Source organism: Aeromicrobium sp. S22 (assembly GCF_009661045.1).
GTDB classification, from domain to species: Bacteria; Actinomycetota; Actinomycetes; order Propionibacteriales; family Nocardioidaceae; genus Aeromicrobium; species Aeromicrobium yanjiei.
The window spans coordinates 395,751-452,148 of the sequence record NZ_WJWV01000002.1 but is presented as its reverse complement, the minus strand read 5'-3'; the positions used below and the strand labels follow the sequence as shown (position 1 = coordinate 452,148).

Genomic DNA, 56,398 nt, shown 5'->3' with positions numbered 1-56,398 from the left:
GCGGGGTGGCGGCGTGACCAGCCTGCTGGCGTTCACGGTCCTTGTCGTCCTCGTCGCGCTCGAGCGCGTCGCGGAGATGATCGTCTCGAGACGCAACGCCGAGTGGAGCTTCGAGCGCGGCGGGGTCGAGAGCGGCCAGCGGCACTTCCCGGTCATGGTCGCACTCCACACGCTCTTCCTGGTCGGCATGCTCGTCGAGGCGTGGTGGCGACGGCCCGACGTCCCCGGTGTCCTGGCCTGGTCGATGCTGGCCGTCGTCATCCTCTGCCAGGCGGGCCGGTGGTGGTGCATCGCGGCGCTCGGCCGGCACTGGAACACGCGGGTGATCATCGTCCCGGGCACGCCGCCCGTGCGGCGAGGCCCCTACCGGGTCCTGACGCATCCCAACTACGTCGTCGTCGTGGTCGAGGGGGTGGCGCTGCCCATGGTCCACGACGCGTGGATCACCGCCGTCGTCTTCACGGTGCTGAACGCCGCTCTCCTGACGGTACGTCTGCGCGTGGAGTCGGCCGCCCTCCGCACGCTGCCGGCCGCGCAGCCCGCCGGCTGATGCGTGACCTCGTCGTGGCGGGGGGAGGGCCGGTCGGACTCGTCACGGCACTCTTCGCCGCGCGCGCGGGCCTGGACGTCGTCGTGCGCGAGCCGCGCCGAGGTCCGGTCGACAAGGCGTGCGGGGAGGGGCTCATGCCGGGCGCTGTCACTGGCCTGCAGGATCTCGGTGTCGAGCTGCAGGGGCGTCCCCTCGTCGGCATCCGCTACATGGACGCGACGCGTTCGGTCGAGGCGCCCTTCCGCGGCGGCACGGGCAGGGGGGTGAGGCGGACGACGCTGCACCGTGCGCTGGCCGAGGCGGTCGCGGCCGCCGGCGTCGAGGTGGAGGAGGCAGCCGTCAAGGACGTCCGGGACCGTGGCGACCACGTGCTCGCGGACGGCACACCCGCCAGGTTCCTGGTGGCCGCGGACGGTCTGCACTCGCCGACCCGTCGCGCGGTGGGACTGAACGGCGTCAGCCGCATGCCTCGGCGGTACGCGCAACGCGCCCATGCGGCGATCGCCCCGTGGACGGACTTCGTCGAGGTGCACTGGGCGCCGTCGTCGGAGGCCTACGTGACACCGACCGCCGACGGCCAGGTCGGCGTGGCGATCCTGACACGTCAACGGGGGAGGGCGTTCCACGACCTGCTCGCCGACCATCCTCGGCTGCTCGAACGCCTCGACGGGGCGGAGACCGGGCACGTCCGAGGGGCCGGCCCGTTGCGGCAGACGTCGACCCGTCGGGTGCGGGGCCACGTGCTGCTGGTCGGTGACGCCGCCGGCTACGTCGATGCGCTCACCGGCGAGGGGATCGCCCTGGGGCTCGCGCAGGCCCGGGCCGCGATCGCTGCGGTCGTCGACGGCAGGCCCCAGCAGTACGAGCGCGACTGGCGGCGGCTCACGCGGCGCCACGACCTGATGACCACGGGACTGGTCACTGCCACCCGCGCGTCCCTCGTCCGTACCTCCATCGTCCCTGCCGCCGAACGGCTGCCGGCCGTGTTCGGCTGGGCCGTCAACCAGCTCGCCCGACCGGCCTGACTGCTCAGGCGCTGCTCTCGGTCAGCGTCGCGGGCGGCAGCCAGTCGGCGCCCAGGAGCTGGGCGACGTCGGCGAGGCCCGAGGTGTCGCCACCCACGGTGTCGGAGGCGGCGGCGATCCGCTCCACCATCACCTGGCTGACCTGCTCCTCGACCGTCCCCTCGGCGTACGCGATGTGCCACGGCGAGACCTGGTGGTCGCGGTGGGTGCGACCGGTCACCTGTCGTGCGGCGATGCCCGAGAACCGGGCCTGGTGGAAGATGCCCACCCGGGGCTCGGTGCTGGCCCGGTCGCCGCCGGCCAGGGTCTCGCCGGCGTGCAGGCTGATCGAGGCGACGGTCGTGAAGACGCAGACCTTGGCCTGTCCGGTCTGGAACCGGACCCGCTCGGCCTCGGCGTCGAACCGGTCGCGGCCGTAGATCGTGGCGACCTGGAGACCGGAGTCACGCAGCCGGTCGGCGATGGGATCGGCAGCGGTCGTGACGAACTCGACCGAGCACGCGACCTGGCGCTCGGCCTCGACCTGCTGGGCGATCCAGGCGACGGTCGAGTCGACGCGGATCAGCCCGGCCTTCTGCCGGAAGCGCAGCAGCGCGGCCCGGCCCTTCGCGACGCTGCGGCCGCGACGCGCGATGTCCATCTCGCGGCAGAACTCGCCCCACTCGGCCTCGTACGCGGTCCGCTCCGCCGGGGTGAGCGCCACCGGCATTCCGGAGATCGGCACCGCCCCCCACGCCGCCGCCCGGTGCAGCATCGCGGGCGGGCGCTCGTCGGCGAGCCAGCCGCGTACGAGCTTGAGGTCTGCCGCGCGCCGCGCCGCGTCGGTGGTCCACGTCGCGCCGTAGCGTCCTCGCTCCACCCCAACGCCGTGGCGCTCGAGCGCGGTGGAGAACGCGGCGGCGGGCTGGGTCGCCGATGTCCACTCCTTCATCGGCTCGCCGAGCGCCTGCGCGTAGGCCGGAGCGAGGTACGGCAGCTCGAGCGGCGTGTGTCCGGGCGTCGCGGTCGTCGCGATGACGAACGGCGCCTTGTCGTGCGGGCGTCCGTGGCCCGAGATCCGGGCCCAGAGCTTCCACCGCTTCGTCGTCGTCCGTCGCAGCGCGTGGGCCTCGTCCGCGATGATGACGTCCCACGCGTGGTCCTTGACCTTGTCCAGCCGGTCCCACGTGGTGACGACCCACTCCAGGCCGCCGTCGCCCAGCGCGGTGATCGTCCGGCACCAGTGGCCGATCGTGATGGCGGCTGGCCGGTCGGCGATGACGAGCACTCGCGCCGCACCGCGAAGATCGCCCACCGCGGTCGCGCCGAGGACCGCGGAGATCGTCTTGCCGACGCCGGGCTCGTCGGCCAGGAGGAACAGTCGCCCGCCCGCTGCGGCGCGCTCGGCGATCGCATCGGCGGCCTCGAACTGGATCCGGCGCGGCTCGAGATCACCGGTCGCCTCGGGGCTCGGTGTCGGATCGTCGGGGTTCAGCGAGTTCTCGATGAACCGACCGAGTGTGTACGGACCCGGCGCGTACGGTGCGAGGTGCTCGGGGAGGTCACGTCCGACGAACAGATGGGCCTTGACCGATGGGTGCCAGCCAGCGCCGTCGACCTGTGTCCCGTACGGGACGTCGAGCACCCACACCCGCTCGCCCGGCCCGGCGACCGGCAACGGCGGCTGTGGTCGTCGCGTCCCGCCACGTCGCCGGCTGCTGGATCGACGAGTGCTGGCCACCCCCAGACGGTATCGGGTTCCCCGCCGCGTCCCCGCGCCTCGCCGGCGTGCTCCCCGCGCGTCTTTCTCACTTCCCCCTTGCTGAGACCCGCGGGGAGTGACGGTTTCCCACGGGACCGTGGGAAACCGACGACGGGTCGAGTCGCCGGCGGAATCACTCGTCCGGGGCGAAGGAAGCTGTGGAGCGGACGCGAGGATTTGAACCTCGACTCATTCCCTGGAAGGGAAGCGTGCTGCAACTACACCACGTCCGCGAAGCCAGCCTCTGTCGAGCCTGACCAGTTCGTCAGTATGGACCACCGTCCGGTGTCGCCGAGCGACGGGGCCCCGCCGAAGGTGCACAATCACGAGATGGACCTGTCTCCGCTCGGCGTACGTGCCGCGGCCGGCAGCCTTCGCCCGTCAGACGGGGTCGTGCTTCACCACTCCTGGACCGACGAAGGCGTCGTCATCGCCCCGGCGGCCAACGGTGCCCACTTGCTGCACCTCTCGGTGGCGCTCTGCGTCCTGAACGACACGTACCGAGAGGCGAGACGTCTCGACGTCGCGGTGGACGGCGTCGCCGTCGAGGTCGACGGGGGCTTCGACGACGAGTGGCGATCCACCGGCATCCAGTACGCGGTCACCGTCGACTCGCCGTCGTCCACCGAGGACGTGGCGCGCCTGAACGAGGTGGTCGACGAGATCGCCGAGATCCCTCGCGCGATCCGAGCCGGAGCGCGGGTCGAGCGTCGTCCCTGAGCGGGCCTCGTCAGCCCACGTTCCGATACTTGCGATGGATCGTCTGTCGCGTCACGCCGAGGAGGGTTCCGATCTCGGCCCAGCTGAGACCCAGGTTCCGCGCCTTGCGAACGGCGACCTCTTCGCGCCTGCTCAGTACGCTCTTGGCCTCGGCGACGGCGGCCAGCTCGCCCACCACGCCGCCATCGTCGGCCCCCGTTGACGTCTTCACATCTGTCAGCATGTGCTGACGTAGGAGATCTTGTCAAGTGGAGACTGGTTCGCGATCACTGCGTGGTGGCGGGCGCGATCCAACGAGCCATTTTTCCCCACGGACATAGAATCCGTTCATGGATCTGCTCGTGCTGGTGCTGGTGATCGCGGCGCTGGGAGCTGTCGCGCTCGTGGCGGGTCGCCGCAGGAAGGAACGCGAGCTGACCCGACGCGAGGACGAGCTCGCGCCGGTGAGGAAGCTGGCCTTCGAGGACATCACGGCGTTCGGCGAGGACCTGCAACAGCTCGACCTGGACATGACCAGTCATGAGCTCGACGCGGGCGCGAACGCTGACTACCTGCGAGCACTCGACGCCTACGAATCGGCGAAGATCGCCGGCGACTCCATCACCGAGCCCGACGACATCCGACACGTGACCGAGATCGTGGAGGACGGTCGATACGCCATCGCGTGCGTACGCGCCCGAGTGGTCGGCGAGTCGCTGCCGACCAGGCGGCCACCGTGCTTCTTCGACCCGCGTCACGGGCTCTCGGTGGCCGACGTCCCCTACGTGCCGCCGGACGGAGTCGAGCGGGAGGTGCCTGCCTGCGCACTCGATGCCGAGCGGGTCCGCGCCGGTGCAGATCCTGATGTCCGCAAGGTCATGGTCGGGGCGCAGCGGGTGCCCTACTGGCAGGGCGGACGCGCGTACGAGCCCTATGCCGCGGGCTATTTCGGCGCCTTCGGCCCGATGACGTGGATGTTCATGGGCGGCATGATGTTCGGGGGCTTCGGCGACGGCTTCGGCGGCGGCGACGGTGATGGCGGCGGTGGCGATGACGGCGGTGGCGGTGGCGATGACGGCGGTGGCGGTGGCGACGGCGGGGGCGACTTCTTCGGCGGCGGTGGCGACGGCGGCGGCTTCGACATGGGCTTTTGAATCAGGCCCGCCCACGGCCTCAGAGAGACAGCGGGCGGGCGCTCGGATGGATGACACGGTCACGCGGCGCGGCGCTTGAAGGCGACGGCGGCCCCGAGGAGGGGGACGACGATCCAGGCTGCGAAGACGGCCGCGCCGACGGCGGGGCTGAGGATGGACGACTCCGGTGCCACCGAGGTGAATGAGCTGCCGGCGATGGACGGCAGATACTGCAGGACCTGATCCCGCGAGCCGGCAGGCAGCATGATCGTGCCCAGCGCCGGCAGCAGGAAGATGACCCCGAACAGGACCGAGATCGCCCCTGCCGTGCTGCGCAGCAGCGTGCCGATCGCGAGGCCCATCAGGGCGGTGCCGGTCAGGAAGGCGCCGGCACCGACGACGGCCCGAAGGACGCCGGGATCACCCAACGACACGGTGTCGATGCCGCCGCTGTCGATCAGGGCCTGTCCCGCGAAGAACGCGATGAAGGCGCTCGCACCGAGCGCGACCATCGTGGTGACGGCCAGGACCGCGACCTTGGCCCCGAACACGGGCAACCGGGACGGCACCGACGTCAGCGTGGTCCGGATCAGCCCGGTGCTGTACTCGCTGGTGATGACGAGGACGCCGAGCACGCCGATGATCAGCTGGGCGATCTGGACCCCGGCCAGGGCTGCGCCGGCGGTGTCGCCCTCGACGTCCGTCTGGGTGCTGCCCACCACCCCGCCGACCATCGCGGAGAAGATCAGGCCGATGAACAGCAGCGCCGCTGCTGCCGCGGCCAGTGTGACCATGTTGCTGCGCACTGAACGGATCTTGGTCCATTCCGAGCGCATCACTCCGCGCATCGTGATGTGGCGGGGATCGGTGGAGATGCTCATGAGAAGGCCTTCTTGTCGGTGGAGGGGACGGTGGTGGTCTCGCCGCTGTACTCGACGGAGTCTCGGGTGAGCTCCATGAACGCCTCTTCGAGCGAGGCCTGGTTGCTGCTCAGCTCGTGCACGGGGATTGACGCCTCGCTGGCCCGGGCGCCGATCTGCTCGGGGGTGAGGCCGATGACGTCGAGCGTTCCGTCCGCCTCGGTCGTCACGGTGACGCCGTCGCCGGTGAGCAGCGGCTGCAGCAGTGCCGCCTGAGGGCTGCGGACCCGGACGCTGCGGACGGACCTGCTCATGAGCTCGGCCACCGGCAGGTCCGCGATCAGCTTGCCGCGGCCGATGATCACGAGGTGCTCGGCCGTCATGGCCATCTCGGTCATCAGGTGGGACGAGACGAACACCGTGCGGCCCTCCGCGGCGAGCTCGCGCAGCAGCTCGCGGATCCAGCGGATGCCCTCGGGGTCGAGTCCGTTGACCGGTTCGTCCAGCATCACCGTCTGCGGGTCCCCGAGGAGGGCGCCGGCGATCCCGAGGCGTTGTCCCATGCCGAGGGAGAACCCGCCCACCCGCTTCTTGGCGACCTCGGCGAGCCCGACCAGCTCGAGCATCTCGTCGACCCGGCGGGCCGGCAGTCCGTGCGTCTGGGCCTGGGCCAGGAGGTGGTCGCGGGCCGAACGTCCAGGATGGGTGGCGCCGGCGTCCAGCAGGACGCCGAGCTCACCGAGCGGCATGGAGTGCTCGCGGTACGGGCGGCCGTTCACGGTGGCGGTCCCACTCGTCGGCTCCTCCAGCCCGACCAGCATCCTCATGGTGGTCGACTTGCCTGCCCCGTTGGGGCCGAGGAAGCCGGTGACCACCCCGGGTTTCACGGTGATGGTCAGGTCGTCCACCACCGTCTTGGAGCCGTACTGCTTGGTCAGGTGCTGAAGCTCGATCATGATGTTCCCCTCTCGTCGCCGGTGTTTCCGGCGTCGAGAAAGAGCCTCGTCGCTCGAGGTCGCCCGGTCGTCGTGCTGGCGCAGACACCTACGCCTGCCGCAGACGCAGCAGGTCAGGGCGCGCAGACGGGTCAGGTACTGCGATCGCAGTACGCCGCACGTACTGCAGCAATCCGACGCCACGGGCCGCCGCGCTTCGTAGGCTGTGCGCATGCCCAGCCTCAGCGACGTGCGCGTGCTCCATCAGGCGCACCCTGTGGCGTTCGATGTACTGCTGGCGGTGGCGCTCATGCCGATCGTGGTCCTCGTGCCCGACTCGGGACGCGCGGACGCCTCTCCGCTGTCCGGTGCTGCCGCCGTCGTCGCCGTCCTGACCTGTGCCGGGCTGGCCTTCCGCCGGCGTCACCCGGCCGCCGTGCTGGTCGGCACCGTGGTGGGCGCCGCGGTGGTCATCCTCCTGGACGGGGGGCCGTCGACGATCTCCTTCGTGCCGTTCGTCGCGTTGTACTCGTTCGCCGCCGCGAGCGGCTGGATCGCCACGGTGCTGGGCTTCGCGGGCTCGGCGCTGGGCGTGGGAACGGCCGTCGCGCTGGCGACCACCCCGTGGCCGCCGGACCCGCAGGCGTTCCAGCACGTCTCCTCGTTCGCGGTCGCGGCCGCGGTGGGCATGACGGTGCGCGCGCGTCGTGCCTACGTCGAGGCGGTCGAGGAACGCGCCGAGCGAGCCGAGCGCACCCGTGAGCAGGAGGCGGCCCGGCGGGTCGCCGAGGAGCGGCTCCGCATCGCCCGCGAGCTGCACGACGTCATCGCCCACCGGGTCGCGATCGTGAACGTGCAGGCGTCGGTGGCACGTCATCTCGTGCTGGCCGACCCGCCGGCAGCGCTGACGGCGATCGAGCACGTGCGAGACGCGGGGAGGGCGATCCTCGACGAGCTGGGCGACGTCCTGAACGTCCTGCGTCAACAGGACGAGGAGGTGGACCCGCACTCGCCCGCGCCTGGTCTCGCCCAGGTCCAGCACCTGATCGCGTCCTTCCGGGCCGCGGGCATGAGCATCCGGCAGTCGGTGTCCGGCAGCCCCCGTGCGATCGCCGGGGGAGCCGATCTCGTGGCCTATCGGGTGCTCCAGGAAGCGCTCACCAACGCCCACAAGCACGGGACGGGACCGGCCACCATGAGTATTTGCTACGAGTCGACCGGCGTCGAGCTCGAGGTGACCAACCCCGTCGGCGACCGCGAGGCCGACGATCACTCCGGAGGCGCCGGCTTCGGCCTCATCGGGATGCGCGAGCGCGTCGCTGCGGTCGGTGGTCAGATGATGGCTGGGCACGGTCCCGGTGGACGGTTCGAGGTGTCGGTCCGGCTGCCTGACCGAGAGGGAGTGCACACGTGAGCATCCGTGTGGTCATCGCGGACGACCAGGGGCTGATCCGGGCGGGCTTCCGATCGCTGATCGATGCCGCTTCCGACCTGTGTGTCGTGGGGGAGGCCGTCAACGGGCGGGAGGCGGTGGACCTGGTCCGCGAGACCCGGGCGGACGTGGTCGTCATGGACATCCGCATGCCCGAGCTGGACGGTCTCGGGGCGACGCGTCTCATCTGCGCCGACGAGGACCTGGCCGGGGTCCGCGTCCTCATCCTGACCACCTTCGAGCTCGACGAGTACGTTCTCGAGGCGGTCGAGGCCGGAGCCAGCGGGTTCCTGGGCAAGAGCGTCGACCCGGAAGACCTGGTGCAGGCGATCCGGACCCTCGCTGCCGGCGACGCCCTGCTCTCGCCCAAGGCGACCCGGGCCCTGATCAGCCGCTACGCCAGGCCGGAGGTCACGGGCGCGGCGGCGGGGCTGGACTCGACGCTCCTGCCGGCGCTGACCGACCGGGAGCGCGAGGTGGTCGCCCTGGTCGCCCACGGCCTCACCAACGACGACATCGCCGAGCGTCTGTTCGTCTCACCGTTCACGGCCAAGACCCATGTGAACCGGGCCATGATGAAGGTGGGCGCACGGGATCGGGCTCAGCTGGTGGTCGCCGCGTACCAGAGCGGGCTCATCCGCCCCGGGACGGCACCTGCCTGACAGTGCCGAAGGCCCCTGTCGCTGATCCGATGACCTCTCCTAGCGTCGGCACCAGCCCGTGCCGGACACAACAGTGGAGGTCGCCCCGTGTGCACTGCAACGAACTATGTCGCCAAGGATCACTACTTCGGGCGCAACCTGGACCTGGAGTTCTCCTATCACGAGTCGGTCACCATCACCCCGCGCAACTTCCCGCTCCCGTTCCGCACCGTGGACGACGTGACGACTCACCACGCGCTGATCGGCATGACGACGGTGGCCGACGGCTACCCGCTCTACTACGACGCGACCAACGAGAAGGGCCTGAGCATGGCGGGGCTCAACTTCCCCGGCAACGCCGACTACAAGCCCGAGACGCCGGGCAGGAACAACATCACGCCGTTCGAGTTCATCCCTTGGATCCTCGGCCAGCTCGAGACCGTCTCCCAGGCGCGCGAGGCCTTGCAGGAGATGGTGCTGGTCGACATCCCGTTCAGCGCTGAGTTCCCCCTGTCACCGCTGCACTGGATCATCTCCGACCGCGAGGAGTCGATCACGGTGGAGTCGGTCAAGGACGGGCTGCGGGTCTACGACAACCCGGTGGGCCTGCTGACCAACAACCCGACGTTCGACATCCAGCTGTTCAATCTCAACAACTACGCGAGCATGTCGACCGCGCAGCCGGAGAACCACTTCTCCAAGACGCTGCAGCTCGACACCTACAGCAGGGGACTGGGTGCCGTCGGTCTGCCCGGCGACCTCTCCTCGATGTCCCGGTTCGTCAAGGCGGCGTTCACCGCGGTGAACTCGGTCTCTGGTGAGTCCGAGTCCGAGGCCATCAGTCAGTTCTTCCACATCCTTGGCTCCGTCGCGCAGCAGCGGGGCTGCGTGGAGGTCGGGGACAAGTACGAGATCACGATCTACTCGTCGTGTTGCAACACCGACAAGGGCATCTACTACTACACGACCTACGAGAACAGCCAGATCACATCAGTCGACATGCATCACGTCGACCTCGACGGCACCGACCTCTCCACCTACCCGCTGGTCACCGGGCAGCAGATCCTGGCGCAGAACTAGGCGCGGTTCCACCCGCTCGGCGGCGGCATGCGTCAGGCGGCGACGTACTCGATCGCGATGGGGGGAGCGGGTGGGTAGAGCTCTATCACGATCGGTTCGGACGGCGGTCTCGGCGGGCTGGTCGACCAGTGCAGGAGTCCGTGTCCCTTGAGATTGTGGTGTCTTCGACAGAGCGGCCCCATGTTGTCGCCCGTTGTCGGACCGGCGGGGTGGGGTATTCGGTGGTCGAGATCGCACCGCTCCGACGGCACCCTGCACCCGGGTGCTTGGCAGACGCCGTGGAGGAACTGCAGCGCTAGAGCGAGGGTGTCCGGGGCGAACCGGCCCACGTACTCGTGCGCAAGGACGTCGTCGGTGACCGGGTCGACGACGATGCGGTGCCAAAACGTGCTGCCGGTCGCGATCACGTCCTCAAGCCACGGGGCGGGGACGGCCCATGTCCCGTCGGTGGATTCGGCAAGCCCGGGAGCCGCACCGGCGAGGACATCTGCCGCGACGGTGACCGCGATGTTCGCGTCCACGGCTGAGGTGACGGCCTCGGAGCTGGTGCACCAGGCGACCAGCAGGTCGGCCTCACGCTGGGCCACGGTGCGGTCATCGTCCGGGGCAGCCGGCTTGCGCGCGTCTTTGCGCAGGCGCGCTTCGATGGCCGCTGCCTGATGGGACGGCAGGTAGGCGTTGAGCCAGGACATCGAGTCGTCCCCATGGGTGACAGTCACGCGCCGCTGGGTTCGTTCGGTGTCGGCGCGTTCGGTAGCCAGATCAGCCTCGACCCGTTGCACGAAGCGCCGCAACCATTGCCGCAGCTCGGTGCCGGTGTGGCTGGTCGCGTAGCCGATGACCCGACTCTCGAGGCGGGCGATCGACTCGGGACGGTGCAGCTTCTCGATGGTCGCGCTGATGTCGCGGACCCGGGAGAAGTCGATCAGCCCGTCGACGAATGCCTCCCACACGAGGGGTGTCTTCTCGCGCACGCGGTCAGCGATCGACAGCCGCAGGTGGATCTGTGCCTCGGACATGCCGGTGGCCTCACCGATGGTCAGCGCGATCGCGGACCGCTCGATCTTGCGCCGCAGCGACGACTCGATCTGCGCAGTGCGTGCCATCTCGGCGTCCCGGTAGTCCAGCATGGTCTGGATGGTGTGCGCCTCGGCCAGGGCCTGGCGCCGGACAGCGTCCGACAGCGCCTGCGTCGTCGGAGCTGTCGTCGTGGCCATACCTCAAACCTAGACGTCGCCACTGACACTCCCTTCGGCCGCGACCGCAGACCGTTTTGACGTTGTGGACATCAGTGTTCTGGACGTGGCCGGAGCTGATGCGCAAGGATCGTCGTGTGGCAGCAAGGATCGTCGAGAACCACGTCGAGGTCTCGGCGACTACAGCGGTCGTCTGGGACCGGGTGGTCCATCCAGATGGCATCAACCACGAGATGCGGCCCTGGATGACGATGAGTCTTCCGCGTCGAGCGGCCGGGTTGACGGTGGAGACCATTCCGCTCGGTCGGCCCGTCGGCCGCGCTTGGTTGCGGCTGTTCGGCCTCATCCCATTCGACTTCGATCACCTGACCGTGGTTGAGCTCGAGACCGGGGTCCGGTTCCTGGAGCGATCGACCATGATGAGCATGCGCCGGTGGGAGCACGAGCGGACCTTGACTCCCGTTGCCGGTGGCACGCGCGTGCATGATCGGGTGACTCTTCAGCCGAGGCTGCCCATCCCGGGGCTGGACGCTCTTCTCGCCCGGGTGGTCGACGAATTCTTCAAGCACCGGCAGCGACGACTGCAGACGTACTTCGCGACGCGGTGAGATCTCCGGGGCTCGCGTCAGTCCGCGCTTCGCGTGGGTCGGTAGCGCACGGCGATGGCCCCCGACTTCAGTTCTTCGCGGTCCACGAGCTCAAGCTGGATGCGCTCATGCAGGCCCGCGAGCAACGTCGGTCCGTGCCCGGCGAGCACCGGCTGCACGAGGAACTCGTACTCGTCGATCAGTCCCAGGTCTGCCAACGCCAAGGGGAGCGTCACGCCACCCACCCACAGGCCGTTGCCCGACTCGTGCTTGAGCCGCTGGACCGCCCGTCCCAGGTCGCCTCGTATCAGCTCGGCATTCCAGTCGGCCACGCTCAGCGTGCTCGACACGACGTACTTCTTCGCCCGGTCGAGGGTCTCGGCGAACGGGCGCTGCCAGTCCTCCACCCAGTCAGGCCACACGCCCGAGGCCGGCTTCCGCCACGCCGACTCCATCATCTCGTAGGTCACCCGGCCGAACAGGAGAGCGTCGGCGCGCTCGATCTCGGCGGTCCAGTAGCCCATCGACTCCTCACCAGGTGGCAGGCCTGCCTCGTGATGGCAGCAGCCGTCGATCGTGACGTTGATCGAGTATCGAAGTGGTCTCATCCGGACGCTCCCGTCGTTCGCACTATTCCTAATAGGAATATCCCGGGACGTTACCACTCAGCGCCGTCGAGATGGAAGGGCCTGGGACCGGGTCGTCAACAGAGATCCGCTGTCAACGATGGTCGGTGAGCCAGGCGGCGACGTCCTCTGCGCGCAGAGGACGGGAGTAGAGGTAGCCCTGAGCGATGTCGCAGCCGAGCTCGGTGAGACGCGAGAGCTGGGCCGGCGTCTCCACGCCCTCCGCGACGACGGCGACCGAGAGGGCGTGGGCGAGCTCGATGCAGCTCACCACGATCGCGGTGGACTCCGGCGAGGTGTCGAGGCCGTCGACGTATGACTTGTCGATCTTGATCTCGTCGATGGGGAACTCGTTGAGATAGGCAAAGCTGGCGTGGCCGGTGCCGAAGTCATCGATCGACAGCTGCACGCCGTGCTCGTGGAGCTCCCGGACGTTCTCGCCGACCTGAGGGGCGTCGGTGATCAGGCCGGTCTCGGTCAGCTCCAGCGTCAGCAAGCCGGGGTCCAGGCGCTCCGCGCGCAGCAGCGACAGGACGGTGTCGGCGAACCGTGCCTCCCCGAGCTGGCGCGCCGAGATGTTGACCGACATCTGCACCGGGCCGGCAGAACTGGTGAGCTCGACGGCCTGCGCGATGGCCGTGGCGCACGCCCAGGTGCCGATCTGGCTGATCAACCCGCTCTTCTCCGCCACCTGGATGAATCCTGATGGCGCGATGGGGCCGCGATCCGGGTGGTCCCACCGGACGAGCGCTTCGAACCCGTGGACCCCGCCGGTGCGGAGGTCCAGCTGAGGTTGGTACTCGAGGCGGAGCTGACCTTCTGCGATAGCCGTACGGATCTCGCCGAGAAGTCGGATCTCGTCGAGTCCGGAGTCATCATCGACGACCGCCGAACGTTTCCACCTGTTTCGACCAGCTGCCTTGGCGGCGTGCATGCCGGTGCCTGCGTGCTGCAAGAGGGCTTCGGCGGCAGCGGCCGCGCCTGCGCGACCAGGAGAGACTCGGCTCCCGGTGGCCAGTCCGATGCTGGCGGACACGACGATCTCGAGGTCGTCGGCCCTCATGGGCTCGGCCACGAGGGCAAGGATGCTGTCCGCGTGGGCCTCGAGCGACCCCTCGCGCAGGGCGACGACGAACTCGTCGCCGCCCACCCGGCCGACGAGCGCGCCCTCCCCGAACCGGTCGCCGAGCCGTCGGGCGATCGTGTTGAGCACGTCGTCACCCGCTGCACGCCCGAGGCTCTCGACGATGACGCGGAAGTGATCGAGCCCGATCCAGCACGCCCCGATCTCCTGCCCGGGCTGGAGGGAGGTGAAACGATCTGCAATCGCGGCGACCACCCCGGTCCGGTTCAAGAGGCCGGTCAGGGTGTCGTGGCGTGCGACGCGCGCGAGGTGCTCCTCAGCTCTCCTGCGACGGGCGTCGGCGTCCTCGGCCCGGTGCACGGCCGAGATCAGCTGCGTCTCCTCGAACGATCGCTCGCGCCTCGGCACGACGACATACAGCGTCACGTCCGGCTCCGTCATCACCCGCGAGGCGCCCAGCGTGGCGGGGAGCCGAACGCGATCGGCGCCGAGGACGGTGACGGCGATCTCGGGGACCCGGCCCGCGAGGTCGAGCAGGGGAGCGGTGCGGGTGGAGAACACGATCCGGTCGCCGACCGGCAGCAGTCGCAGGAACGAGGTGCCGAGCAGCTCGGCGCGACCCAGGCCCGTCCACGTCGAGAACCAGTCGTTGGCCTCCACGATCGTGCCATCGGCAGCCGTGAGGACGAAGCCGGTGGACGCCGCCCGAAAGACGGCCTCGAAGTCCGTCGAGGTCATGTGGCGGCGTAGGAGAGCAGGACTCGCGCCGTCTCGGCCGGGGCGCTGACCTGGGGCACGTGGCCGGTGGCGTCGAGCACCACCAGCTCGCTCCCTGGCAGCTGTGCGTGCAGATACTCTCCGACCGACAACGGAGCCAGGGCATCACTCGAGCACTGCACGATCAAGCTCGGGACGGTCACGGCAGGCAGCAGATCACGAACATCGGACAGGAAGGTGACCCGGGCGAACGTCCGCATCACGCGCGGATCGACCCGGCAGAAGCTGTCCTCCAGCTCGCCGGCGAGCTCGGGCGACTCAGCGTTGCCCATCACGACCGGAGCCATCGCCGAGGCCCACGCCATGTGGTTGTCGTCCAGCGAGTCGAGCAGGTCCTCCACGTCGGGGTGCGACATGCCGCCGACATAGCCCGCGGCATCGTCGTCGAGATAGGACGGCGACGGAGCCAGCAACACCATTCGCGCCAGGAGGTCCGGGCGCTGCACCGCCGCGGTGATCGCCATCATCGCGCCGATGCTGTGGGCCACCACGGTGACGTCCTTGAGGTCGAGCGCCTCACAGATCTCGAGCAGATCGTCGACGTATCGGTCCAGCGTGCCGTACGCCACCGGGTCATAGGAACCGAGATCCGAGCCGCCCGCCCCCACGTGGTCGAACATGACGATCCGGAACATGTCGCCCTCGCGCAGGAAGGGCAGGAGTCGTCCGTACATGCTCTGGTCGCAGCCGAAACCGTGCACCAGCAGCAGGACGGGAGCATCCTGCGGCCCCAGTACCTTCACGTTGTTGCGGACCAGCACGTCGTCCAGGTCAGGGGCGCGCTCGGGGGAAGTTGGCACGGCACAGCCTCTCACGTATGCACGCCGCCCGAGGTGCAAATGATGTGGGGGCATGACCAACGTCGCGCTGACGACCGCTGCCTCAGATCAGAGCGAGACGGCGCCCGTGAACACGTCCGCGAGCGCATCCTCCGCCGCACCCAGGGCGGCGGCGTGGATGCCGAGCGTGCTGAGACGGATCTCGGGGAGGTGGATGTCGGCCGAGGGGATGCGCTCGGCCAGGACGGCGCTGGCGGCCGGTACGACGTACTCGCCCAGCGGGACGAAGTAGCCGCCGAGGACGATGACGGCGGGGTCGAGGACCGCGGCGAGGGTGGCGAGGCCGCGGCCGAGATGATGGCCGAGATCCTCGAGGGCCGCGCGGACGGCCTCGTCGGTGGCGGCCCGGTCGGCGACGGCGGTGGCGGTCTGCAGGGGAGTGGCGTGCTCGTCCATGCCGACCGCGGCGAGCATGGCTCGCAAACCGACCGAGGCCTCCCAGCAGCCGAGGCGGCCGCAGCCGCAGACGGCTTCGGGGTCGCCGATCGGCATGTGGCCGACCTCGCCGGCGAAGCCGGAGCCGCCGCGCAACAGCTGGCCGCGCTGCACGATGCCGGCGCCGATGCCGATCGTGCCGGTCAGGTAGAGCGAGTTCTGCACGTCCCTCGCGACGCCGTGCGAGGCCTCCGCGAGGGCCGCGCAGTTCGCATCGTTGTCGATCGTGGTGGGGCAGGCGTGGCCGAACGCGCCCTCCAGCTCAGCAGCGAGCTCGCGCCCGCCCCACCCGAGGTTCGGCGCCCACGACACCGTCCGGTTGTCGTGGGCGACGAGCCCCGGCACCGCGACGGTCGCGCGGACGACGGTGTGGCCGCTGTCCATCAGGGACGTACGAACGTCGGTCGCGAGCTCCACGAGCTCGGTCGTGCTGGGCGGCTGTCCCGCGGTCGCGACGGGCCGGGTCTCGACGACCTTGACGCGCCCCGCGAGATCGATGGCCACCGCTGCGACGTAGTCGACGTTGACCTCGAGCCCGAGCCCCAGGATCGACTCGCCGGTCAGGGTCACGGGCTTGCCGGGGCGACCGCGCCCGGACGCCGTGGGGGCCGTGACGTCCTCCGTCACGGCGCCCACGGCCGCCAGCTCACCGACGATCGTGCCGACGGTGGCCTTGGCGAGTCCGGTGCGCCGAGCCAGCTCCGTGCGCGTGGCAGGCCCCTCGGCCCGCAACGAGCGCAGGACGAGGCCCGTGTTCTGCCTGCGCACCTGCTCGGTGCCGGCCGGCGCACCGGTCGGACTCACGCGCCGCGCACTCCGTACAGGTGCTCCAGCGCGAGCTGGTCGAGGTGCTCGAACGCCGCACCGCGCGCAGCCAGCTGCTCGGGATCGGCCATCTCGGCCCGCTCCAGGTCGGCCCAGCTCTCGCCCACGGACAGGGTGGGCACCGACAGCTCGGCCACCTTGGCGGCCTCGAGTGCGGCCTGCACCTCGGGATCGGCGCGGAACGCCTGCACCTTGTCGCGCAGGATCAGGTAGTTCGTCATGCAGCCGGCCGCCGCCGCCCAGACGCCGTTGTCGTCCTCGGTGCGGGGCGTCTTGAAGTCGAAGTGCACGGGTCCGTCGTAGCCACCGGCCAGGATCGTGTCGACGACCCAGAACGCGCCACGGACGTTGCCGGCGCCGAAGCGGAAGTCCTGGTCGTAGCGCGGGCCGGTCTGGCCGTTGAGGTCGATGTGGAAGAGCTTGCCCTGCCACAGGGCCTGCGCGTAGCCGTGCGCCGCGTTGAGGCCGGCCATCTCCTCGTGCCCGATCTCGGGGTTGACGCCCACGTTCTCGGGGCGGTCGAGGGTGTTGATGAACGCGAGCGCGTGCCCGATAGTCGGCAGCAAGATGTCGCCGCGGGGCTCGTTGGGCTTGGGCTCGATCGCGAACTTCATGTCGTAGCCCTTGTCGTGCACGAACTCGCCGAGGACGTTGAACGCCTCGCGGTAGCGGTCCAGCGCGGCAGCGACGTCCTTCGCGGCGCCGGACTCGGCACCCTCACGGCCGCCCCAGGCGACGTACACCTTGGCGCCGAGCTCGGCGGCCAGGTCGATGTTGCGCATGACCTTGCGGATCGCGAACCGGCGGACGTCGCGGTCGTTGGAGGTGAACCCGCCGTCCTTGAAGACCGGGTGCGTGAACAGGTTGGTCGTCGCCGTCGTGACGACCAGGCCGGTGTCGTCCAGGCCCTTCTTCCAGCGCTTGATGATGGCCTCGCGGCCGGCGTCGTCGGTGCCGAACGGGATCAGGTCGTCGTCGTGGAAGTTGACGCCGTACGCGCCGATGCGCGCGAGGTTCTCCAGCGCGTAGACGGGGTCCATCTCGGCGCGGGTCGGCTCGCCGAACGGATCGCGTCCGCCGTAGGCGACGGTCCAGAGACCGAAGGAGAACTTGTCCTGGGGGGTGGGGGTGGGGATCGTCATGACATACCTGTCTTCAGTAGGGGGCGGTCAGGCCCAGTCGGCGGTGCGGTCGCGCAGCCGTGCGTAGGCCTCACGCACGAGAGGGGTCGGTTCAGCGGTGTGGGTCTCGGCGATCGCCGCGGCCCAGGTCGGGGGTTCGGCGGATCCGCTCAGCGCCCACGCCGCCTGCCGCGCGGCGCCCAGCGCGACGTACTCACCGGGGGCGGGCACGGTGACGGGGGCGCCGAGGAGCGCGGGGGCGAGCGCGTGGACGGCGGGATTGCCGGCCGCGCCGCCGACGAGCAGGATGCGCTGGGCCGGGACGCCGGTCATGCCGGTCAGCAGCTCGACACCGTCGGCGAGCGAGCACAGCAGGGCCTCGAACGCCGCCCGCGCGATGTCCTCGCGGGTCGTGGAGGACGTCAGGCCCGACCAGGTGCCGGTGGCGTCCGGACGGTTGGGGGTGCGCTCGCCGTCGTAGTAGGGAAGGAGCGTCACGCCGTTCGCGCCGGACGGTGCCATCAGCGCGAGGAGGCCGAGCTCGTCGTGGTCGACGCCGAGCAGGCGGCACTGCAGGTCGAGGATGCGCGCGGCGTTCATCGTGGTCGCCATCGGCAGGAAGCGGCCGGTCGCGTCGGCGAAGCCGGTCACCGATCCGCTGCCGTCGGCGATGCGGGTGTCGCTGATGGACGAGGCGACGCCCGACGTGCCGATCGACACGACGACGTCGCCCGGCTGCACGTCGAGCGCGAGTGCCGCGGCCATGTTGTCGCCCGTGCCGGCCGCGACGACGAGCCCGGACGACGTGCGGTCCGCGACCTCCGCCGGCGCGACGATGCGCGGCAGCGACACCGCGTGGCCGAGCGCGGACTCCGCGAGATCGGGGCGCCAGTCGTCGTCGGCGGTGGAGAAGTAGCCGGTGCCCGACGCGTCGCCACGGTCGGTGAACGCCTCGCCGCCAGTGACGTGTCGCGACACGTAGTCGTGGGGCAGCAGCACCTCGTGCGTACGCTTCGCGGCGTCGGGCTCGTGATCACGCAGCCAGCGCAGCTTGGTCGAGGTGAAGGACGCGACCAGGACGCTGCCGACGGCCTCCGCGCACGCGTCGGGCCCGCCCAGCTCGTCGATCAGGTCGCGCGCCTCGCGGGCCGAGCGGGTGTCGTTCCACAGGATCGCGTCGTGGACCGGCTCCCCGTGGGCGTCGAGCGCGACCATGCCGTGCTGCTGGCCGCCGATCGCGACCGCGGACGCACGGGGGAGCAGCCCGTCGGTGGCGCGGTCGAACGCCTCGAGCCAGGCGCGGGGGTCGACCGCCGTCCCGGCCGGGTGCTTGGCCGACTGCTGCGCCACGACCTCGCCGGTCGCAGCATCGACGAGCACGGCCTTGGTCGACTGCGTGGAGGAGTCGACTCCGAGAACGAGATCAGATGCCATTCACCCTGTTTAGTACGACTCTTGAACTAAGTCAAGGGTCGTCAGGCGGCGAGCGCGCGGTGTCGCCGGACGCCGGCACCCGCTGCGCGTCGCGACACCCAGCGATCCCGGCAGGCGACGGCCGTGTCGGGGTGGTCGGTGAAGACCGCGTCCACGCCGGCGTCGAAGAGCTCGCGGTACTCCGGGTCGGCGAAGCCGATCTCGTTGTCCGTGCCGGTGCGGAGCTCGGGCGGCAGGTAGCGGTTCTCGCTGCGGAGCGTCCAGACGTAGACGTCCAACCCTGCGCGGTGGGCGCGCTCGACCAGCGGGGAGCGTCGCCGGGGGGACCGGCTCGTCGCGGGACGGACCACGAGCCGCTTGGGCACCGCCAGCGCGGCGGCGTACGTGGAGACCTGGTCGAGGCCGCCGATGCGCAACAGATCGGCGGACGAGTTCAGCAGCTGCAGCATGGGCAGGCCGCTGCGCTCGGACAGCGAGCGCAGCACCGCGGGGTCGTCCGCCTCGACCCGGATCGGGACGTCGGGCAGGTCTGCGGCGCAGCGGCGGAGGGCGTCCAGCAGCAGATCGTCCAGTGGCGCACCGGTCTCGGCGAAGTGTCGGGCGCTCTTGAGCTCCAGGCACAGGCCGACCCGCGTGCCCTGCTCGCGGTTGTGGGCAGCCACGAGCGCGATCGTGGCGTCGAGGGTCAGCAGCGGCTCGTCCGTCCACCGGGTGTTGTGGCTGCGGAGGACCGGGTGGCGCTCGCGGGCCCGCAGCATCGCGAGCTCCTCGAGGGTGAGGTCCTCGCTGAACCAGCCGGTGTGCTCCCGGCCGTCGATCACCTTGGTGGTCCGGCGGTCGCGCAGGGCCGCGACCTTCTTGACGTCGGTCGTGCGGGACAGCTCGTTCTCGTGGCGGCACAGCAGATGGCCGTCGGCCGTCGGCACGAGGTCGGGCTCGACCAGGTCGACGCCGCACTCCATCGCGATGCGGTACGACCGCTCGGTGTGCTCGACCGCGTAGCCCGGCGCGCCCCGGTGCCCGATGACCAGTGGGGAGCGGTTGGCCTGTTCGTGGCTCATGTCTCCCAGTGTCAACCTCGACCATGACGGCCCGACGACAGACACGCGTCCCGCAGGTGAACGTCCGACGCCCACCTGTCCTCGTACGCTGGCCGGGTGACCATCCACTCGGACCACCCGTTCGTCCCGCCCGAGGGCGACCGCGACCCGCTGCGCCGTCTGCGCGGCCGGATGCCCGCGCCCGTGACGGTGTGGGCGACCGGGACCGGGCGCAGCCGTGCGGGCCTGACGATCTCCTCGGTCCTGGTGGCCGACGGCGAGCCCGCGCGGGTGCTCGGGCTGGTCGACGCCGACTCGTCGTTCTGGGACGAGGGCCCCGAGGCCTGGGTCGTCAACGTGCTGGGCGCCGAGCACCGCTTCCTCGCCGATGCGTTCGCGGGCACGGCCCCCGCACCGGGTGGGCCGTTCACGCTGGGCAGCTGGTCGGACAGCGACTGGGGACCCGTCCTGGGGGCGACGGCGGGCTGGCTGGGCGTACGCCGCGCCGACGCCCCGCCGCGCCAGGTGGGCTGGGGCCTGCTCGTCGAGGGGACGATCGAGCACGTCGAGGTCGGTGACGCCGATGCGATGGTGCACCTGCGTGGCCGTTATCAGGAGGTACGACCCAGCGGGCTCGCGTGACGTCGATAGACTGATTCCTATGGCATCTGGAGGGAAGGAGACAGCGATGGGCATCCTCGGCAGGCTGTCGGGACCCTCGGACCTCAAGCACCTCAGCGAGGACGAGCTCGATCAGCTCGCCGCCGAGATCCGTGAGCTGTTGATCGTGTCCGTGGCGTCCAACGGCGGGCACCTGGGGCCCAACCTCGGTGTCGTCGAGCTGGGCATCGCGATCCACCGGGTGTTCGAGTCCCCCAAGGACCGTGTCGTGTGGGACACCGGCCACCAGTCGTACGTCCACAAGATGCTGACCGGCCGCGCGAACGAGTTCGGCTCGCTGCGCACCGAGGGCGGGCTCTCGGGCTACCCGAGCCGATCCGAGTCCGAGCACGACTGGGTCGAGAACTCCCACGCGTCCACGAGCCTGTCCTACGCGGACGGCATGGCGAAGGCCAATCTGCTGCTCGGCAAGGACGACCACGTCGTCGCGGTCATCGGTGACGGCGCGCTCACCGGCGGCATGGCCTGGGAGGCGCTCAACAACATCGCCGCCGACCAGGACCGCCGCCTCGTCGTGATCGTCAACGACAACGGCCGCTCCTACACCCCCACGGTCGGCGGGCTGGCCAACCGGCTGACCGAGATCCGCACCAACCCCAAGTACGAGACGACCCTCAGCGCGATCCGCGAGCGCCTCAACGCGACGCCGTTCGGCGGCACCAAGGCGTACGAGGCGCTGCACGCGATCAAGAAGGGCGTCAAGGACGCCCTCGCGCCGCAGGGCATGTTCGAGGACCTCGGCCTGAAGTACATCGGCCCCGTCGACGGTCACGACCGCGCGTCCGTCGAGCGCGCCCTGGCGCAGGCCAAGAAGTTCGGCGGACCGGTCCTCGTGCACGTGCTGACCACCAAGGGCCAGGGCTACGACATCGCGGTTGCCAACGAGAACGACCAGATGCACCAGGCCAGCCCGTTCGACCGCGCGACCGGCGAGGCCGTGACGATCGCCCCGGCCGGCTGGACGTCGGTGTTCCGTGACGAGATCGTCCGCATCGCCGACGAGCGTCCCGACGTCGTCGGCATCACCGCCGCGATGCTCTACCCGGTCGGCCTGGACGCGTTCGCCGACAAGTTCCCCGACCGCGTGTTCGACGTCGGCATCGCCGAGCAGCACGCCGTCACCAGCGCCGCGGGCCTCGCGATGGGCGGGCTGCACCCCGTCGTCGCGGTCTACGCGACGTTCATCAACCGGGCGTTCGACCAGGTGCTGCTCGACGTCGCGCTGCACAAGTGCGGGGTCACCTTCGTGCTCGACCGCGCGGGCGTGACGGGCGACGACGGCGCGAGCCACAACGGCATGTGGGACATGTCCCTGCTGCAGATCGTCCCCGGGCTGCGCCTCGCCGCGCCCCGCGACGGCTCGCAGCTGCGTGAGCTCCTGCGCGAGGCGGTCGACGTCGACGACGCCCCGACCGTCATCCGGTTCGCCAAGGGCGCGGTCTGCGACGACCTGCCGGCGATCGAGCGCATCGGCACGTTCGACGTACTGTCGCGCGACGACGCCCGTGACGTGCTGATCGTGGCCGTCGGCGCGTTCGGCCACCTCGCCGCCGAGGCCGCCGATCTCGTTCGTGCCGCCGGCTACGGCGTCACGGTCGTCGACCCGCGCTGGAGCAAGCCCTTCGACCCCGCGCTCGTCCAGATGGCCGGCGACCACGACCTCGTGGTCACCGTCGAGGACAACGGCCGTCACGGGGGAGTGGGCTCGGCCTACACGCAGGCCGTACGCGATGCGGGCATCGAGACGCCGATCCGTGTGCACGGCATCGAGCAGGAGTTCCTCGACCACGCCAAGCGGGACGTCATCCTGGGCCGGCTGGGTCTCACCGCCCGGTCCGTGGCCGACGACACCTTGGCGCGGCTGGGCCGGAATAGCGCGAACGGGTGAGTGGTTGATCATGGCGATGAAGAACTGGCGCTTTCGACGAACCCCTGACCAGCCACGTCGCCGCGACGGCAGTGGCCCGGTGCTGATCCACGCCCTCGACGGATTCCTCGGGGCCGGCTCGGCCGCACGTCTTGCCGCGGCACAGCTGCGCACCGACCACGGCGAGGTCATCCACGAGTTCGACGTCGACGAGATGCTCGACTACCGGGCCCGACGTCCCATGATCGGCTTCCGCGAGAACCACTACGCGGACTACGACGAGCCCAAGCTGCAGGTCGTCCTCGAGCACGACGCCAACGGTGTGCCCTACTTCCTTCTCGCTGGGCCCGAGCCCGACTTCCAGTGGGAGCGGTTCGTGGCCGACGTGCACGACCTCATCGAGGAGCACGACGTCCCGCTGACGCTGGGACTCGGCGCCGTCCCGATGGGCGTCCCGCACACGCGTCCGGCCATGATCACCGCGCACGGCACCCGCCCCGAGCTCGTCGACCGGCAGAACCTGTGGTCCGCCCAGGTCACCGTGCCGTCGTCGGCGCAGTCCCTGCTGGAGTACCGGCTCGGGCAGTGGGGGCACGATGCCGCCGGCTACGTCGTGCACGTGCCGCACTACCTCGCGCAGATCGACTACCCGACCGCTGCGCTCGCGCTGATCGACGCCCTCGTCGACCGCACGGGCCTCGCGATCGACGTCGACGCGCTGCGGGCCCGCCAGGGTGCGGCGCTGCTGGAGATCGAGCAGCAGATCGAGGAGCAGGGCGGCAAGGAGCTGCTCGGTGGCCTCGAGGAGCAGTACGACGCGTTCACCCGCGGTGCGGCCCAGTCGCTGCTCGCGAGCGACGAGGACCTGCCGAGCGGCGACGAGCTCGCCGACCAGTTCGAGCAGTTCTTGGCGAGGCAGCGCAAGAACGACCAGGGCTGAGCGTCCTCTAGGGTGGGGGCGTGCCTGCTTCCCTCTCTGACGTCATCGGCCTCCTCGACCTCGAGCAGCTCGAGGTCGGCCTGTTCCGTGGATCGCAGCCCGAGTCGTCGTCCCTGAAGCGGGTGTTCGGCGGCCAGGTCGCCGCGCAGGCGCTGATGGCCGCGCAGCTGACCGTCCCCGAGGACCGTCACGTGCACTCGCTGCACCTGTACTTCATCCTCGGCGGGGATCCGACGATCCCGATCGTCTACGACGTCGAGAACGTCCGCGACGGTCGTTCGTTCACGACCCGGCGGGTCGCGGCGCGCCAGCACGGCGAGATCATCTTCTACATGACCGCGTCGTTCCAGGTCGTCGAGGAAGGCTGGGACCACCAGGACCTGATGCCGCAGGTCCCGTCGCCCGACGAGGCGACCCCGCTGATCGACATCATCGCGTTGCAGGGGCAGGATGCCGTCGATCACTGGACGAAGGAGTGGGCGTCCTTCGACATGCGCTACATAGGCGACAACCGGCCTGCGGACGATCCGCAGCGCAGGTTGGTGCCGGCCACGCAGCGGCTGTGGTTCCGTGCGGACGGCGAGCTGCCCGACTCCCGGCCCATCCACAACGCCGCGTTCACCTACATCAGCGACCTGAGCCTGCTCGGGGCGAGCCTCGTGCCGCACGGGCAGTTCATCGGCTCCGACCGTGTGCAGCCGGCGTCGCTCGACCACACGATCTGGTTCCATCGTCCGGTCTCGGCCGATCAGTGGCTGCTGTACGACCAGACGTCGCCGTCAGCGTCCGGCGCCCGCGGTCTCAGCACCGCCCGGGTGTTCTCGCAGGACGGCGTGCTGGTCGCGACGGTCGCCCAGGAGGGCCTGATCCGCCCCCTGACCCCGCGCACCTGACGGCGTCCGGTCAGACGCCGGGGACGACCCGCCCGACCAGGTGGGTCACGGGCTTCTTGGCGCCCTTGACCCCGAACGTGAGCACGTCGCCGTCCTTGCGCGAGCCGAAGACGACCGTGCCGGGCAGCAGGATCGGCTTGCGGAACTCCACGTCGTTCGTGAACGTGTCGGGCAGCTTGTTGTGCACCGCCGAGAGGCTGCGCGCGAGCGTCCACATGCCGTGCGCGATGTTGGTCGGGAACCCGAACGCCTTGGCGGTCAGCGGGTAGAGGTGGATCGGGTTGCGATCGCCGGAGATCGCACCGTAGCGACGGCCCAGGTCTCCGCGGAGCTTCCAGTGGACGACCCCGTCGGGCGCCTCGACCCCGGCCAGGGGGACGTCCGTGGTCTCGGCCGATCCGCCCTTGTGCCGGGAGAACAACGTCATGACCTCGTCCCAGACGACCTCGTCGCCGACCGAGGCGGTCGTGACGATGTCGATGAGCGAGCCCTTGGGGTGCGGGCGGCGGTCCGCGGCGCGCACCGTGAGGTCGAAGGACTCGTCCACGCGGATCCGGCGGTGCTGCCGGATCGTGTTGCGCAGGTGGACCAGGCCCATCGGCGCGAACGGGAACGCCGTGTCGGTCATCAAGGCCATGTGCAGGCCGAACGCCGCCATGTGCGGATACGGCGTCGGCAGGTGGTCGCCGCGGGGGAACCCGCAGACCTCGTTGTACGCGTCGAGGTGCTGCGGGTCCGTCACGACGCCGTTGCGCTGCAGCTCCAGGTCGGGCGCCTCTCCCGTGGCGTGCTTGATCCCGGGCAGGCCGCCGAGGACGGGGATCGCCGGCAGCGCCGCCTTCAGCATGAGGGGGAGGGTGGCGGGCGCCGTGTCGAAGACCCGGGTGGACATCTCAGGCGCCGATCAGGGCCTGGCCGCAGACCCGGACGACGTTGCCCGAGATCGCGGACGAGCCCGGGTTGGCGTACCAGGCGATGGCCTCGGCGACGTCGATCGGCTGACCGCCCTGCGACAGCGAGCTGAGCCGACGGCCCGCCTCGCGGATGCCGATCGGCATGGTCTTGACCATGTCGGTCTCGATGAAGCCGGGAGCGATCGCGTTGACCGTGATGCCGTCCTTGGCGACGCGCTTGGACAGGTCCTGCACGAAGCCGATCACGCCGGCCTTGGCCGTGCCGTAGCTGGTCTGGCCGTTGTTGCCCGCGATGCCGGCGATCGAGGAGATGCCGATGACGCGGCCGCCGCGACGGATGAGTCCCTGGTCGAGGAGCTCGGCAGTGATGCGCTGGGGGGCGCCGACGCTGATGTCGATGACCAGGTTCCAGTTCTCGGTCTTCATGTTCTTGAGCCGCTTGTCGCGGGTGATACCGGCGTTGTGGACCACGATGTCGACGCCGCCGTGCGCGTCCTTGAGGGCCTGGGCGATGACCGCGGGCGCGTCCTCGGCCGTGATGTCCTCGGCGATCGAGGTGCCGTCGAGCTCGGCCATGAGGGCGTCCAGATCGTCCTTGAGGGAAGGGACGTCGAGCCCGACGATCGAGGCGCCGTCGCGGTGCAGGGTGCGGGCCATCGCCGCGCCCAGGCCGCGGGACGCTCCCGTGATGAGCGCGACCTTGCCCGCGAGGGGCTTGGCGGGGTCGGCGACCGCGTCGGCGTCCACGAGGTCGGTCAGCCCGAGGCGGATCACCTGGCCCGACACGAACGCGGACTTGGGGGAGAGCAGGAACTCGAGGGTCGAGCCGAGCGCGCCCTCGGAGCCCTCGCCGACGTACACGAGGTTGGCGGTGCTGCCGTTGCCGCCGATCTCCTTGCCGGCGGAGCGGACGAAGCCCTCCAGCGCACGCTGGGCGATCGCGGCCGTCTCGCTCCCGGCCTGCTCGGGGAGCCGGCCGATCACGATGAAGCGGCCCGAACGGGCGAGGCTGCGCATCGCGGGGGTGAAGAACTGCTGCATCGTGGCGAGACCCGCGGTGTCGGTGATCCCGGTGGCGTCGAACACGAGGCCCTTGTACGTCTTGCTGTCGGCACGGACGCCGACGGCCTCGATGCCGCTGGCCTTGAGCGTCGCGTGGAGGGAGGTGCCGAGGAGGCCGCCGGGGGCTGCGCCGACGAGGACGGTTCCCTTGACGAGGGGGTCGCCCTCGGTCCAGCGCTCCAGCACGGGGGGATTGGGCAGACCCAGGTTCTTGACGACGAACTGGCCGATCGGGTTGTGGGCGAGCGACTGGTAGTGGTCGGTCATGAGGCGGGTGTGTCCTATCTCTCGGATACCATTGGTATCTGGAATGATCTTGAAACTGTAGCCTCGGAAATCAGCGCCAGTCCAGCCACCCCGGATGCGGCGCTCATCACGTACAGCACCATCGTTCACGAAGATCGAGGAGACCGCCATGGCGGACATGACCCCAGCCAAGAAGTCCCCCGCAAGCCCGCAGCAGGTGCGCCGCGTCGCCGTCATCGGCGGCAACCGCATCCCGTTCGCCCGCTCCAACACCGTCTACACCGACGTGTCCAACCAGGAGATGCTCACCGCCGCCCTCGACGGCCTCGTCGAGCGGTTCAACCTGCAGGGCGAGCGGGTCGGCGAGTTCGCGGCCGGCGCGGTGCTCAAGCACAGCCGCGACTTCAACCTGGCGCGCGAGACGGTCCTGGGCTCCAAGCTCTCGCCCGACACCCCCGCGTTCGACGTCCAGCAGGCCTGCGACACCGGCATCCAGGCCGCTGTCCTCGTCGCCAACAAGATCGCTCTCGGCAAGATCGAGGTCGGCATCGCCGGCGGCTCCGACACCACGTCGGACGCGCCGCTCGCGATCGGCGACAAGCTGCGCAAGATCCTGCTCGAGGCCAACCGCGCGAAGGACAACAAGGCACGCCTCGCGGCGTTCGCCAAGATCCGCCCCGCGTACCTCGCGCCCGACCAGCCGCGCAACGCCGAGCCGCGCACGGGTCTGTCGATGGGCGACAGCCAGGCCATCACGACCAAGGAGTGGGGCATCACCCGCGAGGCCCAGGACGAGCTCGCCGTGACGTCGCACCGCAACCTCGCCGCGTCGTACGACGAGGGCTGGCAGGACGACCTGGTCACGCCGTTCCACGGGGTCACGAAGGACAACAACCTGCGGCCCGACTCCAGCCTGGAGAAGCTCGCGAAGCTGAAGCCGGTCTTCGGCAAGTCGTTCGGTGACGAGGCCACGATGACGGCCGCCAACTCGACGCCGCTGTCCGACGGCGCGTCGGTCGTGCTGCTGTCGTCCGAGGACGAGGCCGCCAAGAACGGCTGGACCCCCGAGGCGTTCCTCGTGGACTACGAGACGGCCGCAGTCGACTACGTGTCGGGCGCCGAGGGCCTGCTGATGGCTCCGGTGTACGCGGTGCCGCGCATGCTGGAGCGTCAGGGCCTCACGCTGCAGGACTTCGACTACTACGAGATCCACGAGGCGTTCGCCGGTCAGGTGCTGACGACGCTCGCGGCGTGGGAGGACGCGCAGTTCTGCAAGGAGAAGCTCGGCCTCGACGCGCCGCTCGGTGCGATCGACCGCAGCAAGCTCAACGTCAAGGGCTCGTCGCTCGCCGCCGCGCACCCGTTCGCCGCGACCGGCGGACGCATCGTGGCCAACCTCGCCAAGCTGGTGCACCAGAAGGGCGAGGGCAGCCGCGGCCTGATCTCGATCTGCGCCGCCGGCGGCCAGGGCGTCGTCGCGATCCTCGAAGGCGCCTGACCCCGCGCCGGGGGGACCGATCTTTCGGCCTTTCGGCAGCTGGGACACCATGAACGCAGAGACATCCGTTCCCCGGGGGACGGATGTCTCTGCGTTTGCGCAGCCGGAACGACGCAAACGTCGAAAGATCGGTCCCGGGCGGCGGTCAGGCGGGGGTCAGGCGGTGCCGCGGGCCATTGCCACGGCGGCGAGGGTGAGGAGCGACTTGACCTCGTCGAACGGCACGGGGCCCGTGACGGGCAGACCGGCGTTGTGCTTGCGGACCGCGAGCTGCAGCGTCACCAGGTTGAGGACGCCGAGGGCCTGCGTGTAGAAGATGTTGGCGAGCAGGTCGGGATCGCGGACGACATAGTCGCCGGCCTCGACGCCGGCCTCCAGGATGCGCACCACGTGCGCCAGGCACGCCGTCATCGCGGTGCCGAGCGAGAGCATCACGGGCTCGCTGATCTCCTCGAGCAGCTCGTCGCCGCGGCGACGCAGGAGGGCCTGGGCGCAGTCGACGAACGCCGGCAGGCGGACACCGAAGTCCAGGAACACCTCGGTGATGTGGCCCAGCCGCACGTCGGGGGAGTCCGACGCGTCGTCGGCCTCACCCAGCAGGCCCTCGAGCTCCTCGAGATAGCTGACCAGCGTCTCGGCGAACAGCTCTTCCTTGCCCGAGAAGTGCCGGTAGATGATCGCCCGGTTGATGCCGACCGCCTGGGCGATGTCCTCGATCTGGGCATCACGCACGCCGCGCTCGTCGAACAGGTTGCGCGTCGCTTCGAGGATCTCCCTCTTCCGCTCCGCGCGGCGCTCCGAGACTGCCATGCCGGACAGTCTAGGCCCGTCTTTGTCGGGACCGGGTCGTAGGCTCGTGGCATGAGGTCTGTAGCGGAGCTGCGTCGCCAGGTGGCGCCCATCGAGGTCGTGTCCGAATATCAGCCGGCGGGCGACCAGCCGGCGGCGATCGCCGAGATCTCCAAGCGCATCAAGGGCGGCACGCAGGACGTGGTCCTGCTGGGCGCGACCGGCACCGGCAAGACCGCGACCACGGCGTGGCTCGCCGAGCAGCTGCAGCGTCCGATGCTCGTGATGATGCCCAACAAGCTGCTCGCGGCCCAGTTCGCCAACGAGCTGCGTGAGCTGCTGCCCAACAACGCGGTGGAGTACTTCGTCTCCTACTACGACTACTACCAGCCCGAGGCGTACATCGCGCAGAGCGACACCTACATCGAGAAGGACTCCTCGATCAACGAGGAGGTCGAGCGCCTGCGCCACAGCGCAACCTGGTCGTTGCTGACCCGCCGCGACGTCATCGTGGTCGCGACGGTCTCGTGCATCTACGGCCTCGGCTCCGCGCAGGAGTACCTCGAGCGCATGATCGGCTTCAAGGTCGGCGAGGAGCTGCCCCGCGAGCAGCTGTTGCGCACGCTCGTCCAGGCGCAGTACGTGCGCAACGACGTCGCGAGCACCCGCGGTACGTTCCGGGTCAAGGGCGACACGGTCGAGATCTTCCCGGTCTACCAGGAGATGGCCGTCCGGGTGGAGTTCTTCGGCGATGAGATCGAGCGGCTCATGACGCTGCACCCGCTGACCGGCGAGGTGCTGAGCGACGACAAGGAGCTCTACGTCGGTGCCGCGACGCACTACGCGGCCGGCAACGACACGATGCACCGCGCGATGCGCACGATCGAGCTTGAGCTGGAGGCCCGCCTGGCCGAGCTCGAGGGGGAGGGCAAGCTCCTCGAGGCACAGCGACTGCGCATGCGCACGACGTACGACCTGGAGATGATGCAGCAGGTCGGCACCTGCTCGGGCATCGAGAACTACTCGCGCCACATGGACGGACGCCCGCCCGGATCGGCGCCCAACTGCCTGCTCGACTACTTCCCCGAGGACTTCGTGCTCGTGGTCGACGAGTCGCACGTGACGATCCCGCAGATCGGCGCGATGTACGAGGGCGACATGTCCCGCAAGCGCTCGCTGGTCGAGCACGGCTTCCGGCTGCCCAGCGCGATGGACAACCGGCCGCTCAAGTGGCCCGAGTTCCTCGACCGCATCGGCCAGACCGTCTATCTCTCTGCGACCCCTGGCTCGTACGAGATGGAGAAGGTCGAGGGCGACGTCGTCGAGCAGATCATCCGGCCCACCGGACTGGTCGACCCCGAGGTCCTCGTCAAGCCGACCAAGGGTCAGATCGACGACCTGATCACCCAGATCCGCGGCCGGGTCGAGCGCGAGGAGCGGGTCCTGGTCACGACGCTGACCAAGAAGATGTCCGAGGACCTCACCGACTACCTGCTCGAGGCGGGCATCCGCACCCGCTACCTGCACAGCGAGGTCGACACGCTGCGACGCGTCGAGCTGCTGCGCGAGCTGCGCCTGGGCGAGTACGACGTGCTGGTCGGCATCAACCTCCTGCGAGAAGGCCTCGACCTGCCCGAGGTCAGTCTCGTGGCGATCCTCGACGCCGACAAGGAAGGCTTCCTGCGCTCGCAGCGCTCGCTGATCCAGACCATCGGCCGTGCGGCCCGCAACGTGTCGGGCCAGGTCATCATGTACGCCGACCGGATCACCGACTCGATGGCCTGGGCGATCGAGGAGACCAACCGTCGCCGCGAGAAGCAGGTCGCCTACAACACCGAGCACGGGATCGATCCCACGCCGCTGCGCAAGAAGATCGGTGACATCACCGACATGCTCGCGCGTGAGGACGCCGACACCGCCAACCTGCTGGCCGCGACCGGAGACAAGCGCCGCAAGGGCGCCGCGGTGCCCCTGGGGCAGCACACCGCCGACCTGGCCAATCTGCCGTCCGGCGAGCTCGCCGAGCTCACCGAGCAGCTCAGCGAGCAGATGAGGTCGGCCGCCGCCGAGCTGCAGTTCGAGGTCGCCGCCCGGTTGCGCGACGAGATCAGCGATCTGAAGAAGGAGCTGCGCAGCATGATCGAGGCGGGCGTCTGACCGCGTCGGGCAGGATGTCCTGATGACCGACGTCCTGGAGAACGACCGCGTACGCGCCACGATCGACCCGGCTCGCGGTGCCCGGCTCACGAGCCTGGTGATCGACGGTCATGAGCTGCTGGCGCGGGCCGAGGACCCCAGCGTCGACCCGGCCATCGCCGACGGCTGTTTCGCGATGGTGCCGTGGGCCGGTCGCGTCCGCGAGGGTCGGTTGCGGACGGCCGACGGCGTGCACCAGCTGCCGGTGTCCGACGACGGCAACGCCCTGCACGGCCTCGGCCACCTCGAGGTGTGGGACGTCGTGGGGGAGGGCCGCTACCGGCTGGGTCTCGGCGAGCCGTGGCCGACGACCGGCACGGCGTCCCTGACCTACCGCCTGCTCGACGCGGGCCTGCGCATCGAGCTGTCGTGGGACGACGGCACCGCGTCACCGTGCTCGATCGGGCTGCACCCGTGGTTCCCGCGCACACTTCCGACCGGCCAGGAGGTCGTGCTGTCGTTCGATCCCGAGACCATGGTCGAGCGGGGGGACGACGGGCTGCCCACCGGACGCCTGGTCGAGCCATCACCCGGGCCGTGGGACGACTGCTTCCGCGTGGCCGGGTCGCCCGTGCTCAGCTGGCCGGGTGCGGTCCGGCTGCGCCTGAGCTCGAGCTCGCCGTGGTGGGTCGTGTACTCGCAGCCGGAGTCGACGATCTGCGTCGAGCCGCAGACCGCTCCGCCTGACGCCTTCGACCACGCCTCCCTGCAGCCGACCGGCGGCTGGCCCCACGACCTTTGGTTCGAGCTGGACGCCGCCGAGTAGGCGAGACTGGTCCCTGTGAACCCCGTCATCGAGAACGCGCGCATCCGCGCAGAGATCGACCCGAGCCTCGGAGCCCGGCTCCACCAGCTGACGATCGACGGCCTCGAGCTGCTCGGTCCCGACGGCTGCTTCCCGATGGTGCCGTGGGCCGGCCGCATCCGCGACGGCCTGCTCCACGTCGACGGGCAGACGTACGAGCTGCCGCAGGCGCCCGACGGCCACGCGATCCACGGGCTGGGCCGCAAGATCGAGTGGGAGAACGCGGGCGACGGGGTGTTCCGGCGGCGTCTGGGTGCTCCGTGGCCCAGCGAGGGGACTGCCGAGCTGCGCTACACGCTGCTCGACGACGGCCTGCGCATCGAGCTGTCGTGGGACGACGGCACGGACCTGCCGTGCTCGATCGGTCTGCACCCGTGGTTCCGGCGTCGTCTCGCCACGGGCGAGGAGATCTCGATGTCGCTGGACATCGACGAGATGGTCGAGCGCGGGCCCGACGGTCTGCCCACCGGCCACCTGGTCGCGCCCAAGGAGCAGCCGTGGGACGACTGCTTCCGGCTGGGCCTGCCTCCCGTCCTGACCTGGCCCGGAGCGCTCGAGCTGACCCTCACGGCGTCCACCCCGTGGTGGGTCGTGCTCACCGACCGGGAGCACTTCGTGTGCGTCGAGCCGCAGACCGCGCCGCCGGACGCCTTCGACCACCCGACCCTGCAGCCCGAGGGCGGATGGCCGCGCAGCCTGTGGTTCGAGCTCCGGGCCCGCTCGCTCCGGACCAGCTGACGACAGTGCGCGGACGCTGCCACGGCGTTCGTCTGGCATTGCTGACACAATGGTGCGCGGAGGGGAGTATTCCCTGATCGCAGAGCCGTCATCACGGTGACTCCCAGCAGTCACCCGGTTCTGCGGGCCGCATCCCCGGCGGAAGAGACCTCCGGCGCAGCGACGACCGGAGGTCCAGCCAGTGTTTCTTCCCCTCGCCGAACAGGCGGCCCGAGACGAGACGATCGGCATGTCCGTCTCGCAGACCGAGTGGATCGTGACGATCAGCGTCACGATCGCGGTGCTCCTGTTCGACATCATCATCGTGGCTCGCAAGCCGCACGAGCCGACGCTCAAGGAGTGCGCGGCCTATCTGACCGGCTACGTCGGCCTCGCGATCGCGTTCGGCATCTGGGTCATGGTCCACCACGACGTGAAGCCCGGCCCGGGTGAGAAGGGCGGCGACTTCGGTCTGCAGTTCTTCGCCGGCTGGTTGACCGAGTACAGCCTCTCGATCGACAACCTGTTCATCTTCCTCATCATCATGGCGAGCTTCAAGGTGCCGAGGAAGCTGCAGCAGGAGGCGCTGCTGGTCGGCATCATCATCGCGCTGGTCTTCCGCGGCATCTTCATCGCGATCGGCGCCGTGGCGATCGAGAACTTCTCCTGGATCTTCTACATCTTCGGCGCGTTCCTGCTCTGGACCGCCTACACGCTGGTGAAGGACAAGGACCACGACGACGACGGTGAGAACGCGGTCGTCCGCATGGCCCGCCGGTTCTTCAACGTCAAGGACGAGTGGCACGGCCTCAAGTTGTTCATCAAGGAGAACAAGAAGACCTACATCACGCCGATGTTCCTGGTCATCTTGTCCCTCGGCACCACCGACCTGCTGTTCGCGCTCGACTCGATCCCCGCGATCTACGGTCTGACGCAGGAGCCGTACCTGGTCTTCACCGCCAACGTCTTCGCCCTGATGGGTCTGCGCCAGCTGTACTTCCTGCTGGGCGATCTGCTGACCAAGCTGATCTACCTGTCGCAGGGTCTCTCGGTCCTGCTGGCGTTCATCGGCGTCAAGCTCGTGCTGCACGCCCTGCACGAGAACGAGCTGCCGTTCATCAACGGCGGTGAGCACGTCAAGGTCCCCGAGATCCCGACGCTGCTGAGCCTCGGCGTGATCGTCGGCGTCCTCGCCGTCACGGCCATCGTCAGCCTCACGGTGTCCTCGCGTCGCGAGCGGGCCGGACTGGCGGCGGACGGCCAGCCCAAGTCGAGCGATCCGGACGACACGCAGCGCTGAACCTCCCACCACGACAGCGCCCCCGGCCACCTCCTGGTGACCGGGGGCGCTGTCGTCGTGATCACTCGAGCGAGTCGACGTCCTGGAAGTTGCTGTCGCCCTGGCCTGTCGCCTTGTTGATCGCGAAGGTGATGACCCACAGCACGATGCCGATGACCATCAGCCCGCCCGCGATCTCGTAGACGATCGAGTCGCGCTCGACCCACGGGCCGGCGAGGAACAGGCACAGCAGGGCACCCACCACCGGGAGCGGACCGGGGGAGCGGAACACCGTCTTGACGTGGTCGTGCTTCTTGCGCCGCAGCACCATGCACGCGATGTTGACGACGGCGAACACGCACAGCAGCAGCAGGGACGTCACCGTGGCCAGGTTGACCACGATGTCGCTGTCGGGATCCTGCCGGACGTAGAGGATCAGCCCGAGCGCGAGCAGCGTGGTGAACAGGATGCCGGCCCAGGGGGTGCGGCGTCCCGGCAGCACGGCGCCGAGCTGGCGCGGGAGCACGTCCTGACGGGCCATGCCGTAGATCAGACGGCTCGCCATGAGCATGTTGATCAGCGCGGTGTTGGCGACCGCGAAGACGGCCAGGAACGGGAAGACCTTGTCGATCGGGAAGTCGGGCGCGCCGATCGAGACGACCGACAGCAGGGCACGATCGCCGTTGTCGTTGATCTCCCTGATCTGGTCGGACGTCAGGACGCTGACGACCGAGACGGCCACCAGCATGTAGAGGATGACCGCGATGCCAAGACCGGTCAGCATGGTGCGCGGGAAGATCTTCTGCGGGTTCTCGACCTCCTCGACCATGTTGACCGCGTCCTCGAAGCCGACCATCGAGAAGAAGGCGATCGAGGTGGCGGTCGTGACAGCGAGGAACATGCCCTTGTCGTTGGCGTCCTCGAAGACCGTGATGCGGCTGAGGTCGCCGTCGCCCTGGGCGATGACGTAGAAGCCGACGCCGATGACGATGAGCAGGGCGCTGATCTCGACGAGGGTGAGGACGACGTTGAACTTCACGCTCTCGCCGACGCCTCGCAGGTTGATGACGGCCAGCAGCACCATGAAGCCCATCGCGACCGCGGTGATGGTGCCTTCGCTGACGTCGCCGTCGATCCAGCCGTTGATCTGCAGGCCGTCGGTCAGGAAGCCGGCGAGGGTCGCAGAGGCCGTCGAGGCGCTCGTGATGCCTGAGCACACCACGGCGAACGCCACGATGAAGGTGATGAAGTGCACCCCGAACGCCTTGTGCGCGTAGAGGGCCGCGCCGGCGGCCTGCGGATACTTCGTCACGAGCTCGAGGTACGACAGCGCCGTGACCGTGGCGACGATGAAGGCCAGGAGGAACGGGAGCCAGACGATGCCGCCGACCCCTGCGGCCATCTCACCGGTGACGGCGTAGACGCCGGCGCCGAGGATGTCGCCGACGATGAAGAGCAGCAGGAGCCTGGGCCCCATCACTCTCTTCAGCTCGTGTGGCTGGCCTGATTCGGCGGTGTCGGTGCTCATGAACCCCCCTGAGAACTGCGCGCCTGAGGGTGGCGCGTTCGTCTCACCCTCTACCGGCTGACCTCCCCGCGCAAGGCAGCCGTGTAGTTTCGTCTCCGTGTTAGAGGTCAAGGGGAGAGTCCGCCGCTGGGTCGGGCGCATGCTGGTCAAGCGCATCCAGAAGAACGGGATCGACCTGAGCGCCCTGTCGTTCATCCCTGAGCTGACCAAGGTGCCGCTGCAGCGTGACGTCATGGACCCGCTGCCGCAGATCGCCGAGTGGCGCGCGAGCGAGCCGATGCGCAAGCTCGAGCTCCCGTTCACCTTCACGGCGTACCTCGTGACCGGCTATGACGAGGCGCGGACGGTCCTCACCGACCGGGACAGCTACAGCAACGACATCCGCCACCTGTTCCACGGCGACGGCCCGGCGACCGCGGACGACATCGGGGGCCTCGGTTTCACCGACCCGCCGCTGCACACCCGCCTGCGCAAGATCGTGACCCCCGAGTTCACGATGCGCCGCCTCGCCCGGCTCGAGCCCATCATCACCGAGTTCGTGGATGCCCAGCTCGACCAGCTCGAGGCCGAGGGGCCGGGTGCTGATCTGTGCAAGGCGGTCGCGTTCCCGATCCCGTTCCAGACGATCTGTGCCCTGCTGGGCCTGGACTACGCCGACAGCCAGGCGTTCGCCAAGCTGGGCAGCGACCGCTTCGACGCCACCAACGGCGGTGCGGCGGCGTTCGGCGCGGTCTCGGACCAGCGCAAGTTCCTCTTCGAGGCGGTGGCGCGCCAGCGCAAGCATCCCGGTCCCGGACTGCTCGGCCAGATCATCCGTGACGAGGGCGAGACGATCTCGGACTTCGACCTCGCGGGACTCGCCGACGGCGTCTTCACCGGTGGCTTCGAGACCACGGCCGGCATGATCGCGCTCGGCACCATCGTGCTGCTGCGCGACCCCGAGCACGCCGAGCTGATGCGTCGCGGCGACCCCGCCGACGTCGACCGCATCGTCGAGGAGCTGCTGCGCTACCTGTCGGTCGTGCAGGTCGCCTTCCCGCGGTTCGCGAAGCGCGACATGGAGCTGTTCGGCACCCAGGTCAAGGCCGGTGACGTCATCCTCACCTCGCTGGCGGGCGCCAACCGCGATCCCGACTCGGCCGGCGAGGACCCCGACGGCTTCGACCCGTTCCGTACGCCGTCCAGCGGCCACCTCGCCTTCGGCCACGGGATCCACCGCTGCATCGGCGCCGAGCTGGCCCGCATGGAGCTGCGCATCGCGCTGCCCAAGCTGTTCCAGCGGTTCCCGGACCTCGCGCTCGCGAAGCCGCAGCACGAGCTCAGCTTCCGCCAGCTCTCGTTCGTCTACGGGGTCGACGAGCTCAAGGTGAACTTCTAGATCGTCCCCTAGGGTGTCGCCATGATCGCCCCCGCCGAGACCAGCGCTCGCATCGAGGCATGGTTCGACGACCACGGGCTGCCGTACTTCACCGGCGACCACGCGGACCGGGTCGAGGGGTGGCTGTCCAGCAAGCGGATCGTCGCCGCGATCGTGCTCATCATCGGCGTCTCGATCGCCTTCGGGGTCGCGGTGGGTGCGGTGTGGGCCGATCAGGGGTCCGTGGGGACGTTCGTGGGCGTCCTGGTGTTCCTGGCGCTGCTGGGCCTGTTCGCCGGCCGTCTGCTGCGCATGGGCACGATGCTGCGGTGGGCCGCCCGCCGCACGTTCGGCTCGCTCGGCCTGATGTTCCCGTTGCTGACGCGCGCACTGCCGCTCCTGCTGCTGGCCGTCACGTTCTTGTTCATCAACGCCGAGGTGTGGCAGGTCGCGGCGCTGATGTCGCGCCACGTGCTGTGGCTGGCCGTCCTGTTCTTCGCCGTGATCGCGGTCGTGTTCCTGCTCGCTCGGCTGCCGGAGGAGGTGCGACGCGTCGAGCGTGAGGTCGTCGGTGACCGGGTCGCCGAACGGTGCGTCGGCACGCCCGCGGAGGAGGCGTCGCGGTCCGTCACCGCGCTGCCCGCCGATCTGCCGCGGTTCGCCCGGGTCAACCTCGTGCTCGTCCTGCTGTTCAACCAGGCGATCCAGGTGTTGCTGCTGACCCTCGGACTGTTCGCGTTCTTCATGGTGTTCGGCTCGCTGACGATCCCCGACGGCACCGTCGAGGCGTGGACGGGGGAGACCGTCACCCGCCTGCCGTCGGCTCTCGGCCGGCACGTCCCGGTCACCAACGAGCTGTTCCAGGTCGCGGTGTTCCTCGCCGCCTTCGCAGGCCTCTACTTCACGGTCTACGCCGTGACCGACGAGACGTACCGCTCGCAGTTCTTCGCCGGCCTGTCCGCCGAGCTCGAGCAGGCGGTCGCGGTCAACGCGGTCTACGTCTCGCTGGCGCGAGACCCCCACTAGAACACCTGTTCGAGTCGGCGTACGCTGGTCGGGTGAATCCGAACGGGACGAGGAACGGCAGGCCCCTCGCGGCCGGTGACCCGTACGCCGTGCCGGTGCCGCAGCCGCCGCCGGTCTATCACGTGTGGGTCAACCTCTCGAACCTCACGACCCAGGTCGCGCAGGAGTACCCCGGTCTCGTGCTCGGCTGGCGGCGCTCGTCCGACGGCTACGAGGCGCAGGTCGTCTACATCATCCCGGGCAAGACGCAGCGGCACAGCGACGCGTCGCAGATCGCCTGGCTGCCGGCCAGCAAGCTCAAGCCGCGCGAGTGATGTGGCTGTCCGACGCGGGTCCTAGCGTGGGGGCATGAGCCCCGCGACGTACCCGTCCCGCCACCTCTCGTGCACGATCGACCGCGACGCGGACACCGTCTACCTCTACGCCTCCGACCCGCACCACCTGCCCGCGTGGGCGGCCGGCCTCAGCACGACGATCTCGCTGGTCGACGGGCAGTGGGTCGCGGAGTCCGACCTGGGACGCGTCACCGTCGAGTTCGCGCAGGACAACCCGTTCGGCGTCCTCGACCACACGGTCACGCTCCCCGACGGCACCCGCGTCCACAACCCGCTGCGCGTGGTCCCCAACGGCGAGGGCTGCGACGTGGTCTTCAGCCTGTTCCGGCTGCCCGGCGTGGACGAGGCGGCCTTCGAGGCCGACGCCGCAGCCGTCGCCGCCGATCTCGAGACGCTCAAGTCCGTGGTGGAGGCCCTGCCCGAGGAGGTCAGCTGAGCGCCATCCGCAGCGACGTGAGGGCGACGAGCGAGATCAGCACGGCGACGACCGGCGGCAGCGCGCGACTGTAGTCGTTCATCCTGGTACGGCGCAGCGCCTCCCACAGCAGGACGGTCGCGACCCCCGTGAGCACGGCCCACACGAGCCGACCGATGCTCTCCTCCACCTGACGAACGTACGGGCCTCGACACCCGCGGCACCCGGGTCGGAAGGCCCGCGGCAGGTCTGCTGCGGATGCGAGCGCGCGCACCGTACGATCCGGAGATGAATCAGCGCAGCTCGAGGGCGTTTCTCGTCGCGGTGTTCGCCGCGGTGCTGCTGGCCGCGATGGGCGTGGCCGGTCTGGCTCTGTTCTCCAGCGGCTGGGGCATGCAGTTCACGTAGACGTTCACGTGGACGGGCCGTGCCGGACGCGACGCACGACGCCTAGTCCGAAGCCCTGCGCCGTGCGGCGAACCGGTAGCCCATGGCGGCGGCGGCCAACAGCGTCCCGAGCCACCCGGCCGACCAGCCCAGGACCTCGCGCGTCGTGAGCACGACGAACGAGCCGCCCATGGATATTGAATCGCTCTCCGGCGCATACGCGAACCACCCGTACTCGCTGACTTGCCCGCTGTCGGAGGTGAGGACGAGGACGATCCCGACCGCGAGGAGCAACCCGGCTGCGATGAACAATGTCCGTGGAGAGCGCATGCGGACATACTGACGCAAGGCCTCTTGGAGGTGTGGACGAACGACCGGCTGTCAGGCCGCGAACAGGTGATCAGCTCGAGCGTGGCCGCCAGCGCGGTCGGTCCGAGCACGATGAAGGCCGGGCCACCGATCGCGCGGTAGACCCGGTAGGAGCGGTCATCGTCGTAGCGACGCCAGCCCTCGGCCACCACCCACACCGTGAGCAGCGCGAGGGGGACGAGCGGCAGGAGTGCGGTCGGTCCGAGCACGGACCAGGTGTGCTTGGCCAACGCGGCCACGAGCGCGAACAGGGCGAGCGCGGCACGCGCCCACGCCAACGTCGTCCGCTCGCGGCATGCTCATGGCCGCATCCTCACAGCCACGCGATGATCAGGATCGCGGAGTTGCCGAGGATGGCCAGCACGAGCATCGCCCCGAACCCGAGCGGGGGCATCGGCTCGCGACGGCGCATCGAGCGTTCGACGAGTCCCCACCGGGCCCACGAGACCAGCGCAGTGGCGGCGGCGAGCACCAGCAGGGTCATCGCGATGCCGTGCTGCGCGCGTGAGGAGACGAGAGGTCGACCACGTCGAGGGCGACTCCGGCCGCGAGGACAGCGACCGCGGTGCGGACCCAGGCCAGGAAGGTGCGTTCGTTGGCCAGGCTGGAGCTGTAGTCGGGATCGTCCCCCTGGCCGTAGGCCCAGTGCGGCCGGCGCTCGCTTCTCTCACGCGTCCAGCCAGTGTCACCCCTGCGGCAGCGTCAGTCCCGGGGCGAACGGCCCGACCGACGATGAGGGTTTCCGGCAGCCCCAGCAGCCCCTAGCCCTCATCCTCCGTCCACATCGGCACGGACGATGAGGGTTTCCGGCAGCCGGCGCTGCCCAAAACCCTCATCGTCGGTCCGCCCTCGGGGCCGGCGGGGGTCACCAGCCGCGGGCGCGCCACTCGGCGAGGTGCGGGCGCTCGGCGCCAAGCGTGGTGTCGTGGCCGTGGCCGGGATAGACGTGGGTGTCGTCGGGGTACGCGCCGAAGATCTTGGTCTCGACCTCGTCGATGAGGGTCGTGAAGTCCTCGGGCGACCAGGTCTTGCCGACCCCGCCGGGGAACAGGGAGTCACCGGTGAACAGGTGGACGATCCCGTCGGGGTCGTCGTACGCGAGGACGATCGAGCCGGGGGTGTGGCCAGCGACCTCGATGACCTCGAGCTCGCAGGAGCCGACCCGGACACGGGCGCCGGTCTGGACGCGGACGTCGACCGGCACGGGCAGCTCGTCGGCGTCGCGCTCGCCGGCGACGGTCTCGGCGCCGGTCCGCTCGACGACGGTCGCGAGGGCCTGCCAGTGGTCGCCGTGGCGGTGGGTCGTGACGACCCGCGCCAGCCCGTCGGGGCCGATCAGCTCGAGCAGTCGCTCGTACTCGGCCGCGGCATCGATCAGCACCTGCTCGCCGGTCAGGACGCAGCGCAGCAGATAGGCGTTGTTGTTCATCTCGCCCACGGCGATCTTGGTGATCATCAGGTCGCCCGCGACCTGCACGTCGGCGGGACCGCCGACCTCGACTTCTCCGGTGTACGTCATGGCGCAAGCCTGCCAGAGCCCGCGCACACGGCGTGTGACCAGTGCGACCCCCGTCCTCGGAAGGAAACTGTCGGATGCCGTCGTTACGATGACGAGGGGCAGAGTTCTGCCCACCACCACGACCTTTACAGGGGAACCAGTGACCGATCGCCTCGTCATCCGCGGCGCACGAGAGCACAACCTCAAGGACGTCTCGCTCGATCTTCCGCGTGACTCGCTCATCGTCTTCACGGGTCTGTCGGGCTCGGGCAAGTCCTCGCTGGCGTTCGACACGATCTTCGCCGAGGGACAGCGACGCTACGTCGAGTCGCTGTCCGCGTACGCGCGTCAGTTCCTCGGGCAGATGGACAAGCCCGACGTCGACTTCATCGAGGGCCTGTCCCCGGCCGTCTCGATCGACCAGAAGTCCACGAGCCGCAACCCGCGCTCGACCGTCGGCACGATCACCGAGGTCTACGACTACCTCCGCCTGCTCTACGCCCGTGCGGGCCGCGCCCACTGCCCCCAGTGCGGCGAGCCCATCGCCCGGCAGACCCCGCAGCAGATCGTCGACCGCATCCTGGCCGGCGAGGAGGGCACCCGCTTCCAGGTGCTCGCACCGGTCATCCGCGGTCGCAAGGGGGAGTACCTCGAGCTGTTCCGTCAGCTGCAGACGCAGGGCTTCAGCCGCACGATCGTCGACGGCGAGGTGCACATGCTCGCCGACGAGCCGCCCAAGCTGGCCAAGCAGAAGAAGCACACGATCGACGTCGTGGTCGACCGGCTGCAGGTCAAGAAGTCCCAGCAGCAACGGCTGACCGAGTCCATCGAGACGGCGCTCGGACTCGCCGACGGGCTGGTGATCATCGACTACGTCGACCTGGACCCCAAGGACGAGAACCGCACGCGCCGCTTCTCCGAGAAGCTCGCGTGCCCCAACGACCACCCGCTCGAGGTCGACGAGCTCGAGCCGCGCTCGTTCTCGTTCAACGCGCCGTTCGGTGCGTGCCCCGAGTGCCACGGACTCGGCACGCGCATGGAGGTCGACCCCGAGCTGGTCGTCCCCGACGACGCGAAGTCGCTCAACGAGGGTGCGGTCGTGCCGTGGGCGTCGGCCCATGTCGCCGACTACTACTCCCGCCTGATCGGCGCGCTCGCCGACGAGCTGGGATTCAGCGCCGACACGCCGTGGGGCGATCTGTCCGAGGAGGTCAAGGACGCGATCCTGCGCGGCCACTCGACCAAGGTCCACGTCCGCTACAAGAACCGCTACGGCCGCGTCCGCTCCTACTACACCGAGTTCGAGGGCGCGATCACCTACATCGAGCGCCGCCACGCGGAGACCGAGTCCGACACCAGCAAGGAGCGCCTCGAGGGCTTCATGCGCGAGGTGCCGTGCCGGGTCTGCAACGGCACCCGTCTGCGCCCCGTGATCCTCGCGGTGACGCTCAACTCGACCGAGTACGGCCCCAAGAACATCGCCGAGGTGTGCGCGATGTCGATCTCCGAGGCCGCCGACTACCTCAAGACGCTGGAGATGAGCGATCGCGAGCGCCAGATCGGCGAGCAGGTGCTCAAGGAGATCAACGAGCGGCTCCGGTTCCTGCTCGACGTCGGCCTGGACTACCTCGCGCTCGACCGTGCCGCGGGCACCCTGTCCGGCGGCGAGGCGCAGCGCATCCGCCTGGCGACGCAGATCGGCGCGGGTCTGGTGGGCGTCCTGTACGTCCTGGACGAGCCGTCGATCGGCCTGCACCAGCGCGACAACCAGCGCCTCATCGAGACGCTCGTACGCCTGCGCGACCTCGGCAACACGCTGATCGTCGTCGAGCACGACGAGGACACGATCCGGGCGGCTGACTGGGCCGTCGACATCGGTCCGGGCGCCGGCGAGCACGGAGGCCAGGTCATCGTCTCCGGCCCGGTCAAGGAGCTCTACGAGAGCGAGGACTCGCTGACCGGTCAGTACCTGTCGGGCCGCAAGTCGATCCCGCTGCCGGAGAAGCGGCGCAAGCGGGTCAAGGGCCGTGAGCTGAGGGTGCGCGGGGCCAAGGAGAACAACCTGCGCAACATCGACGTGACGTTCCCGCTGGGCATGCTCGTCGCGGTGACGGGCGTCTCGGGCTCCGGCAAGTCCACGCTGGTCAACGACATCCTCTACACCCAGCTCGCCCGCACGGTCTACGGCGCGCGGACGATCCCGGGCCGGCACCGCGCGATCGACGGCCTCGACCAGATCGACAAGGTCATCCACGTCGACCAGTCGCCGATCGGCCGCACGCCGCGGTCCAACCCGGCGACGTACACCGGCGTCTTCGACCACGTCCGCAAGCTGTTCGCGCAGACGCCCGAGGCCAAGATGCGCGGCTACCAGCAGGGCCGGTTCTCGTTCAACGTCAAGGGCGGACGCTGCGAGGCGTGCTCGGGCGACGGCACGATCAAGATCGAGATGAACTTCCTGCCCGACGTCTACGTCCCGTGCGAGGTCTGCCACGGCGCCCGCTACAACCGCGAGACGCTCGAGGTGCTCTACAAGGGCAAGTCGATCGCCGACGTGCTCGACATGCCGATCGAGGAAGCCGTCGACTTCTTCGAGGCGCACAACGTCATCGCACGTCACCTGCGCACCCTGGTCGAGGTCGGCCTCGGCTACGTCCGCCTCGGCCAGCCGGCCACGACGCTGTCCGGTGGTGAGTCCCAGCGGGTCAAGCTGTCGGCGGAGCTGCAGAAACGGTCGACGGGCCGGACGGTCTACGTCCTGGACGAGCCCACGACCGGACTGCACTTCGAGGACATCCGCAAGCTGCTGGGCGTCCTGCAGCGCATCGTCGACACGGGCAACTCGGTCATCGTGATCGAGCACAACCTGGACGTCATCAAGACGTCCGACTGGGTGCTCGACATGGGTCCCGAGGGCGGCAGCGGCGGTGGCCTGCTGGTCGCCGAGGGCACGCCCGAGGACATCGCGAAGAGCCCCGAGAGCCACACCGGACGGTTCCTGAAGCCCCTGCTCGGCTGAGTGCCGGTAGATTGTCAGCATGGCCGGCGGAATATTTGCACTGCTCGACGACGTGGCCGCGATCGCACGGATCGCGGCCGCGTCCATCGATGACGTCGGCGCTGCCGCCGGACGCGCCAGCGTCAAGGCCGCCGGCGTCGTCGTCGACGACACCGCGGTCACCCCGCAGTACGTCCAGGGGGTCGCGGCCAAGCGCGAGCTGCCGATCATCAAGAAGATCGCGATCGGCTCGCTGCGCAACAAGATCCTGTTCATCCTGCCTGCGGCGCTGCTGCTGAGCCAGTTCCTGCCCTGGCTGCTCACACCGCTGCTCATGGTCGGCGGGACCTATCTGTGCTTCGAGGGTGCCGAGAAGATCTGGGAGCGCATCAGCGGCCACCACGAGGCCGAGGTCAAAGAGCCCAGCACCGAGCTGGACCCCGAGCACGAGGCCACGATGGTCTCCGGCGCGATCCGCACCGACTTCATCCTGTCGGGCGAGATCATGGTCATCGCGCTCAACGAGGTCACCGACGAGCCCTTCGTGGCCCGCGCGGCCATCCTGCTGGTCGTCGCGGTCGCGATCACCCTGCTCGTCTACGGCGTGGTCGCCCTGATCGTCAAGATGGACGATGTGGGCGTGCACCTCACGCAGCGGTCGAGCGCGCTGCTCCAGCGGGTCGGTCACGGCCTGGTGAAGTTCATGCCGGTGCTGCTCGCGATCATCTCGACGGTCGGCATCGCGGCGATGGTCTGGGTCGGCGGCCACATCATCCTGGTCGGCGTCGACGACCTGGGCTTCCACCCGCCGTACGACTTCGTGCACCACCTCGAGGAGGACGTGCACCACGCGATGGGCGCATTCGGCGCGGTCGCGGGCTGGCTCACCAACACGGTCGCGTCCGCCCTGATCGGCCTGGTCTGGGGCGCGATCGTCGTCGCGATCTGGCACGTCATCCCTCGTCCGGGCAAGCACGCGACCGACCACGCCTGACTGTCACCGCCGGGCCGTAGGCTTGGGGGGTGGCAGATCCAGCAAGCTATCGTCCGGCGCCGGGGGAGATCCCCACCGAACCGGGGGTCTACCGCTTCAGGGACGCTGAGCGCCGGGTCATCTACGTCGGCAAGGCCAAGTCCCTCCGGCCGCGACTGAGCTCGTACTTCCAGGACATCACCAACCTGCACCCGCGGACGCAACAGATGGTGATGACCGCGTCGTCGGTCGAGTGGACCGTCGTCAGCACCGAGGTCGAGGCCCTCGCGCTGGAGTACTCCTGGATCAAGGAGTTCGACCCGCGCTTCAACGTCAAGTACCGCGACGACAAGTCCTATCCCTGGCTGGCGGTCACGGTCAGCGAGGAGTTCCCGCGGGTGACCGTCATGCGCGGCGCCCAGCGCAAGGGCGTGCGCTACTTCGGCCCCTACGGCCACGCGTGGGCGATCCGCGACACCGTCGACACCCTCCTGCGCGTGTTCCCGATGCGGTCGTGCTCGGCAGGCGTGTTCCGCCGGGCCAAGGCGATCGGCCGCCCGTGCCTGCTCGGTGACATCGGCAAGTGCGCCGCCCCGTGCGTCGGGCGGGTCAGCCCCGAGGAGCACCGCGAGATCGTCAACGACTTCCTGGCCTTCATGGGCGGGCAGACCGCCGGCTTCACCAAGCGCATCGAGACCAAGATGCTGGAGGCGTCCGCCCGCGAGGAGTACGAGCTCGCGGCCAAGCTGCGCGACGACCTCGGCGCCCTGCGACGGGTGCTGGAGAAGCAGACCGTGGTGCTCGGCGACGGCACCGACGCGGACGTCCTGGGCTTCGTCGAGGACCCGCTCGAGGTCGCGGTGCAGATCTTCTCGGTGCGCGGTGGACGCATCCGCGGCCAGCGCGGCTGGGTCGCGGAGAAGTCCGACGAGGCCGAGTTCCCCGAGCTCGTGCAGCGCGCGCTCATGACGCTCTACCAGGACGCGGCACCCTCGGCGATCCCGCGCGAGGTGCTGGTCCCGGAGATGCCGCTCGACGCGAGCACCATCACCGAGCTGCTGAGCGAGCGCCGGGAGGGGCCCGTCCGCATCCGCGTCCCGCAGCGGGGCGACAAGCGCGCGCTGATGGAGACCGTGACGCAGAACGCCAAGCAGTCGCTCATGCGCCACAAGATGAAGCGCACGTCCGACCTGACGGCGCGCAGCCTCGCGCTCGAGGAGATCCAGGAGGCGCTCGATCTCGAGACCGCCCCGCTGCGCATCGAGTGCTACGACATCTCCAACCTCGGTGCGACCGAGACCGTGGCGTCGATGGTCGTGTTCGAGGACGGCCTGCCCCGCAAGTCCGAGTACCGCAGGTTCACGATCCGCAACGAGGGGCAGAGCGACGTCGCCGCGATGCACGAGGTGATCACACGGCGCTTCACCCAGCTGCTCCGGGCGCGCGACGAGAACGACGACGAGGGCCCCGGCATCGACCCCGAGACCGGCAAGCCGCGACGTTTCGCCTACAAGCCGTCCCTGGTCGTGGTCGACGGCGGCCCCCCGCAGGTCGCGGCGGCGCACCAGGCGATGCAGGAGCTGGGCGTCACCGACGTCGCCCTCGTGGGTCTGGCCAAGCGGCTCGAGGAGGTCTGGCTGCCCGAGGACGAGGACCCCGTGATCCTGCCGCGCACCAGCGAGGGTCTCTACCTGCTGCAGCGACTGCGCGACGAGGCCCACCGCTTCGCGATCACCCACCACCGTGGCCGGCGCAGCAAGTCGATGATCGAGAGCGTGCTCGACCCCGTCGCGGGCCTCGGCCCCACTCGTCGCAAGGCGCTGCTCAAGACGTTCGGGTCGGTCAAGAAGCTGCGGTCCGCGACGGCCGAGGAGATCGCGACCGTCCCCGGCATCGGCCCGGCTACGGCACAATCCATCGTGGAGGCGCTCGCGACCGGTGAGAGCGCACCGACCATCAACACGGCGACCGGCGAGATCCTGGAGGACAGTTGACCACCCTCAGCCAGCTGGTGCTGGTCACCGGCATGACCGGTGCCGGCCGCGGCTCCGCCGCGAAGGTCCTGGAGAAGCTCGACTACTACGTCATCGACAACCTGCCGCCGTCGCTGCTGCACGGCGCGGTCGACACGGTCCAGAAGTCGGGCATCGCCCGGCTCGCGGTCGTCGTGGACGCGCGCTCGCGACAGTTCTTCGGTGAGCTCATGGAGGCGCTGGAGTCGCTGCGCGAGGTCGGCGTGGACACCCGGATCCTCTATCTCGAGGCGTCCGACGAGGTGCTGGTGCGTCGCCAGGAGGCCGCGCGGCGCCCGCACCCGCTCAGCCTGGAGGGGCGCCTGCTCGACGGCTTCGAGCGCGAGCGCGAGCTGCTTCGCCAGCTGCGTGGGCGCGCCGACATCGTGGTCGACACGACCAACCTCAACGTCCACCAGCTCGGCCAGCGGGTCCACGCGGCGTTCGAGGACGCCGACTCCGGCGGCCTGCGGGCCTCGGTGGTGTCGTTCGGCTTCAAGTACGGCATCCCGATCGACGCCGACATGGTCGCCGACCTGCGCTTCCTGCCCAATCCCTACTGGATCGACGAGCTGCGCCCGCTCAGCGGCCTCGACGCCCCCGTGAGCGACTACGTCCTGACGCAGCCGCGGGCCGAGGAGTTCCTCGAGCAGTACGAACGGCTCGTGGCCCTGCTGACCGACGGCTACCTGCGCGAGGACAAGCACTTCCTGACGATCGCGATCGGCTGCACCGGGGGGCGCCACCGCAGCGTGGCGATGTCCGAGGCGTTCGCCGAGCGGCTGCGGTCCCACGGCGTCCGCACCCTGGTGGTGCACCGTGACCTGGGGCGCGAGTGATCCCGCGGACTCCGCGCCCGGCGCGCCCCGAGCGTTTCGACGGTGACCTCAAGGTCGTCTCGCTCGGCGGTGGGCACGGGCTGGCCGCGAGCCTCTCGGCGCTGCGGCGCCTCACGACCGAGCTCACCGGCGTCGTCACAGTGGCCGACAACGGCGGCTCGTCGGGTCGTCTGCGCGAGGAGCTGGGCGGGCTGCCGCCCGGCGACCTGCGCATGGCCCTCGCGGCGCTCTGCGGCGACGACGACTGGGGACGCACGTGGGCGAGCGTCCTGCAGCACCGTTTCTCCAGCGGCGGCCCCCTCAACGGTCATGCGGTCGGCAACCTGCTGATCGCGGCCCTGTGGGACCAGCACGACCACGTGGCGGGCCTCGACCTCGTGGGTGACCTGCTGGGTGCTCAGGGGCGGGTGCTGCCGATGGCCTCGGTCCCGCTCGACATCGAGGCCGACGTCCGTCTGACCTCCGACCCCGACCGGCTGACCATCGTCCGCGGCCAGGTCCAGGTCGCGAGCGTCGACGGGCAGGTCGTCACGGTGCGGCTCGACCCGAGCGACCCGCCGGCCTGCCCGCAGGCGGTCGAGGCCGTCGAGGTGGCCGACTGGGTCGTCGTGGGGCCGGGCTCGTGGTTCACCAGCGTGATGCCCACCCTGTTGGTGCCCGAGCTGCGGGACGCCCTGATCTCGACGCCGGCGCGCCGCGTCCTGGTGCTCAACCTCACCGAGCAGGACGGCGAGACCGAGGGCCTGAGCCCCACCGACCACCTGGAGGTGCTGGCCGCCCACGCACCCGAGCTGAGACTCGATGCGGTCATCGCCGACACGAGCCTCGTTGACATGCGTGGCACGCTGGAGGCGGCTGCCCGGGGCCTCGGCGCGACGCTGTTCGTGTCGGACCTCGCGGTGACCCCCGGCTCCGACCAGCACGACCCCGCGTCCCTTGCAGCCGCATTCGGACACGTCATGAGGCAGGCGTAAAGTGACCATTTTCCCGACGACCCAAAGGGGACCCGCTGCATGGCGATGACCGCACAGGTGAAGGCCGAGCTGGCCAACACCTCGATCACCAAGTCGTGCTGCCGCAAGGCCGAGGTCTCCTCGATCCTCCGGTTCTCCGGTGGGCTCCACATCGTCTCGGGCCGCATCGTGGTCGAGGCCGAGGTCGACACCGGGGCGGCGGCGCGTCGGCTCCGCAAGGACATCGCCGAGATCTACGGCCACGACAGCGAGATCCTCGTGGTCCAGAACGCCGGCATCCGCAAGGACACCCACTACGTCGTCCGGGTCTCCAAGGACGGTGAGGCGCTCGCCCGCCAGACCGGCTTGATCGACGGCAGCGGTCGTCCGATCCGCGGCCTCCCGCCGCAGGTGGTCTCCGGGTCGTCGTGCGACGCCGTGGCCGCGTGGCGTGGCTCGTTCCTGGCCCACGGCTCGCTCACCGAGCCCGGACGCTCGTCGGCGCTCGAGGTGAGCTGCCCGAGCCCGGAGGCCGCCCTGGCCCTGGTCGGCGCTGCCCGCCGTGTCGGCATCAGCGCCAAGGCACGTGAGGTCCGCGGCATCGACCGGGTCGTCATCCGCGACGGGGAGGCCATCGGCGCCCTGCTGACGCGCCTCGGGGCGCACGAGTCCCTGCTGGCCTGGGAGGAGCGACGCATGCGCCGCGAGGTGCGCGCGACGGCCAACCGGCTGGCCAACTTCGACGACGCCAACCTGCGCCGCTCGGCCCGTGCCGCCGTCGCGGCCGGCGCCCGTGCGCAGCGCGCGCTGGAGATCCTCGGCGACGAGGTGCCCGACCACCTCAAGATGGCGGGCACGCTGCGCGTCGAGCACCGTCAGGCGAGCCTCGAGGAGCTCGGTCAGCTGCACGAGCCGGCGCTCACGAAGGACGCGATCGCAGGCCGTATCCGCCGTCTCCTGGCCATGGCCGACAAGCGTGCCGAGGACCTCGGCATCCCCGACACCGAGTCGAGCCTCGGCGACGACAACCTCGGCACCGACTGACTGCCTGTCCGGTGCGTGGAGGTGACTCGCCGGTAGCGCTGGGTTCTCGGTAGGGTGGTGACGTTAGCCACCCCCTTCCGCAGGAGAGCTGTTTCCCGTGACCGTACGCGTAGGCATCAATGGATTTGGCCGCATCGGCCGCAACTTCTTCCGCGCGGCCCGTGCCGCCGGGGCCGACATCGAGATCGTCGCCGTCAACGACCTGACGGACAACAAGACTCTCGCCCACCTGCTGAAGTACGACTCGATCCTCGGTCGCCTCGACGCCGACGTCACGTACGACGAGACGTCGATCTACGTCGGCGAGCAGAAGATCGTGGCCTTCGAGGAGCGCGACCCGGCCAAGCTCGACTGGGCCAGCGTCGGCGTCGACATCGTCATCGAGTCGACCGGCTTCTTCACCGACGCGACCAAGGCGAAGGCGCACATCGACGGCGGTGCGAAGAAGGTCATCATCTCCGCCCCGGCGAAGAACGAGGACGTCACGATCGTCATGGGCGTCAACCACGAGCTCTACGACCCGGCCGCCCACACGGTGATCTCCAACGCGTCGTGCACGACCAACTGCCTCGCTCCGATGGCCAAGGCGCTCAACGACGCGCTCGGCATCGAGAAGGGCCTGATGACCACGATCCACGCGTACACGCAGGACCAGAACCTGCAGGACGCCCCGCACAGCGACCTGCGTCGTGCGCGCGCCGCCAACCTCAGCATCATCCCCACCTCGACCGGTGCCGCCAAGGCCGTGAGCCTCGTGCTCCCCGAGCTCAAGGGCAAGCTCGACGGCTACGCGCTGCGCGTCCCCGTGCCGACCGGCTCGGCGACCGACCTGACGTTCACCGCCTCGCGCGAGACGACGGTCGAAGAGGTCAACCAGATCGTCAAGGATGCCGCTGAGGGCGCCATGAAGGGCTTCCTGGTCTACACCGAGGACCCGATCGTGTCGGCCGACATCGTCACCGACCCCGCGTCCTGCATCTTCGACTCGGGCCTGACCAAGGTCATCGGCGACCAGGTCAAGGTCGTCGGCTGGTACGACAACGAGTGGGGCTACTCCAACCGCCTGGCCGACCTCGTCGTCCACGTCGGCGCCTCCCTCTGACGTGCGGACCGTCTCGGACCTCGGCGACCTGCGCGGCAAACGCGTCCTCGTCCGCAGTGACCTGAACGTGCCCCTCGACGGCACGACGATCACGGACGACGGGCGGGTCCGCGCGAGCGTCCCGACCATCAAGTCCCTGGCTGACGCAGGTGCGCGCGTCCTCGTGACCGCGCACCTGGGTCGGCCCAAGGGTGCGCCCGACGCGGCGTACTCGCTGGCTCCCGTGGCGGCTCGGCTGGCCGAGCTGCTCGGTGCGCCGGTCGAGTTCGCGGGCGACACCGTCGGCCCGGAGGCCCAGCGGGTCTCCGCGGGGCTCCGGGACGGTCAGGTCGCGGTGCTCGAGAACGTCCGCTTCAACGCGGGCGAGACGAGCAAGGACGACGCCGAGCGTGGCGCGTTCGCCGATCAGCTGGCCGCGCTGGCCGACGTGTTCGTCTCCGACGGTTTCGGGGTCGTCCACCGCAAGCAGGCCAGCGTCTACGACGTCGCGACCCGGCTCCCCGCCGCGGTCGGCGGTCTCGTCGAGGCCGAGGTCACGGTGCTCAAGCGGCTCACCGAGTCGCCCGAACGTCCCTACACCGTCGTGCTCGGCGGCTCGAAGGTCTCCGACAAGCTCGGGGTCATCGACAACCTGCTCGACAAGGCCGACCACCTCCTGATCGGCGGCGGCATGGTCTTCACCTTCCTCAAGGCCCAGGGCCACGAGGTGGGCACGTCCCTGCTCGAGGAGGACCAGCTCGAGGTGGCCCGCGGCTACATCGAGCAGGCCAAGGCGCAGGGCGTCACGCTCCTGCTGCCGACCGACATCGTCGTGGCACCGGAGTTCAAGGACGCCGGAGCCACGGTCGTCGCGGCCGACGCGATCCCGGCCGATCAGCTCGGTCTGGACATCGGCCCGGACTCGGCCGCAGCGTTCGCCGAGGTCATCCGCGGCTCCCGCACGGTCTTCTGGAACGGCCCGATGGGCGTGTTCGAGATGGCGTCGTTCGCAGCCGGCACCAAGGCCGTCGCGCAGGCGTTGACCGAGGTCGACGGGCTGTCGGTCGTCGGTGGCGGCGACTCGGCCGCGGCCGTGCGCCAGCTGGGCTTCGCAGACGACCAGTTCGGTCACATCTCCACCGGCGGCGGCGCCTCGCTCGAGTACCTCGAGGGCAAGACGCTCCCCGGCCTCGCCATCCTCGATCAGCAGAGCGAAGGGAACTGACATGGCCTCCGCCCGCACGCCGCTCATGGCCGGCAACTGGAAGTCCAACCTCGACCACCAGGAGGCGCTGGTCCTCGTCCAGAAGCTCGCGTGGACGCTGCAGGACAAGAAGCACGACTACGACAAGGCCGAGGTCGTCGTGGTCCCGCCGTTCACCGATCTGCGCAGCGTCCAGACGCTCGTCGACGGCGATCACCTGTCGATCCGCTACGGCGCGCAGGACGTGTCCGAGCACGACGGTGGCGCCTACACCGGTGAGGTCACCGCGGCGATGCTCGCCAAGCTCGGCTGCTCGTACGTCGTGGTCGGCCACTCCGAGCGCCGCGAGTACCACGGCGAGACCGATCAGCAGGTCAACGTCAAGGCCACCAAGGCACTCGGCGCGGGCATGAGCCCGATCGTGTGCGTGGGCGAGGGCCTCGAGGTCCGCCAGTCCGGTCAGCACGTCGCCTACACGCTCGACCAGGTCGACGGCTCGCTCGCGGGCCTGACCGCCGAGCAGATGGCCGACGTGGTCATCGCGTACGAGCCCGTGTGGGCCATCGGGACCGGCGAGGTGGCCACTCCCGAGGACGCCCAGGAGGTCTGTGCGGCCATCCGTGGGCGTGTCGAGGAGACCTGGTCGTCGGAGGTGGCCGCCGCAACGCGTATTCTTTACGGCGGATCGGTGAAAGCGGCGAACATCGCCGCCATCATGGCCAAGTCGGACGTCGACGGGGCCCTGGTTGGCGGAGCAAGCCTCCAGGCTGAGGAGTTCGCCGCGATCGCCCGGTTCTATGCCATGCCGGACCTGTCCGGCGCCTGACAACGAAGGCCCAACGTGATTCTGACGTTTTCCATCCTCCTCGCGATCAGCAGCCTGCTGATGATCGTGCTGGTCCTCATGCACAAGGGCCGCGGAGGTGGCCTCTCCGACATGTTCGGCGGAGGCGTCTCCAGCTCCCTTGGAGGATCCTCGGTCGCTGAACGCAACCTCGACCGCATCACGGTCGGTATCGCAGTCGTCTGGGTCGTGTGCATCTTCGCACTCGGCCTGCTCCTGAAGGTGAGTAACTAGTGGCAGCAGGTGCAATCCGGGGAAGCCGTATCGGCTCCGGTCCCATGGGCGAGGCTGAGCGTGGCGAAGCCGCCCCGCGACAGTTCGTGACGTTCTTCTGCATCAACAACCACACGACGGAGCTGCAGTTCGCGATCGAGGCCGAGGTGCCGGAGTCGTGGGACTGCCCGCGCTGCGGCATGCCGGCCAGCGTCGACGCCGACAACCGTCCGACGGCCAAGAAGATCGAGCCCTACAAGACTCATCTGGCCTACGTGAAGGAGCGTCGCTCCGAGACCGAGGCCGACGAGATCCTCAAGGAAGCCGTCGACATGCTGCGCAGCAAGCGCAAGTCAGGCGAGATCATCTTCTGACGATCAGCGCGGACGCGGGCACGTCGACCAGCCACACGGTCTCGGCGAGGCCCTGCACGCCGGATGCCGGGGTGTCCTCGATCGTGCCGTCGGCGTGGGCGCGGGCAACGGCCTCGGCCTTGCCCTCGCCGGCGACGATCAGCCACACGCTCTGCGCATTGCGCAGGGCCGGATAGGTCAGCGAGATGCGCTCGGGCGGCGGCTTGGGGGAGTCGAGGACCTCGACGGCCAGACGCTTGGTCTCGTGCACCTGCGGGTGACCGGGGAACAGCGAGGCGATGTGGCCGTCGGGTCCCACCCCGAGCAGCACGAGGTCGAACGGCTCGCTGGGCAGCTCCGCGGCGTACTGGTCGGCGGCCTCGCCGATCGCGAGCCCGCCGTCGGCCGCCGGCATCGCGTGGATCCGGTCGGCCGGGACGCCCAGGCGGTCCAGGAACGCGTCCTTGGCCTGCTGGTCGTTGCGGTCGGCATCGCCGGCCGGCACGAACCGCTCGTCGCCCCAGTAGAAGTCCACGTCGGTCCAGTCGACGTCGCCGCCGCTGATCTGCTCGTACGCGTCGATCGCGATCGTGCCCCCGGTGAGCACGATGGCGGGCGTACGCCCCTCGCGCTGGACCTCGGCGACCTTGTCGGTGATGCGTTGGGCGATGACGGCCGCGAGCTCTTCCGCAGTCGGCCAGACCTCTGTGGTCATACGTCCTCCTCGAGCATGTACTGGATGGTCTGGGCATAGACCTCGTCCGCGTCGAGGCGGCGCAGGTCCTCGGCGAGCAGCTCGGCCAGGGTGCGGGCACCCAGTGGCACCTCGCGCGGCGACGAGCCCGGGACGCTGAAGTGGCAGGACACGGAGTCGACCCGCTCGATCAGCACATCGCCCTCGGCGGTGTGCAGCACCACCGACGCGATCTGTGGGGTGTCGATGCGCTTGCGCTTGATCGGGACCTTCAGCCTGCTCTCGAGCCACGACACGAGCAGGAGCGCGACCGGGTTGCCGGTGCCGGCGGTCACCGTGCCGCCGGTGACGGTGCCAGTGGTCTGGTCGAGCGCCGCGGCGAGCAGGGCGCGCCACGGGGTCGAGCGCGTCCACGACAGGTCGGTGTCACCCGGCTGATAGGCCCGCGCCACGGCCTTGAGCGAACGGATCGGCGAGTCGGTGGCCTCGGCGTCGGTGAGGCGTCGTCGGGCGAGCCGGCCGATCGCGTCGGCGGACGGGTTCGACGGGGGCTTGCCGGGCCACCACACCACGACGGGGGAGTCGGGCAGCAGCAGGGGCAGGACGACGGACTCCGCGTGCTTGGTCAGCTCGCCGGAGATGCGCAGCAGGATCGACTCGCCGGAGGAGCTCTCGCCGACGCGCACCTTGGCGTCGAGCTTTGCCCCGCCGCGGCCGTCGCCGATGATCACCCCGATCACGCGCGAGGGGTGCTCGCGCGACAGGGTGGTCGCGGTCTTGAGCGCCTCGCTGACGTTCTCGTCGTCGGTCACGACCAGCAGCGTCAGCACCATGTCCATCGCGGGACTGCCCGCAGCCGACCGGGCCTTGACGAGCGCGCGGGCGATCTGCGAGGAGTTGGTGTCGGTGAGTGCGATCTCCATCAGGGACGCCTCCAGGTGCGGCCGTCGCGGGCCATCATGGCATCGGCGGACGGGGGGCCCCAGGTGCCGGCCGGGTAGGTGTCGATCTCCTTGTCCTGCTTCCAGTGCGCGATGACCGGGTCGAGGATCTTCCAGGACAGCTCGACCTCCTCGTGCTGCGGGAACAGCGGCGGATCGCCGAGCAGGACGTCGAGGATGAGTCGTTCGTACGCCTCGGGGCTGCTCTCGACGAACGCACCGCCGTAGGCGAAGTCCATGTTGACGTCACGGATCTCCATCGTGGTGCCCGGCACCTTGGCGCCGAACCGCAGCGTGACGCCCTCATCGGGCTGGATGCGCATGACCAGGGCGTTCTGGCCGAGCTCCTCCACGTCGTTCTTGTTGAACGGCTGGTGGGGCGCGCGCTTGAACACGACCGCGACCTCGGTGACGCGCCGTCCGAGACGCTTGCCGGTGCGCAGGTAGAACGGGACCCCGGCCCAGCGTCGGGTCGACACGTCGACCCGGATCGCGGCGTACGTCTCGGCGCGGGAGCCCTCGTGGACGCCCTCCTCCTCGAGGTAGCCGCGCACCTTCTCGCCGCCGGCCCACCCGGCGACGTACTGCGCCTGCGCGGTGTGCAGGTCCATGCGGGCCGGGGGACGGGCGTTGGCGAGGATCTTCTGCTTCTCCAGGCGGAGGCTCGAGGCGTTGAACGAGACCGGCTCCTCCATCGCGATGAGGGCCATGAGCTGCAGCAGGTGGTTCTGGATCACGTCGCGTGCGGCGCCGATGCTGTCGTAGTAGCCGGCCCGCGAGCCGATGCCGATGTCCTCGGCCATCGTGATCTGCACGTGGTCGACGTAATGGTTGTTCCAGATCGGCTCGAACATCCCGTTGGCGAAGCGGAAGGCCAGGATGTTCTGGACCGTCTCCTTGCCGAGGTAGTGGTCGATGCGGAAGACCGACTCGCGCGAGAACACGTCGCCCACCATGCGGTTGAGCTCGACCGCGGAGGCGAGGTCGTGCCCGAACGGCTTCTCGATCACGACCCGGCGCCAGCCCTTGGACGACTCGGCGAGGCCGTGCTTCTTGATCTGCGACACCACGACGGGGAACAGGCTCGGCGGGATCGACAGGTAGAAGGCGTGGTTGCCGCCCGTGCCCTGCTGGTCGTCGAGCTCCTTCATGGTGTCGGCGAGCCGGTCCCACGCGTCGTCGTCGTCGAACTCGCCCGGCACGAAGCGGATGCCCGCCGCGAGCTGCTTCCAGACGGTCTCGCTCCAGGGGGTGCGGGCACCCTCCTTGGCGGCCTTCTTGATCATCTGGGCGAACGTGCCGTCCTTGAAGTCGGCCCGGGCGAAGCCGACCAGGGCGAACCCGGGGGGCAGGAGCCCGCGGTTGGCCAGGTCGTACACGGCCGGGA

57 protein-coding genes and 1 tRNA gene (2 of these 58 only partly in view) are annotated in these 56,398 nt (G+C 69.7%); 33 read left to right on the top strand and 25 right to left on the bottom strand.

Annotated features, from left to right (window positions below):
* The 3 genes in view from GEV27_RS10885 to GEV27_RS10875 are tightly spaced (each overlapping or abutting the next) and all read left to right on the top strand, a layout consistent with a single transcriptional unit that may run on beyond the window.
* A protein-coding gene (locus tag GEV27_RS10885; RefSeq protein WP_309222184.1) for a 3-oxoacyl-[acyl-carrier-protein] synthase III C-terminal domain-containing protein crosses the window boundary here: on the top strand, positions 1-17 show its 3' portion. 1,303 nt of this gene lie to the left of the window's left edge; only the last 17 of its 1,320 coding nucleotides appear in the window; the start codon falls outside the window, past its left edge; it ends in the stop codon at positions 15-17.
* Positions 14-550 (top strand): isoprenylcysteine carboxylmethyltransferase family protein, encoded by a 537-nt coding sequence (locus GEV27_RS10880; protein WP_309222183.1) that lies wholly within the window; start codon positions 14-16, stop codon positions 548-550. Before GEV27_RS10885 ends, GEV27_RS10880 begins: the two co-directional genes overlap by 4 nt.
* Positions 550-1,575 carry an FAD-dependent monooxygenase gene (locus tag GEV27_RS10875; protein WP_153934267.1) on the top strand — a complete coding sequence of 342 codons (1,026 nt, stop codon included), beginning with the start codon at positions 550-552 and terminating at the stop codon, positions 1,573-1,575. Before GEV27_RS10880 ends, GEV27_RS10875 begins: the two co-directional genes overlap by 1 nt.
* Before the next feature lie 4 nt (positions 1,576-1,579).
* On the opposite strand, the gene GEV27_RS10870 is transcribed toward GEV27_RS10875, so the two are convergent.
* Complete coding sequence (locus tag GEV27_RS10870) at positions 1,580-3,295, bottom strand: helicase (protein ID WP_309222182.1); 1,716 nt, start codon at positions 3,293-3,295, stop codon at positions 1,580-1,582.
* Positions 3,296-3,475: 180 nt separating this feature from the next.
* Positions 3,476-3,549, bottom strand: a tRNA-Gly gene (locus tag GEV27_RS10865).
* 97 nt (positions 3,550-3,646) lie between these two features.
* On the opposite strand from GEV27_RS10865, the gene GEV27_RS10860 reads away from it, so the two are divergent.
* Positions 3,647-4,036 carry an OsmC family protein gene (locus tag GEV27_RS10860; protein ID WP_153652516.1) on the top strand — a complete coding sequence of 130 codons (390 nt, stop codon included), beginning with the start codon at positions 3,647-3,649 and terminating at the stop codon, positions 4,034-4,036.
* Between the two features lie 10 nt (positions 4,037-4,046).
* Here GEV27_RS10860 and GEV27_RS10855 read toward each other — a convergent pair whose 3' ends face one another.
* Positions 4,047-4,259, bottom strand: coding sequence for a hypothetical protein (locus GEV27_RS10855; protein WP_153911402.1), 213 nt, complete (start codon positions 4,257-4,259; stop codon positions 4,047-4,049).
* A 106-nt stretch (positions 4,260-4,365) separates the two neighbouring features.
* On the opposite strand from GEV27_RS10855, the gene GEV27_RS10850 reads away from it, so the two are divergent.
* Complete coding sequence (locus GEV27_RS10850; protein WP_194944181.1) at positions 4,366-5,169, top strand: hypothetical protein; 804 nt, start codon at positions 4,366-4,368, stop codon at positions 5,167-5,169.
* A 59-nt stretch (positions 5,170-5,228) separates the two neighbouring features.
* On the opposite strand, the gene GEV27_RS10845 is transcribed toward GEV27_RS10850, so the two are convergent.
* Positions 5,229-6,029 carry an ABC transporter permease gene (locus GEV27_RS10845; RefSeq protein WP_153911401.1) on the bottom strand — a complete coding sequence of 267 codons (801 nt, stop codon included), beginning with the start codon at positions 6,027-6,029 and terminating at the stop codon, positions 5,229-5,231.
* Positions 6,026-6,964 (bottom strand): ABC transporter ATP-binding protein, encoded by a 939-nt coding sequence (locus tag GEV27_RS10840; RefSeq protein WP_153911400.1) that lies wholly within the window; start codon positions 6,962-6,964, stop codon positions 6,026-6,028. Before GEV27_RS10840 ends, GEV27_RS10845 begins: the two co-directional genes overlap by 4 nt.
* A gap of 211 nt (positions 6,965-7,175) precedes the next feature.
* Between GEV27_RS10840 and GEV27_RS10835 the strand changes: the two genes are divergently transcribed.
* The 3 genes from GEV27_RS10835 (at position 7,176) to bsh (ending at position 10,096) form a co-directional block, all read left to right on the top strand.
* The gene (locus tag GEV27_RS10835) at positions 7,176-8,357 is read left to right on the top strand and encodes a sensor histidine kinase (RefSeq protein ID WP_153911399.1); all 1,182 of its coding nucleotides are present in this window, start codon (positions 7,176-7,178) and stop codon (positions 8,355-8,357) included.
* On the top strand, positions 8,354-9,037 hold the full coding sequence (locus GEV27_RS10830; protein ID WP_309222181.1) for a response regulator transcription factor: 684 nt from the start codon (positions 8,354-8,356) through the stop codon (positions 9,035-9,037). Before GEV27_RS10835 ends, GEV27_RS10830 begins: the two co-directional genes overlap by 4 nt.
* An 87-nt stretch (positions 9,038-9,124) precedes the next feature.
* Positions 9,125-10,096, top strand: a complete 972-nt coding sequence (gene bsh, locus GEV27_RS10825) for a choloylglycine hydrolase (RefSeq protein ID WP_309222180.1) — start codon at positions 9,125-9,127, stop codon at positions 10,094-10,096.
* A 32-nt stretch (positions 10,097-10,128) separates the two neighbouring features.
* Here the strand turns inward: bsh and GEV27_RS10820 are convergent, their stop codons facing one another.
* Complete coding sequence (locus GEV27_RS10820) at positions 10,129-11,313, bottom strand: HNH endonuclease signature motif containing protein (RefSeq protein ID WP_153934263.1); 1,185 nt, start codon at positions 11,311-11,313, stop codon at positions 10,129-10,131.
* Positions 11,314-11,429: 116 nt separating this feature from the next.
* Here GEV27_RS10820 and GEV27_RS10815 point away from each other — a divergent pair, with 116 nt between their 5' ends.
* A complete protein-coding gene (locus GEV27_RS10815) occupies positions 11,430-11,900 on the top strand; it encodes a hypothetical protein (RefSeq protein ID WP_208430833.1) in 471 nt (156 codons plus the stop codon).
* 17 nt (positions 11,901-11,917) lie between these two features.
* Here the strand turns inward: GEV27_RS10815 and GEV27_RS10810 are convergent, their stop codons facing one another.
* From GEV27_RS10810 to GEV27_RS10780, 7 genes are all read right to left on the bottom strand, one after another.
* On the bottom strand, positions 11,918-12,487 hold the full coding sequence (locus tag GEV27_RS10810; RefSeq protein ID WP_153911397.1) for a dihydrofolate reductase family protein: 570 nt from the start codon (positions 12,485-12,487) through the stop codon (positions 11,918-11,920).
* A gap of 112 nt (positions 12,488-12,599) precedes the next feature.
* Entirely contained in the window at positions 12,600-14,327 is a 1,728-nt protein-coding gene (locus tag GEV27_RS10805) for a bifunctional diguanylate cyclase/phosphodiesterase (protein ID WP_153911396.1), read from the bottom strand.
* Entirely contained in the window at positions 14,324-15,166 is an 843-nt protein-coding gene (locus GEV27_RS10800) for an alpha/beta hydrolase (RefSeq protein WP_309222179.1), read from the bottom strand. The genes GEV27_RS10805 and GEV27_RS10800 overlap by 4 nt, the downstream gene beginning before the upstream one ends.
* 87 nt (positions 15,167-15,253) lie before the next feature.
* Positions 15,254-16,444: an ROK family transcriptional regulator gene (locus tag GEV27_RS10795; protein WP_194944180.1), complete on the bottom strand. Its 1,191-nt coding sequence runs from the start codon at positions 16,442-16,444 to the stop codon at positions 15,254-15,256.
* Complete coding sequence (xylA, locus tag GEV27_RS10790; RefSeq protein WP_153911394.1) at positions 16,441-17,607, bottom strand: xylose isomerase; 1,167 nt, start codon at positions 17,605-17,607, stop codon at positions 16,441-16,443. The genes GEV27_RS10795 and xylA overlap by 4 nt, the downstream gene beginning before the upstream one ends.
* 27 nt (positions 17,608-17,634) lie before the next feature.
* A complete protein-coding gene (gene xylB / locus GEV27_RS10785; RefSeq protein ID WP_153934257.1) occupies positions 17,635-19,020 on the bottom strand; it encodes a xylulokinase in 1,386 nt (461 codons plus the stop codon).
* A 41-nt stretch (positions 19,021-19,061) separates the two neighbouring features.
* A complete protein-coding gene (locus GEV27_RS10780; RefSeq protein WP_153934256.1) occupies positions 19,062-20,081 on the bottom strand; it encodes a glycerophosphodiester phosphodiesterase family protein in 1,020 nt (339 codons plus the stop codon).
* A 96-nt stretch (positions 20,082-20,177) separates the two neighbouring features.
* Between GEV27_RS10780 and GEV27_RS10775 the strand changes: the two genes are divergently transcribed.
* The 4 genes from GEV27_RS10775 to GEV27_RS10760 are packed head-to-tail and all read left to right on the top strand — an operon-like array spanning position 20,178 to position 24,441.
* The gene (locus GEV27_RS10775) at positions 20,178-20,702 is read left to right on the top strand and encodes a flavin reductase (RefSeq protein ID WP_309222178.1); all 525 of its coding nucleotides are present in this window, start codon (positions 20,178-20,180) and stop codon (positions 20,700-20,702) included.
* A 46-nt stretch (positions 20,703-20,748) separates the two neighbouring features.
* Entirely contained in the window at positions 20,749-22,629 is a 1,881-nt protein-coding gene (gene dxs, locus GEV27_RS10770) for a 1-deoxy-D-xylulose-5-phosphate synthase (protein ID WP_153934667.1), read from the top strand.
* A gap of 10 nt (positions 22,630-22,639) precedes the next feature.
* The gene (locus GEV27_RS10765; protein WP_153652536.1) at positions 22,640-23,548 is read left to right on the top strand and encodes a PAC2 family protein; all 909 of its coding nucleotides are present in this window, start codon (positions 22,640-22,642) and stop codon (positions 23,546-23,548) included.
* 20 nt (positions 23,549-23,568) lie between these two features.
* Complete coding sequence (locus tag GEV27_RS10760) at positions 23,569-24,441, top strand: acyl-CoA thioesterase II (RefSeq protein ID WP_153652537.1); 873 nt, start codon at positions 23,569-23,571, stop codon at positions 24,439-24,441.
* Between the two features lie 10 nt (positions 24,442-24,451).
* Here GEV27_RS10760 and GEV27_RS10755 read toward each other — a convergent pair whose 3' ends face one another.
* Both GEV27_RS10755 and GEV27_RS10750 read right to left on the bottom strand, forming a co-directional pair.
* Positions 24,452-25,333, bottom strand: a complete 882-nt coding sequence (locus tag GEV27_RS10755; RefSeq protein ID WP_153934255.1) for a MaoC family dehydratase — start codon at positions 25,331-25,333, stop codon at positions 24,452-24,454.
* A gap of 1 nt (position 25,334) precedes the next feature.
* A complete protein-coding gene (locus GEV27_RS10750) occupies positions 25,335-26,684 on the bottom strand; it encodes a 3-oxoacyl-ACP reductase (protein WP_153934254.1) in 1,350 nt (449 codons plus the stop codon).
* A 148-nt stretch (positions 26,685-26,832) separates the two neighbouring features.
* Between GEV27_RS10750 and GEV27_RS10745 the strand changes: the two genes are divergently transcribed.
* A complete protein-coding gene (locus GEV27_RS10745; RefSeq protein WP_228765150.1) occupies positions 26,833-28,161 on the top strand; it encodes an acetyl-CoA C-acetyltransferase in 1,329 nt (442 codons plus the stop codon).
* Between the two features lie 156 nt (positions 28,162-28,317).
* Here GEV27_RS10745 and GEV27_RS10740 read toward each other — a convergent pair whose 3' ends face one another.
* On the bottom strand, positions 28,318-28,971 hold the full coding sequence (locus GEV27_RS10740) for a TetR/AcrR family transcriptional regulator (RefSeq protein WP_153934251.1): 654 nt from the start codon (positions 28,969-28,971) through the stop codon (positions 28,318-28,320).
* A 51-nt stretch (positions 28,972-29,022) separates the two neighbouring features.
* Between GEV27_RS10740 and uvrB the strand changes: the two genes are divergently transcribed.
* From uvrB to GEV27_RS10720, 4 genes are all read left to right on the top strand, one after another.
* Complete coding sequence (uvrB, locus tag GEV27_RS10735) at positions 29,023-31,107, top strand: excinuclease ABC subunit UvrB (RefSeq protein ID WP_153934249.1); 2,085 nt, start codon at positions 29,023-29,025, stop codon at positions 31,105-31,107.
* 22 nt (positions 31,108-31,129) lie between these two features.
* Complete coding sequence (locus GEV27_RS10730; RefSeq protein WP_153934247.1) at positions 31,130-31,912, top strand: aldose 1-epimerase; 783 nt, start codon at positions 31,130-31,132, stop codon at positions 31,910-31,912.
* A gap of 15 nt (positions 31,913-31,927) precedes the next feature.
* Positions 31,928-32,689 (top strand): aldose 1-epimerase, encoded by a 762-nt coding sequence (locus GEV27_RS10725; RefSeq protein WP_194839998.1) that lies wholly within the window; start codon positions 31,928-31,930, stop codon positions 32,687-32,689.
* Positions 32,690-32,918: 229 nt separating this feature from the next.
* Positions 32,919-33,968 (top strand): TerC family protein, encoded by a 1,050-nt coding sequence (locus GEV27_RS10720; protein ID WP_153652545.1) that lies wholly within the window; start codon positions 32,919-32,921, stop codon positions 33,966-33,968.
* Positions 33,969-34,029: 61 nt separating this feature from the next.
* On the opposite strand, the gene GEV27_RS10715 is transcribed toward GEV27_RS10720, so the two are convergent.
* On the bottom strand, positions 34,030-35,475 hold the full coding sequence (locus GEV27_RS10715) for an APC family permease (protein WP_153934245.1): 1,446 nt from the start codon (positions 35,473-35,475) through the stop codon (positions 34,030-34,032).
* Between the two features lie 97 nt (positions 35,476-35,572).
* Here GEV27_RS10715 and GEV27_RS10710 point away from each other — a divergent pair, with 97 nt between their 5' ends.
* From GEV27_RS10710 to GEV27_RS10695, 4 genes are read left to right on the top strand one after another with little or no spacing between them, the layout of a single operon-like run.
* Positions 35,573-36,853, top strand: coding sequence for a cytochrome P450 (locus GEV27_RS10710; RefSeq protein ID WP_309222177.1), 1,281 nt, complete (start codon positions 35,573-35,575; stop codon positions 36,851-36,853).
* A gap of 21 nt (positions 36,854-36,874) precedes the next feature.
* Positions 36,875-37,858, top strand: a complete 984-nt coding sequence (locus GEV27_RS10705; protein ID WP_153934243.1) for a hypothetical protein — start codon at positions 36,875-36,877, stop codon at positions 37,856-37,858.
* A 32-nt stretch (positions 37,859-37,890) separates the two neighbouring features.
* Positions 37,891-38,172: a hypothetical protein gene (locus GEV27_RS10700; protein WP_153652549.1), complete on the top strand. Its 282-nt coding sequence runs from the start codon at positions 37,891-37,893 to the stop codon at positions 38,170-38,172.
* Between the two features lie 34 nt (positions 38,173-38,206).
* Positions 38,207-38,629, top strand: a complete 423-nt coding sequence (locus GEV27_RS10695) for an SRPBCC family protein (RefSeq protein WP_153934241.1) — start codon at positions 38,207-38,209, stop codon at positions 38,627-38,629.
* Here GEV27_RS10695 and GEV27_RS10690 read toward each other — a convergent pair.
* The 5 genes from GEV27_RS10690 to GEV27_RS10675 form a co-directional block, all read right to left on the bottom strand.
* A complete protein-coding gene (locus GEV27_RS10690) occupies positions 38,622-38,798 on the bottom strand; it encodes a hypothetical protein (RefSeq protein ID WP_153652550.1) in 177 nt (58 codons plus the stop codon). The two genes, GEV27_RS10695 and GEV27_RS10690, sit on opposite strands and share 8 nt — an antisense overlap.
* Before the next feature lie 260 nt (positions 38,799-39,058).
* Positions 39,059-39,325 carry a hypothetical protein gene (locus GEV27_RS17835; protein WP_153652551.1) on the bottom strand — a complete coding sequence of 89 codons (267 nt, stop codon included), beginning with the start codon at positions 39,323-39,325 and terminating at the stop codon, positions 39,059-39,061.
* 352 nt (positions 39,326-39,677) lie between these two features.
* Positions 39,678-39,848 carry a hypothetical protein gene (locus GEV27_RS17830; RefSeq protein ID WP_208430831.1) on the bottom strand — a complete coding sequence of 57 codons (171 nt, stop codon included), beginning with the start codon at positions 39,846-39,848 and terminating at the stop codon, positions 39,678-39,680.
* Complete coding sequence (locus GEV27_RS17825) at positions 39,845-39,967, bottom strand: DUF202 domain-containing protein (RefSeq protein WP_208430862.1); 123 nt, start codon at positions 39,965-39,967, stop codon at positions 39,845-39,847. Before GEV27_RS17825 ends, GEV27_RS17830 begins: the two co-directional genes overlap by 4 nt.
* A 262-nt stretch (positions 39,968-40,229) precedes the next feature.
* Positions 40,230-40,883: an MBL fold metallo-hydrolase gene (locus tag GEV27_RS10675; protein WP_153934239.1), complete on the bottom strand. Its 654-nt coding sequence runs from the start codon at positions 40,881-40,883 to the stop codon at positions 40,230-40,232.
* Positions 40,884-41,022: 139 nt separating this feature from the next.
* Between GEV27_RS10675 and uvrA the strand changes: the two genes are divergently transcribed.
* The 11 genes from uvrA (at position 41,023) to GEV27_RS10620 (ending at position 53,397) form a co-directional block, all read left to right on the top strand.
* Complete coding sequence (uvrA, locus tag GEV27_RS10670) at positions 41,023-43,881, top strand: excinuclease ABC subunit UvrA (RefSeq protein ID WP_309222176.1); 2,859 nt, start codon at positions 41,023-41,025, stop codon at positions 43,879-43,881.
* Positions 43,882-43,900: 19 nt separating this feature from the next.
* Entirely contained in the window at positions 43,901-44,854 is a 954-nt protein-coding gene (locus tag GEV27_RS10665; RefSeq protein WP_153934237.1) for a DUF808 domain-containing protein, read from the top strand.
* A gap of 29 nt (positions 44,855-44,883) precedes the next feature.
* Entirely contained in the window at positions 44,884-46,827 is a 1,944-nt protein-coding gene (gene uvrC, locus GEV27_RS10660; protein WP_309222175.1) for an excinuclease ABC subunit UvrC, read from the top strand.
* The gene (gene rapZ / locus GEV27_RS10655) at positions 46,824-47,684 is read left to right on the top strand and encodes an RNase adapter RapZ (RefSeq protein ID WP_153911380.1); all 861 of its coding nucleotides are present in this window, start codon (positions 46,824-46,826) and stop codon (positions 47,682-47,684) included. Before uvrC ends, rapZ begins: the two co-directional genes overlap by 4 nt.
* Positions 47,681-48,658 carry a uridine diphosphate-N-acetylglucosamine-binding protein YvcK gene (yvcK, locus tag GEV27_RS10650; protein ID WP_153652557.1) on the top strand — a complete coding sequence of 326 codons (978 nt, stop codon included), beginning with the start codon at positions 47,681-47,683 and terminating at the stop codon, positions 48,656-48,658. Before rapZ ends, yvcK begins: the two co-directional genes overlap by 4 nt.
* A gap of 39 nt (positions 48,659-48,697) precedes the next feature.
* Entirely contained in the window at positions 48,698-49,681 is a 984-nt protein-coding gene (gene whiA / locus GEV27_RS10645; RefSeq protein ID WP_153911378.1) for a DNA-binding protein WhiA, read from the top strand.
* 97 nt (positions 49,682-49,778) lie between these two features.
* Entirely contained in the window at positions 49,779-50,783 is a 1,005-nt protein-coding gene (gap, locus tag GEV27_RS10640) for a type I glyceraldehyde-3-phosphate dehydrogenase (RefSeq protein WP_153652559.1), read from the top strand.
* A gap of 1 nt (position 50,784) precedes the next feature.
* Entirely contained in the window at positions 50,785-51,987 is a 1,203-nt protein-coding gene (locus GEV27_RS10635) for a phosphoglycerate kinase (RefSeq protein WP_153652560.1), read from the top strand.
* Position 51,988: 1 nt separating this feature from the next.
* Positions 51,989-52,792: a triose-phosphate isomerase gene (tpiA, locus tag GEV27_RS10630; protein WP_153652561.1), complete on the top strand. Its 804-nt coding sequence runs from the start codon at positions 51,989-51,991 to the stop codon at positions 52,790-52,792.
* A gap of 15 nt (positions 52,793-52,807) precedes the next feature.
* Positions 52,808-53,044, top strand: coding sequence for a preprotein translocase subunit SecG (gene secG, locus GEV27_RS10625; protein WP_108577833.1), 237 nt, complete (start codon positions 52,808-52,810; stop codon positions 53,042-53,044).
* Complete coding sequence (locus tag GEV27_RS10620; protein ID WP_309222174.1) at positions 53,044-53,397, top strand: RNA polymerase-binding protein RbpA; 354 nt, start codon at positions 53,044-53,046, stop codon at positions 53,395-53,397. Before secG ends, GEV27_RS10620 begins: the two co-directional genes overlap by 1 nt.
* Here GEV27_RS10620 and pgl read toward each other — a convergent pair.
* The 3 genes in view from pgl to zwf are tightly spaced (each overlapping or abutting the next) and all read right to left on the bottom strand, a layout consistent with a single transcriptional unit that may run on beyond the window.
* A complete protein-coding gene (gene pgl, locus GEV27_RS10615) occupies positions 53,387-54,091 on the bottom strand; it encodes a 6-phosphogluconolactonase (protein WP_153934236.1) in 705 nt (234 codons plus the stop codon). The genes GEV27_RS10620 and pgl overlap by 11 nt on opposite strands.
* Complete coding sequence (locus GEV27_RS10610) at positions 54,088-54,993, bottom strand: glucose-6-phosphate dehydrogenase assembly protein OpcA (protein WP_153652564.1); 906 nt, start codon at positions 54,991-54,993, stop codon at positions 54,088-54,090. The genes pgl and GEV27_RS10610 overlap by 4 nt, the downstream gene beginning before the upstream one ends.
* A protein-coding gene (gene zwf / locus GEV27_RS10605) for a glucose-6-phosphate dehydrogenase (RefSeq protein ID WP_153652565.1) crosses the window boundary here: on the bottom strand, positions 54,993-56,398 show its 3' portion. 121 nt of this gene lie beyond the right edge of the window; only the last 1,406 of its 1,527 coding nucleotides appear in the window; the start codon falls outside the window, past its right edge; its stop codon occupies positions 54,993-54,995. The genes GEV27_RS10610 and zwf overlap by 1 nt, the downstream gene beginning before the upstream one ends.

Coding starts and splice junctions, on each gene's coding strand:
- GEV27_RS10875 (WP_153934267.1), top strand. CDS start 550: ATGCGTGACCTCGTCGTGGCGGGGGGAGGGCCGGTCGGACTCGTCACG.
- GEV27_RS10860 (WP_153652516.1), top strand. CDS start 3,647: ATGGACCTGTCTCCGCTCGGCGTACGTGCCGCGGCCGGCAGCCTTCGC.
- GEV27_RS10855 (WP_153911402.1), bottom strand. CDS start 4,259: ATGCTGACAGATGTGAAGACGTCAACGGGGGCCGACGATGGCGGCGTG.
- GEV27_RS10850 (WP_194944181.1), top strand. CDS start 4,366: ATGGATCTGCTCGTGCTGGTGCTGGTGATCGCGGCGCTGGGAGCTGTC.
- GEV27_RS10845 (WP_153911401.1), bottom strand. CDS start 6,029: ATGAGCATCTCCACCGATCCCCGCCACATCACGATGCGCGGAGTGATG.
- GEV27_RS10840 (WP_153911400.1), bottom strand. CDS start 6,964: ATGATCGAGCTTCAGCACCTGACCAAGCAGTACGGCTCCAAGACGGTG.
- GEV27_RS10835 (WP_153911399.1), top strand. CDS start 7,176: ATGCCCAGCCTCAGCGACGTGCGCGTGCTCCATCAGGCGCACCCTGTG.
- GEV27_RS10820 (WP_153934263.1), bottom strand. CDS start 11,313: ATGGCCACGACGACAGCTCCGACGACGCAGGCGCTGTCGGACGCTGTC.
- GEV27_RS10810 (WP_153911397.1), bottom strand. CDS start 12,487: ATGAGACCACTTCGATACTCGATCAACGTCACGATCGACGGCTGCTGC.
- GEV27_RS10805 (WP_153911396.1), bottom strand. CDS start 14,327: ATGACCTCGACGGACTTCGAGGCCGTCTTTCGGGCGGCGTCCACCGGC.
- xylA (WP_153911394.1), bottom strand. CDS start 17,607: ATGACGATCCCCACCCCCACCCCCCAGGACAAGTTCTCCTTCGGTCTC.
- xylB (WP_153934257.1), bottom strand. CDS start 19,020: ATGGCATCTGATCTCGTTCTCGGAGTCGACTCCTCCACGCAGTCGACC.
- GEV27_RS10780 (WP_153934256.1), bottom strand. CDS start 20,081: ATGAGCCACGAACAGGCCAACCGCTCCCCACTGGTCATCGGGCACCGG.
- dxs (WP_153934667.1), top strand. CDS start 20,749: ATGGGCATCCTCGGCAGGCTGTCGGGACCCTCGGACCTCAAGCACCTC.
- GEV27_RS10765 (WP_153652536.1), top strand. CDS start 22,640: ATGGCGATGAAGAACTGGCGCTTTCGACGAACCCCTGACCAGCCACGT.
- GEV27_RS10755 (WP_153934255.1), bottom strand. CDS start 25,333: ATGTCCACCCGGGTCTTCGACACGGCGCCCGCCACCCTCCCCCTCATG.
- GEV27_RS10750 (WP_153934254.1), bottom strand. CDS start 26,684: ATGACCGACCACTACCAGTCGCTCGCCCACAACCCGATCGGCCAGTTC.
- GEV27_RS10745 (WP_228765150.1), top strand. CDS start 26,833: ATGGCGGACATGACCCCAGCCAAGAAGTCCCCCGCAAGCCCGCAGCAG.
- GEV27_RS10740 (WP_153934251.1), bottom strand. CDS start 28,971: ATGGCAGTCTCGGAGCGCCGCGCGGAGCGGAAGAGGGAGATCCTCGAA.
- uvrB (WP_153934249.1), top strand. CDS start 29,023: ATGAGGTCTGTAGCGGAGCTGCGTCGCCAGGTGGCGCCCATCGAGGTC.
- GEV27_RS10730 (WP_153934247.1), top strand. CDS start 31,130: ATGACCGACGTCCTGGAGAACGACCGCGTACGCGCCACGATCGACCCG.
- GEV27_RS10720 (WP_153652545.1), top strand. CDS start 32,919: ATGTCCGTCTCGCAGACCGAGTGGATCGTGACGATCAGCGTCACGATC.
- GEV27_RS10715 (WP_153934245.1), bottom strand. CDS start 35,475: ATGAGCACCGACACCGCCGAATCAGGCCAGCCACACGAGCTGAAGAGA.
- GEV27_RS10705 (WP_153934243.1), top strand. CDS start 36,875: ATGATCGCCCCCGCCGAGACCAGCGCTCGCATCGAGGCATGGTTCGAC.
- GEV27_RS10695 (WP_153934241.1), top strand. CDS start 38,207: ATGAGCCCCGCGACGTACCCGTCCCGCCACCTCTCGTGCACGATCGAC.
- GEV27_RS17835 (WP_153652551.1), bottom strand. CDS start 39,325: ATGCGCTCTCCACGGACATTGTTCATCGCAGCCGGGTTGCTCCTCGCG.
- GEV27_RS17830 (WP_208430831.1), bottom strand. CDS start 39,848: ATGACCCTGCTGGTGCTCGCCGCCGCCACTGCGCTGGTCTCGTGGGCC.
- GEV27_RS10675 (WP_153934239.1), bottom strand. CDS start 40,883: ATGACGTACACCGGAGAAGTCGAGGTCGGCGGTCCCGCCGACGTGCAG.
- GEV27_RS10665 (WP_153934237.1), top strand. CDS start 43,901: ATGGCCGGCGGAATATTTGCACTGCTCGACGACGTGGCCGCGATCGCA.
- whiA (WP_153911378.1), top strand. CDS start 48,698: ATGGCGATGACCGCACAGGTGAAGGCCGAGCTGGCCAACACCTCGATC.
- tpiA (WP_153652561.1), top strand. CDS start 51,989: ATGGCCTCCGCCCGCACGCCGCTCATGGCCGGCAACTGGAAGTCCAAC.
- pgl (WP_153934236.1), bottom strand. CDS start 54,091: ATGACCACAGAGGTCTGGCCGACTGCGGAAGAGCTCGCGGCCGTCATC.
- GEV27_RS10610 (WP_153652564.1), bottom strand. CDS start 54,993: ATGGAGATCGCACTCACCGACACCAACTCCTCGCAGATCGCCCGCGCG.